The sequence below is a fragment of the Stenotrophomonas sp. LARHCG68 genome, assembly GCF_052871705.1.
In genome coordinates this window covers 12,963-70,633 of record NZ_JBIXJV010000008.1, presented here as the reverse complement: position 1 = coordinate 70,633, position 57,671 = coordinate 12,963, and the positions used below count along the sequence as shown (strand labels likewise).

Sequence of the window (57,671 nt, the reverse complement as noted above, 5' to 3'; positions counted from 1 at the left end):
CCCAACGCCAGTGCCTGCACATAGCGCGCGGACCCGGCCCCTACGCCGCCGGCGATACGGTCACTGACCGCCTCACGCCATGCCTGCAACCCCGTGCCCGTGGCCAACCGCCGCGGCGCAGGCAGCACGCGCACCACGCCGTTGGCCACCAGCCGCAAGGCCAGCGCATGCCGTTCGGCGTCGAACCCGCCAGGGTTGCTCAAGCCCCGCGGCGCACGCAGCCGGACCTGCAACTGCCACCTCTCCCCCGCCCGCAGCTCCAGCCGCCTCCCCGGCGAGGAAGCACCGAACGGGTCATACCATGCCAGCTGGAGGCGCTGCCCACGCAGCACGGCCGGCTGGGCAACGTCGTCGTCCACGCGGAAATGGAACCGGGTGCGGCGCACCTCATGCTCGGGCAGGCTGACTACCTCGCCGCGCACCAGGAACTCCCGCCCCTCCATGGTGGCGGGCAATTGTGCCTGCAGACCGCTGCCCATCTGCACCCCCATCCAGCCCACGCCGGCCAGCAATGCCCCCGGCCAACGGCGGCCCCGCAGGCGCCACCAGCCCAGCAGCCCGACCAGCAGCGCCAGCCAGTCCAGGGGCGATTGCAACAGTGCCGGCGCCCAGGCCACCGCGCAGACCCCCAGCAGGACGCCCGCCGCCACGGCCTTGCCCAGGACTGGCACGCCCTCGCGCCCGGACGCCTCTTCGGCCATGTTGTCCATGCCTTCGCCCCGTCACCATCCCAGAGCGCATGCTGTTCCGCGGCCCGATGCATCCCCATCGGTCAAACCGGGCCATCGCGGTCGGGCGAACCCGGGGGCCGCCGTGCAGACCCGTCGTCCACTTTCCTGCAGGCAAAAGAAAAGCGGGCACAAGGCCCGCTTTTCTTCAGCGCAACACCGCGACCTTACTCGGCCGGGGTGCCCTCGCCTTCTTCCACGGCCTTCATCGACAGGCGGATACGGCCCTGCTTGTCGACTTCCAGCACCTTGACCTTGACCACATCGCCTTCCTTCAGCTTGTCGCCGACCTTCTCGACGCGCTCGCTGGAGATCTGCGACACGTGGACCAGGCCGTCCTTGCCCGGCAGGATCGTGACGAACGCACCGAAGTCCATGATCTTGGCGACCTTGCCTTCGTAGATGCGGCCCGGCTCGACGTCCGAGGTGATCTGCTCGATGCGGGCCTTGGCGGCCTGGGCAGCGGCATTGTTCACCGAGGCGATGGTGATGGTGCCGTCGTCCTGGATGTCGATCTGGGTGCCGGTTTCCTTGGTGATGGCCTGGATGGTCGAGCCACCCTTGCCGATCACTTCGCGGATCTTGTCCGGGTGGATCTTGATGGTCAGCAGGCGCGGCGCGTAGTCCGACAGCTCGGCACGCGGGGCGGTCAGCGCATGGGCCATTTCGCCCAGGATGTGCAGGCGGCCGGCCTTGGCCTGTTCCAGCGCCTTCTTCATGATCTCTTCGGTGATGCCTTCGATCTTGATGTCCATCTGCAGCGCAGAGACACCTTCCGAAGTACCGGCCACCTTGAAGTCCATGTCGCCCAGGTGATCTTCGTCACCCAGGATGTCCGACAGCACGACGAAGTTGTCGCCTTCCTTCACCAGGCCCATGGCGATACCCGCCACCGGTGCCTTCACCGGCACGCCGGCGTCCATCAGGGCCAGCGACGAACCGCAGACCGAGGCCATCGACGAGGAACCGTTGGATTCGGTGATTTCCGACACCACGCGAATGGTGTACGGGAACTCTTCCAGGGTCGGCATCACGGCCAGCACGCCGCGCTTGGCCAGGCGGCCGTGGCCGATCTCGCGGCGCTTCGGCGCGCCGAAACGGCCGCACTCACCCACCGAGTAGGGCGGGAAGTTGTAATGGAACAGGAAGTTTTCCTTGTACTCACCGGCGACGGCGTCGATGACCTGGCCGTCACGGGCGGTGCCCAGCGTGGTGACCACGATGGCCTGGGTCTCGCCGCGGGTGAACAGCGCCGAGCCATGGGTGCGCGGCATCACGCCGGCCTTCACGGCGATCGGGCGCACGGTGTCCAGTGCACGGCCGTCGATGCGGACCTTGGTGGCCAGCACCGAGTCACGCATGGTGTGGTATTCCAGCTCGCCGAATTCCTTCGACAGCTCGGCCGGGTTCCAGCCTTCGGCGGCAACGCGGCCGGCCAGCGACTCGAGCACGTCCTTCTTGATCGCGGCGATGGCGTCGCGGCGCTGCAGCTTGTCGCGCACCTGGAAGGCTTCGCCCAGCTTGCCACCAACGGCTTCCTGCAGCGCGCTGATCAGCGCGGTGTTCTTGGCCGGGGCAACCCAGTCGCTCGGCTTGGTGCCGGCTTCGACGGTCAGCTCGTTGATCGCGTTGATGACCTTCTGCATTTCGCGGTGACCGAAGGTCACGGCGCCCAGCATCACTTCTTCGGACAGCAGCGCGGCTTCGGATTCGACCATCAGCACGGCATTGGCGGTACCCGCGACCACCAGCTCCAGCTGCGATTCCTTCAGCTCCGACACGGTCGGGTTGAGGATGTACTGGCCGTCCTTGTAACCGACCTTGGCGGCGCCGATCGGACCCTTGAACGGGGTGCCGGCCAGCGACAGCGCGGCCGAGGCACCGATCAGGGCGGCGATGTCACCATCCACTTCCGGGTTCAGCGACATCACCGTGGCGATGATCTGGACTTCGTTCTTGTAGTCTTCCGGGAACAGCGGGCGGATCGGGCGGTCGATCAGGCGCGAGATCAGCGTTTCCTTCTCGGTCGCACGGCCTTCGCGCTTGAAGAAGCCACCCGGGATACGGCCACCGGCGTAGAACTTTTCCTGGTAGTCGACGGTCAGCGGAAAGAAGTCCTGGCCTTCGCGCGCGCTCTTGGCGGCGACGGCAGTGACCAGCAACACGGTGTCGTCCATCTTGACGATGACGGCGCCGCTTGCCTGACGGGCGATTTCGCCGGTCTCAAGCGTGACGGTGTGTTTGCCGTACTGGAAGGTTTTGGTGATTTTTGCCACGGGGAATCCTTGAAATGCTTCATCAGATGGACCGCTGACGACCCTTGCCGTCATCGGGTGGCCGGGCGGGTCCGGCCGATCTACTGCGATTTTGAAACTGCAAAAACAAAACCGCGGCGCATCGCTGCGCCGCGGCGGGAAGTCTATTAGCGGCGCAGGCCGAGCTTTTCAATCAGCGCCTTGTAGCGCTCGACGTCCTTCTTCTTCAGGTAGTCGAGCAGGCTGCGGCGGCGGTTGACCATCTGCAGCAGGCCACGGCGGCTGTGGTGGTCCTTCTTGTGTTCCTTGAAGTGGCCGGTCAGCAGTTCGATGCGGGCGGTCAGCAGGGCCACCTGGACTTCCGGCGAACCGGTGTCGTTGGTGCCGCGGGCGTTGGCTTCAATAACCTTCTGGGTGTCGATCGACATTTCGTGTTTTCTCTTGGATGCGTGGCCGGCAGGAACGTACTGGACGCACCGCGCAGCTCGCCGATTGATAGAACCCCGGCCGACGGCCGGAGGGTGCCCCTACAAGGGCCGCAAAATTGTAACGACCTCAACCATTTGCCACAAGGCGCGTCAGGGTTCGGCGCCTGTCCCATTCAGAGATTGAACCGGCGCTGCGGTGCCAGACGGCCGTCGGACTCCACCTGCGCCAGTCCCAGCGGAGCACCTTCTGCCCCGAAAACCGCCACCAGCCCGACCGGCCAGGCCGGATTGCGCAGACGCTGACCCATGCAGAACCGGGCCGCCTGCCCCTCATCCAGATCAACCCGGCCAAAGTGGACCAGCCCGTCCTGGATCGGCAGCAGCCATTGCAGCAGCGCCGCCTCGTCGCCGCTCTCGGCCACTTCCCGCAGCGCATCCAGCCCGATCATCCGCGGCGACAGGAACGGCTCCACCCACAGGCGGCGCAGCGCGGTGATGTGCGCCCCGCAGCCCAGCAGTTCGCCCAGATCCCTGGCAATGCTGCGGATATAGGTGCCCGAACCACAGGTCACGCGCAGCGACAGCTGCTCGCTCTCCTGCGCCAGCACCTCGATGGCCTGTACGTGGACTTCCCGCTCCGGGGCCTCGATGGCATCCCCGCGCCGGGCCTTCACATACAACGGCTCCCCGCCCTGCTTGAGTGCGGAATAGATCGGGGCGCGCTGGCGGATATGCCCGGTCAGGGTCGCCAGCGCCGCGTCCAGTGCCTGTCGGGGGATGGCCGGCACCGGGCGCTCACGCAGCACGACGCCGTCGGCATCGTCGGTATCGGTGGTACGCCCCAGCGCGATCTGAGCGTCGTAGGCCTTGGCCGAGCCCAGCAGCAGCCCGGCAATCTTGGTCGCCTCGCCGAAGCACAACGGCAGCAGGCCAGTGGCCAGCGGGTCCAGGCTGCCGGTATGCCCCCCCTTCTCGGCACGGAACAGGCGACGAGCCACCTGCAGCGCGGTGTTGGAGCTCATGCCGGCGGGCTTGTCGAGCAGGACGATGCCATCCAGGCGACGGAATGAAATACGGGGACGCATGCAACACCCTACTCGGGCCGGCACGGCAATGCCGGACGGGAATCAGGAAATCATCGGCGCCGTGCGTGGCGCCGGCCAGATATGACAACAGCCCTTGCGGGCTGCTGCTTCACTCTTCGTCGGAGCTCGACGGCGGATGTTTGTCCGACAGGTCACGCAGCAGGTTGTCGATGCGCTCGCCGCGGTCAACCGAGTCGTCGTAGTGGAAATGCAGCTCCGGCACGTGCCGCAGCTTCATTGCCCGGGCCAGCGCCATGCGCAGCTCCACCGACAGCTCACGCAGGCCCTTCACCGCCTCGGCCGAGCGTTCCGGCATCAGTGCGGTGACGAACACCTTGGCATGGGCCATGTCGCGGGTGACCTCCACGTCCGAGACGCTGACCGATGGCAGCCCGTGCTCACGCACGGCGGCATGCACCAGCGTGCCCAGATCACGGCGGATCTGCGCGGAAACTCGGTCGGTACGGTGGAAAGTCTTTGGCACGTTTTCTGGCTCGTTTGAATATTGCGTTGATGAAGCAGGACCGGCCCGCCACGGGGCGGACCGGTCCGTGGTGCGATTACAGCGTACGCGGCACTTCGATGCGCTCGAAGCATTCGATCTGGTCGCCGGCCTTCACGTCGTTGTAGGCCTTCACGCCGATACCGCATTCGGTACCGTTGCGAACCTCCTCGACGTTCTCCTTGAAGCGGCGCAGCGATTCCAGTTCGCCCTCGAACACCACCACGCTGTCGCGCAGCACGCGGATCGGCTTGTTCCGCTTGACCACGCCTTCGACCACCATGCAGCCGGCGATCGCGCCCAGCTTCGAGCTGCGGAACACGTCGCGGACTTCGGCGATACCGATGATCTCTTCGCGGATTTCCACGCCGAGCAGACCGGAGGCAACCTGCTTCACCTGGTCGATCACGTCATAGATGATCGAGAAGTAACGCAGGTCCACGCCATTGGATTCAATGATGCGACGGGCCGAAGCATCCGCACGCACGTTGAAGCCGATCACGGTGGCCTTGGAAGCGGCGGCCGAATTGGCGTCCGATTCGGTGATGCCGCCCACGCCGGAGTGGATCACGTTGATGCGGATGTCGTCGTTGGACAGGCCCACCAGCGACTGGCTCAGTGCCTGCACCGAACCCTGGACATCGGCCTTGATCAGCAGGTTCAGCACCTGCTGGCCTTCGCCCTTGCCCAGCTGCGCCATGATGTCTTCCATGCGGCTGCCCGCGGTGGCGACCAGACGCGATTCACGGCGCTTGGTCTCACGCTGCTGGGCGACATCCTTGGCCAGGCGCTCGTCTTCAACGACGACAAAATCATCGCCCGCTTCCGGCACGCCGGACAGACCCAGCACCTGCACCGGGATCGACGGGCCGGCTTCGGCCACCTGGCGACCGGTCTCGTCGAACAGCGCACGCACGCGGCCGTACTGGATGCCGCACACCAGATAGTCACCCTTCTTGAGCTGACCCTGCTGCACCAGCACCGTCGCGACCGGGCCACGGCCCTTGTCCAGCGAGGACTCGATGACCACGCCCGCCGCGCGGCCTTCGGCCACGGCCTTCAGCTCAAGCAGTTCGGCCTGGATCGAAATCGCGTCCAGCAGGTCATCAATGCCCTGGCCGGTCTTGGCGGAGATTTCCACCATCTGCGTATCGCCACCGAAGTCTTCGGCCACGACCTGCTCGGCGAGCAGTTCGTTCTTGACCCGCATCGGGTCGGCCGAGGACTTGTCCATCTTGTTGATCGCCACCACGATCGGCGCGTTGGCGGCGCGGGCGTGCTGGATGGCTTCCTTGGTCTGCGGCATGACGCCGTCGTCGGCGGCCACGACCACCACCACCACGTCGGTCAGCTGCGCGCCACGGGCACGCATCGAGGTGAACGCGGCATGGCCCGGGGTATCCAGGAAGCTGATCACGCCCTTCGGCGTATCCACGTGGTAGGCGCCGATGTGCTGGGTGATGCCACCGGCTTCGCCATTGGCGACCTTGGTGCGGCGGATGTAATCCAGCAGCGAGGTCTTGCCGTGGTCGACGTGACCCATGATGGTGACCACCGGCGGACGCGGCACGGCGTCGCCCTGGTCGGCATCGGTGATGGCCAGCAGTGCGTCTTCGGCATCGTTGGTGTCCGCGCGCACGGCCTTGTGGCCGAGCTCTTCGGTCACCAGCACGGCGGTGTCGTGGTCGATGGACTGGGTGATGGTGGCCATCACGCCCATCTTGAACAACGCCTTGACCACTTCGCCGCCCTTCAGGGCCAGCTTCTGCGCCAGATCGGCAACGGTCACGGTCTCGCCGATGGCGATCTCGCGCACGACCGGTGCGGTCGGACGCTCGAAGCCATGGCTGCCACCGCCGCCACGCGACTGTTCATTGCCACGACGGCCCTGCGGCGCACGGCTGCCCGGGCGACCACGCGAATTATTGTTGTTGCTGTTGCCGCGACGCGCACGGTCCGATGCCGACAGATGCAACTGGCCACCGAAACGGTTGCCGCCATCGTTGTCCGCACCCTGCGTGCCACGTGCCTTGCCCGGCTTGGCATGCGACGACGGCGCGCGATCCTCGCGGATCGGCGCACGCGGTGCAGCCGGAGCTGCGGCATGACGCGGCGCCTTGGCCACCGGCTCGCTTGCCGCTCCGGTCGCCGCCGGCTTTGCAAGCTTGGCCTTGGCCGCTTCTTCGGCGGCGATGCGCTCGGCTTCGATGCGCTGGCGCTCGGCGTCCTCGGCCGCCTTCTGGCGGGCGATTTCCTCGTCGCGGGCACGGTCCTTCTCGGCCAGCATGCGCTGCTCGTCGAGATTGCGCTGACGCGATTCCTCGAGCTTGCGCAGGATTTCGGCGCGCTCCTCGTCCGGCGTCATCGCAGGCTTGCCACCTTCCGGCTTGACGTAGGTACGCTTCTGGCGCACCTCGACGTTGACCGTGGTCTTGCTGCGACCGGCATTGACCGTCACTTCCTGGTGCTTGCGACGGGCCAGGGTGATCTTCTTCGGGGCGCCTTCGGCACCCTCGTCGGCGGGCGACTCATCCTTGCCGTGCGAACGGCGGAGGAATCCCAGAAGCTTCACTTTCTCGGTGCTGGTCACGACCTGGTCGGGACCGCTGAACTTCATGCCGGCCTGGGCCAGCTGCTCCAGCAGTTTCTCGACCGGCGTGTTGACCAGTTCGGCGAGCTTGCGGATGGTGGTTTGCTGCGACATTCGGATCCTATGATCTTGTTGGCGCCCCCTCGACACGAACGAAGGCAGCGCGGAGTCTACGCCCTGAGCGGCTCAGGGCACTGTTCATCGCTGGCTCATTCGCCGCGCTCCAGGCGGGCGATCTCCTCGGCGCGGGCGGCGAGGACCAGCGCTGCGGCGCGCTCAAGATCCATACCCTCGATACCGAACTCCAGGATCTCGTCGGCAGCCAGGTCCGACAGATCCTCACTCGTACGCACGCCATGACCGGCCAGCGCGTACGCGGTTGCTTCATCCATGCCCTTCAATGCCAGCAGGTCATCCGCCGGCACGCCGCCTTCGGCGCCCTCTTCCACGGCCAGCGCCTCGTTGAGCAGCGCGTCGCGTGCGCGGGCACGCAGTTCCTCGACGATGTCCTCGTCGAAGCCTTCCACGGCCAGCAGCTCGCCGACCGGCACGTACGCGATTTCTTCCACGGTGCCGAAACCTTCGGACACCAGGATGCCGGCGATTTCCTCGTCCACTTCCAGCTTGTCCATGAACAGCTGGCGGGCGACGGCCTGCTCGGCCTCGGACTTGGCGGTCACCTGGTCCTGGGTCATCACATTCAGCTGCCAACCGGTCAGACGGCTGGCAAGACGCACGTTCTGGCCGCCCTTGCCGATCGCCTGGGCCAGGCGATCTTCGGCCACGGCCAGGTCCATCGAATGCTTCTCTTCATCGACGATGATCGACTGCACTTCGGCAGGCGCCATCGCATTGATGACGAAGTTGGCCGGGTTCTCGTTCCACAGCACGATGTCCACGCGCTCACCATTGAGCTCATTGGACACGGCCTGGACGCGCGAACCGCGCATGCCGATGCAGGCGCCGATCGGATCGGTGCGGCTGTCATGGGCCAGCACGGCGATCTTGGCGCGGTCGCCCGGGTCACGCGCGCAGGCCTTGATCTCGACCAGGCCCTGACCGACTTCCGGCACCTCGAGCTTGAACAGCTCGATCATGAATTCCGGCGCGGCGCGGCTGATGAACAGCTGCGGGCCACGCGGCTCCGAACGCACTTCGGCCAGGTAACCGCGCACGCGGTCGCCGGCGCGCAGCACGTCGCGCGGGATGCCCTTGTCCTTCGGGATGAAGGCCTCGGCGTTGCCGCCCAGGTCCACGTAGATGTTGCCACGCTCGGCACGCTTGACCACGCCGGTGACCAGCTCGCCGACGCGATCCTTCCATGCATCGACCACCTGCTGGCGCTCGGCCTCGCGCACGCGCTGCACGATGACCTGCTTGGCGGCCTGGGCGGCGATGCGGCCGAAATCCGGGTTCTCGATCTGTTCTTCGATGTAGTCACCGATCTCGACGCCATCGGCCTCGTCGATCGCGTCCATCATGCGGATCTGGCGGTCCGGCGACTCCATCACCACGTCGTCGGCGACCACTTCCCAGCGACGGAAGGTCTCGTAGCTGCCGTCCTTCTGGTTGATCGACACGCGCGCCAGCACGTCCTGGTCGATGTAACGCTTCTTCGCCGCGGAGGCGAGCGCTGCTTCGATCGCATCGAAAATCACTTCGCGCGGCACGCCCTTCTCGTTGGCGACTGCGTCAACTACCAGCAAAAGTTCCTTGCTCATCGGCTCACTCCGCGCGCGGCTTTTTGGCCGCCGTTTCGTTATTGGATTTGTTCTTGGCCTTGTCGCCCTTCTTCGGGGCCGGGCCGGTGGGTTTGGTCGGCGCCAGGCCCAGTGCGGCCCAGTCCGGAATGATGCGTGCCTTGTCGATGTTGTCGAACGCGGCCACGAACGGCTTGCCGTCGACGATGAACGTCACGGTGCCCTGCGCGTGGTCCACCGCGGCGATCTCGCCCTGCAGGCGGCGGCGGCTCTCCTGCGGCAGCTTCAGGCCGACCTTGGCGGACTGGCCAAGCTGCTGCTCGAACTGTTCCAGCGTGAACAACGGACGGTCCACGCCCGGCGAAGAGACTTCCAGCGTGTAGTTGCCGCTGATCGGGTCCTCCACGTCCAGTTGCGCCGACACTTCGCGGCTGACCCGCTCGCAGTCGTCGACATTGACCATGCGCTCGGGCTGCTCGGCCAGCGGCACGTCGATGTACAGGCGCAGGGTTGCGCCGCCGGGGGCCGGCAGATATTCGGCGCCCAACAAATCGAGCCCCAGCGCTTGCACGGTGGGGCCCAGCAGATTCGCGATTTCAGTAGCCTTGTCGCTCACAGCCTGCCTTGGTTCGGTAAATGGGGGCTGGTACCACCCAGCCGGGATTTTCCGTTGTCCGGAAACAACAAAGGACCCTATTGGGCCCTTTGTCCGGTTGAAATCCGGTGACTGGATTCCGGTTGCAAGAACGGAAGCAAACGTTCTTGCGAGCCCAGACTTTGGCTTCAATCGACATTGTCGCAGAAACCGAAGCTGGTAGCGGGGGCAGGATTTGAACCTGCGACCTTCGGGTTATGAGCCCGACGAGCTGCCAGACTGCTCCACCCCGCAGCAGAAGCGGAATTATGAAGTAACTTGGATCAGATTGCAACCCTTATTTACTTCACTTGTTTCTCCGATCTTCCGGAGAAACCCGAGGAATTGACTCCCCGGCGAACCACCTTCCGGTGATTCCGGCAGCGCCGCGTCGCGTTGCTGCCGTCAAATCAGGATGTGAATATTACACGATTCACATCTTTGTGTAACTGTTTTTTGAAAATTATTACGACAAATGTGCAAATGCCGTGCGCATCCACTGCAGGATCGGCCCCAGGCCCAGCGGCAGGAACAGCAGCAGGACCGAATTCACGCCCAGCACGATGCCCAGGATGCGATCGTTGTTGCGCGGCAGCGCCTCGCCCACCGGCTCATCGAAGTACATGACCTTGATGACACGCAGGTAATAGAAGCAACCGATCACCGCGCAGATCACACCGACCATGGCCAGCCACAGCAGGTCACCGTTGATTGCAGCGCCCAGCACCGCCAGCTTGGTCCAGAAACCCAGGAACGGCGGGATACCGGCCAGCGACGCCATGATGCACAGGACCAGACCGGCCATCCACGGGCTACGGGCATTCAGGCCCTTGAAGTCCTCGATGTTCTCGGCCTCGAAGCCGGCACGCGACAGCGCGATGATCGCGCCGAACGAAGCCGTCGACATGATGGCGTAAGCCACCGCGTAGAACATCGCGGCCGAATAGCCCTGCTCGCCGCCACCGGCCACGCCCATCAGCAGGAAGCCGATGTGGGAGACCGTGGAGTAGGCCAGCATGCGCTTGAGGTTGGTCTGCGCGATGGCCATCAGGTTACCGACGATCAGCGACAGCGCGGCCAGGCCGGCCAGCACATACTGCAGTTCGGTCGACAACGGGCCCACGCCCATTTCCAGCAGGCGGTAAGCCATGCCGAACGCGGCCAGCTTCGGTGCCGAGCTGATGAACAGCGCGATCGGCGCCGGGGCACCCTGGTACACGTCCGGCAGCCACATGTGGAACGGCGCAGCGCCCAGCTTGAAGGCAACGCCGGCGACCATGAACACCGCGCCGGTCAGCAGCAGCAGGCGCTCGTCGGAATGGGCGATGGCGCCGTGGATGACGTCCAGGTGCAGCGAGCCGGTGGCGCCATAGATCAGCGACATGCCGTACAGCAGCAGGCCCGAGGCCAGCGAACCCAGCACGATGTACTTCATGCCGGCTTCGGCGGCGAGCTTGTTCTCGCGGTTGCTGGCAACCAGCGCGTACGAACACAGCGCCAGCAGCTCCAGGCCCAGGTAGACCATCAGCAGGCTACCGGCCGACACCAGGATCATCATGCCGGCGGTGGCGAACAGGATCAGCACCGGGATCTCGCCCTGGTACAGGTTGCGTTCGCGCAGGTAGCTCCAGCCGTAGATCAGGCTCAGGCCACTGACCAGCACCACCACCGTCTTCATGATGTCGGCGGCGTTGTCGCGGATGAACATGCCATGGAACACCTCACCCTGCCCGCCCACGCCACCCAGCAGCAGGCCGAAGGCGACGGCCAGCACGGCCACCGAGATGAAGTGGGTCCAGACCTTGTGCCGGTTGCTGATGAACAGATCGAGGATCAGCAGGGCGAAGGCGCCACCAATCACCACCAGTTCTGGCAGCAACGGCGGGAGGTCGGCGGTGGTCAACGGCAGAAGCGTCGGCGTTGTCATCATCAAATCCTGGAATCAATACTCTCGACGGGCCGCTTACAGCAGCTTGCTCGATGCGATCTGCATCGCCAGCTTGGCGATGGACGGCTCCATCAGGTCGGTCAGCGGCTTGGGATAGAAGCCCAGCACCAGCGTGCCGACGGCGAACACACCCAACACCAGCCATTCACGACCGTTGATGTCCTTCAGTTCGGCCACATGGGCATTGCCCACCTCGCCGAAGAACACGCGCTTGTACAGCCACAGCGAGTACGCGGCGCTGATGATCAGCGTGGTCGCCGCACCCAGTGCCACCAGCGGGTTCCACTGGAAGGACGCCAGCACGATCATGAATTCACCCACGAAGCCGCTGGTACCCGGCAGGCCCGAGTTGGCCATGAAGAACAGCAACGCGAAGGTGGCGAACCACGGCATCACGTTGACCACGCCGCCGTAATCGGCGATGCGGCGGCTGTGCATGCGGTCGTACAGCACGCCCACGCAGGAGAACATCGCACCGGACACGAAGCCGTGCGAGATCATCTGCACCATGGCGCCCTGCAGGCCCAGGCGGGCGGCGTCGGCGTTGCCGGCCTCACGCACCAGCCACAGCGCAGTGAACGTGCCGAGGGTGACGAAGCCCATGTGTGCGACCGACGAATAGGCGATCAGCTTCTTCATGTCGTCCTGCACCATCGCGACCAGGCCGACGTAGATCACCGCCACCAGCGACAGCGCGATCACCAGCCAGGCCCACTCGGCGCTGGCGTCCGGCACGATCGGCAGGTTGAAGCGCAGGAAGCCGTAGCCACCGATCTTCAGCGCGATGGCCGCCAGGATCACCGAACCGGCGGTCGGCGCTTCCACGTGCGCATCCGGCAGCCAGGTGTGCACCGGGAACATCGGCACCTTGACCGCGAAGGCGATCAGGAAGGCGAAGAAGATCCACGTCTGTTCCTTGGCCGACAACTGCAGCTGGTACAGGTCGGCCAGCTGGAAGCTGCCGCCCTTCAGGTACAGGTAGATCAGCGCCACCAGCATCAGCACCGAGCCGAGGAAGGTGTACAGGAAGAACTTCATGGCCGCATAGATGCGACGCGGGCCGCCCCAGACGCCGATGATCAGGAACATCGGGATCAGCATGGCTTCGAAGAACACGTAGAACAGCATCGCGTCGGTGGCGGCGAAGATGCCGACCGTGACGCCTTCCAGGATCAGGAAGGCGGCGACGTACTGGTTCACGCGCTTGTCGACCACGCCCCAGGCGCCGATCAGGGCCAGCACGCCGACCAGGGTGGTCAGCAGCACCAGCGCGATGGCGATGCCATCGACGGCGAGGTTGTAGCCGATACCGAAGGCCGGGATCCACGGATGCTGCTCGACGAACTGCATCACGTCGGCGGCGCCGCGGTCATAGCCGCTGAGCAGGCCGAGGCTCAACAGGAAGGTGAGCAATGCCACCGCCAGCGACGCCCAACGGGCGGTCTGGGCGTTGCGCACGGCGAGGATCAACGCACCGCCGATGATCGGCAGCCAGATGAGAACACTAAGTAGGGGCCAGTTCGACACGTCTTCTATTCCGTACAGGTCAACGCCAGAAATGCATCAGCAGGCCCAGCAGGGCAATCAGGCCGATGATCATCGCGAAGGCGTAGTGGTAGAGGAAACCGGATTGGGTGCGGCGCAGCAGGTTGGCAGCCAAGTCGACCAGACGGGCCGAACCATTCACCACCACACCGTCGACGACCGTGCTGTCCACGGCACGGGCGGCCTTGCCGAGCTGCACACCACCGCCGGCAAAGCCGTCGATCCAGAGCTTGTCGAAGCCGTACTTGTTTTCCAGCACCGAAACCAGCGGTGCCAGGTTCTTGCGCGCCTGACCGGCCAGTTCCGGCTTCCAGACGTAGAACACCCACGCCAGGATGAAGCCCGCAACCGTCAGCCAGAACGCCGGCATCATCATGCCGTGCAGCGCGTAGGCCACCGAGCCGTGCCAGAACTCCTTGCCCACGGCGGCGATGGTGTCGCGTGCCGGGTCGTAGAAATCGACGATGCCGGTGAAGAACGACATGGCCTGGCCCGGCACGCCACCCTCGGCGGCATGACCGTCCCAGCCGGTGCCGAACAGCATCGGGCCAATGGTGAAGAAGCCGATCAGGATGGACGGGATGGCCAGCAGGATCAGCGGCACCGTCACCACCAGCGGCGACTCGTGCGGCTCGTGGGCGCCGTGACCGTGGTGGTCATCGTGGCCATGGCCGTGATGGCCGTGGTCATCGTGCGCGTCACGGAAGCGCTCCTTGCCGAAGAAGGTCAGGAACAGCAGGCGGAAGCTGTAGAAGCTGGTGACGATCACGCCACCAAGCACCGCCCAGTAGCCATACGTGGCCACCCAGCTGGACGAATGCTGCGCGTGGTGCGCGGCGGCTTCGATGATGGTGTCCTTGGAGTAGAAGCCCGCGAAGAACGGGGTGCCGACCAGGGCCAGCGTACCGATCCACATGGTGATGTGGGTGATCGGCATGTATTTGCGCAGGCCGCCCATCTTCAGCATGTTCTGCTCGTGGTGCATGCCGATGATCACCGAGCCGGCACCCAGGAACAGCAGCGCCTTGAAGAAGGCGTGGGTCATCAGGTGGAACACGGCGCCCGAGTAGGCGGACACGCCCAGGGCAACGGTCATGTAGCCCAGCTGCGACAGCGTCGAGTAGGCAACCACGCGCTTGATGTCGCTCTGCACGATGCCGATCAGGCCGGTGAAGAAGGCCGTGGTCGCACCGATGAACAGGATGAAGTCCAGCGCGGTCTGCGACAGCTCGAACAGCGGCGACATGCGGGTGACCATGAAGATGCCCGCGGTCACCATCGTCGCGGCATGGATCAGCGCCGAGATCGGGGTCGGGCCTTCCATCGAGTCCGGCAGCCACACGTGCAGCGGCACCTGGGCCGACTTGCCCATCGCGCCGATGAACAGGCAGATGCAGATCACGGTGGCGATCGACCACTGATGGTCACCGATCAGCTGCACCATGGCATGGCCGGTGGCATCGGTACCCAGCACGGTGCCGGCATTGGCGAACACGGTGGCGTAGTCCAGCGTCCCGAACGCCCACAGGATGCCGCCGATGCCCAGCAGGAAGCCGAAGTCACCGACGCGGTTGACCAGGAAGGCCTTCATGTTGGCGAAGATGGCGCTGGGCTTCTTGAAGTAGAAGCCGATCAGCAGGTACGACACCAGACCCACCGCTTCCCAGCCGAAGAACAGCTGCAGGAAGTTGTTGCTCATCACCAGCGTGAACATCGAGAAGGTGAACAGCGAGATGTAGCTGAAGAAGCGCTGGTAGCCGTCGTCCTCGGACATGTAGCCGATGGAGTAGATGTGCACCAGCAGCGACACGAAGCTCACCACCACCATCATCATGGCGGTCATGCGATCGATCATGAAGCCGACGTGGGCCGCGTACTGGCCGACCTCGAAGAAGGTGTAGATGTTCTGGTTGAACGGCTGCGCCCCACCCCACAGCAGCTGGTACAGCGTGTGTGCGGACAGCACGAAGCTGATCGCCACGCCGAGGATGGTGATGTACTGGGCGCCTTTGCGCCCGACCTGGCGTCCGAAGAGGCCGGCGATGATGCTGCCGAACAGTGGTGCGAGCACCACTGCGATCAACAGACTCTTGGAGAGAGTGATTTCCATCTCGGATCAGCCCTTCAGCGAATCAACTTCGCCCACGTTGATGGTGTGGCGAGTACGGAACAAGGTCACCAGGATCGCGAGGCCGATTGCAGCTTCGGCTGCGGCCACGGTCAGGATGAAGAACACGAACAGCTGGCCGGCGGTATCGCCCAGCTCACGCGAGAAGGCGATGAAGTTGATGTTGACCGACAGCAGCATCAGTTCGATCGACATCAGCAGCACGATGATGTTCTTCCGGTTCAGGAAGATGCCGGCGACGGAGATGCAGAACATCACCGCGCCCAGCGCGAGCATATGGCCCAGGGAAATCATGGCTTGGCCTCCTCGCCACCTTCGTTGTTCGCTTGCACCTGCACCACCGGCTTCTCGGCGGCCATCTTGACGATGCGCAGGCGGTCTTTTGCCTTGACCATGGTCTGCTCGGTCGGGTTCTGCGTCTTCAGGCCCTGACGGCGGCGCAGGGTCAGCATCACGGCTGCCACCACGGCGACGGTCAGGATCACTGCGGCGAACTCGAACGGCAGCAGGTATTCGGTGAACAGGCTGCGCGCCAGCCAGGTGATGTTGGAGGTGTCCGCGGCGACCGCGGCGGCGTTGTCCACGGGGAACGGCGCCATGCGGGCCTTGATGCCGATCAGGGTCAGCATCTGCACCAGCATCACCACCGCGACCACCAGGCCCACCGGCAGGTAGCGCACCCAGCCTTCACGCAGGTTGGTGGTATCGATGTCCAGCATCATCACCACGAACAGGAACAACACCATCACCGCACCGACGTACACCAGCACCAGCGTGACGCCCAGGAACTCGGCCCCCACCAGCAGCCACACGCAGGCCACCGAGAAGAAGGTCAGGATCAGGCACAGCACGGCATACACCGGGTTGCGCACGCTGATCACCGACGCGGCCGAAATGCCCGCGATGATCGAGAAGAACCAGAAAGCGATATTTACCCAATCCATCTCGAGACCTCAGCGGAAAGCAGCGTCGGCGGCGCGGCGCTCGGCGATTTCGGTTTCAAGCCGATCGCCGATGGCCAGCAGCTGCGGCTTGGTGATGATGTTTTCGCCACGCTTCTCGAAGTGGTACTCGAGAATGTGGGTCTCGACGATCGAGTCCACCGGGCAGCTTTCCTCGCAGAAGCCGCAGAAGATGCACTTGAACAGATCGATCTCGTAACGCGTGGTGCGGCGGGTGCCGTCCTCGCGCTTGGCCGAGTCGATGGTGATGGCCAGCGCCGGGCACACCGCTTCGCACAGCTTGCAGGCGATGCAGCGCTCTTCACCGTTGGGATAACGGCGCAGGGCGTGCAGGCCGCGGAAGCGCGGCGACTGCGGGAACTTCTCCATCGGGTACAGCACGGTGTACTTGGGCTTGAACGTGTACTTCAACGTCAGCCACAGGCCTCCGAGCAGCTCCAGGAGCAGCAGGCTCTTGAAATAGTGGGTGATCTTATTCATGAATCAAACGCCCTTCTGGATCACGCCGTAGAACACCATCAGTGCCGTCACCGCGATCCAGAAAATGGTCAGCGGGATGAACACCTTCCAACCCAGACGCATGATCTGGTCGTAACGGAAACGCGGGAAGCTGGCACGGAACCAGATGTAGGCGCTGGCGAAGAACAGCACCTTGAGCAGCAGCCACGGCCAGCCACCGTCCCAGATCCAGTTGATCCACGGCGACACATCACCGCTGACCCAACCCTGCAGCGGGCTCAGCCAGCCACCCAGGAAGAAGATCGAGATCAGGAAGCTGACCAGGATCATGTTGGCGTATTCGGCCAGGAAGAACAGCGCGAACGCACCGCCGGAGTACTCGACCATGTGGCCGGCGACGATTTCCGACTCGCCTTCCACCACGTCGAACGGCGCGCGGTTGGTCTCGGCGACGCCGGACACCCAGTACACGACGAACAGCGGCAGCAGCGGCAGCAGGAACCAGTCAAACAGGCCCGAATCACCCTTCTGCGCCAGCACGATGTCGGTCAGGTTCAGGCTGCCGGCGGCGATCATCACGCCGACCAGCGCGAAGCCCATCGCGATTTCGTAGCTGACCACCTGGGCGGCCGAACGCATCGCGCCGAGGAAGGCGTACTTCGAGTTGGATGCCCAGCCCGCCAGGATCACGCCGTACACGCCCAGCGAGGTCATCGCCAGCAGGTACAGCAGGCCGACGTTGGCGTTGGACAGCACCAGCTTGTAGTCGAAGGGCACCACCGCCCACGCCGCGAACGACGGCGCCAGCACGATCAGCGGCGCGATGACGTACATCGCCTTGTGCGCGCTGGCCGGAGCGATGATTTCCTTGAACAGCAGCTTGGTGACGTCAGCGAAGGCCTGCAGCAGGCCGCCGAGGCCCACGTACATGGGCCCGTGGCGGACGTGCATCCAGCCGATCAGCTTGCGCTCCCACAACACGTAGAACGCCACCGAGATGATCACCGGCATCGCGATGAGCAGGATCTTCAGCACCGTCCACAGGACGATGCCGATGTCGCCCAGGGCGAGGAACCACTGGTGCAGCGGGTCGACCGCGTTCAACAGCAACTCGTTCATGCAGCCACCACCGTTACACGTGCGGCACCCAGCGGCGCGGTCGCGCCGTGGCCCGATTCAATCCAAACCGTACCGGCGGCGACGCGCGCGTCGACCACCACCGGCAGCGTGGCACGACCGGCATCGTTGCCGACCTTTGCCATCTGGCCCTCGCCCAGCGACAGGCGCGCGGCATCGTCGGCATTGAGCACGATGCGCGGGTCGGTGTTGAGCGGATGCGCCTGCAGTGCCTGGGCACGGCGGACGACGGCATCGGTGCGGTAGATGGCCGGGGTCGAAGCGACCTCCAGGCCCTCGCCGGCCACCTGCGGCTGCGCCGAAGCGGCCACCTTGACCGACACCGGCGCGATGCTCGCGCGCAGGCCGGCCAGATCGGTGAAGCCGAAACCGGCCAATTGCATGTCACCGCCCAGCGCACGCAGCACGCGCCAGCCCTCGCGGGCCTCGCCCTGCAGCTTGCCACCGGCACGGGCGACCTGCTCGCGGCCGTCGAGGTTGGTCAGCGTGCCGTCGACCTCCGGCAGCGCGCCGATCGGCAGGATCAGGTCGGCGACGTCGCGGGTCGAGGCACAGGCGTACTGGCTGAAGGACACCACCTTGGCACCGGCCAGCGCCTTTCGGGCGGCGTTGGTGTCGGCGAAGTCCAGGCCCGGCTCGATGCCGTACAGCACGTAGGCCTTGCGCGGCTGCGCCAGCATCGCGTTGACGTCCTTGCCGGCCGGCAGCACGCCGACGCGCGACAGGCCAACGGCATTGGCGCCCTGCGGGATGCGGCACAGCTTGGCGCCGGTGGCGGCGGCGAATGCACTGGCGGCCGAACGGATCGCGGCGGCCTGCGGGTGATTCTCGGCAATCGCACCGACGATGATGACGGTGTTGGCACCGCCCTTCACCGCATCGACCAGCTGTGCGTTGCCCAGCGCCTCGACGAAGCGCGACGGGGCGACGATCTGCTTGCCGGCCAGCTTGAAGGCGAAGTCGAACTCCACCGGGTTGACCGCGAAGATCTGCGCGCCACGCTGGGTCTGCGCCTTGCGCAGGCGGGCATGCAGCAGCGGCAGTTCGTGGCGGATGTTGCTACCCAGCACGACGATGCGGTCGGCGTTCTCGATGTCGGCCAGCGAGGCGCCGAACACTTCGGCTACCGGCGCATCGGAGAAGTCGCGGTTGTTGATGCGGTGGTCGAGGTTGTTCGAACCCAGGCCAGCGGCCAGACGAGCCAGCAGCGCGCCTTCCTCGTTGGAGGTCGACGGATGCACCAGCACGCCGAGGTCGTCGCCACGGTTGGCGTCAAGGATCTCGCGGGCGGCGGCCAGGCCTTCGGCCCAGCTCACTTCCTTCCACTCGCCGTTGACCTTCTGCAGCGGCTTGACCGCACGGTCAGCGGCATACAGGCCCTGGTGCGAGTAACGATCGCGATCGGACAGCCAGCACTCGTTGACCAGCTCGTTGTCACGCGGCACCGCGCGCAGCACTTCGCCGCGGCGCACGTGCAGGAACAGGTTCGAGCCCATCGCGTCGTGGTAACCCAGCGACTCGCGCGCGGTCAGCTCCCACGGGCGTGCCTTGAACTGGAACACCTTGTTGGTCAGCGCGCCGACCGGGCACACGTCGATGACGTTGCCGGACAGCTCGGTGGTCAGCGGCTTGCCGTCGTAGGTGCCGATCTGCAGGTTCTCACCGCGCGACATGCCGCCCAGCTCGTAGGTGCCCGCCACTTCGGCGGTGAAGCGCACGCAGCGGGTGCACTGGATGCAGCGGGTCATCTCGGTGGCGACCAGCGGACCCATGTCCTCGTCAGCCACCACGCGCTTGCGCTCGTTGAAGCGGCTGACCGAACGGCCATAGCCCAGCGAGACGTCCTGCAGCTCGCACTCACCGCCCTGGTCGCAGATCGGGCAGTCCAGCGGGTGGTTGATGAGCAGGAACTCCATCACCGAACGCTGGTACTTGAGTGCCTTCTCGTTGCGGGTCTGGATCTTCATGCCATCCATGACCGGGGTCGCGCACGCCGGCGACGGCTTGGGCGACTTTTCAACGTCGACCAGGCACATGCGGCAGTTGGCGGCGATCGGCAGCTTCTCGTGGTAGCAGAAGCGCGGGATCGGGATGCCGGCCTTGTCGGCGGCCTGGATGATCATCGAACCCTTGGGCACGACCAGTGCCTGGCCATCGATCTCGATCGAGACGTGGTCCGGCGGCACGTTTGGATTTACCGGTTGCGCGCTCATGCGGCAGCAGCCTCCACCTTCTTGCCGTCAACCATCGAATGACCGTTGACGATGTAGTACTCGAATTCGTCCCAGAACTGGCGCAGGAAACCCTGGATCGGCCATGCCGCCGCTTCACCGAACGCGCAGATGGTGTGGCCTTCGATCTGGCCGGCGACCGTCTTGAGCTGGTGCAGGTCGTCCATCGTGGCCTGGCCGGCGACGATGCGCTCCAGCACGCGGTGCATCCAGCCGGTGCCTTCACGGCACGGGGTGCACTGGCCGCAGGATTCCTTGTGGAAGAACTGGCTGATGCGGCAGGCGAACTTGACGCAGCACACGCTGTCATCCAGCACCACGATCGCACCCGAACCCAGGCCGGAACCCAGCGCACGGATGGTGTCATAGTCCATCGGCAGGTCCTTGAGCTGCTCGGCGGTCAGCACCGGCATCGAGACGCCGCCCGGGATCGCCGCCTTCAGCTTGCGGCCCGGGCGCAGGCCACCGGCCATTTCCAGCAGCGCGTCGAAGGTGGTGCCCAGCGGCACTTCGAAGTTGCCGCCCTTGGTGACGCAACCGGAGACCGAGAAGCACTTCGGGCCGCCGTTGTTGGTCAGGCTCAGGCCCTTGAACCACTCCGGACCGTTGCGGATGATCGCCGGCACCGAGCCGTAGGTCTCGGTGTTGTTGATCGTCGACGGCTTGCCGTACAGGCCGAAGTTGGCCGGGAACGGCGGCTTGTAGCGCGGCTGGCCCTTCTTGCCTTCCAGCGATTCCATCAGCGCGGTTTCTTCGCCGCAGATGTAGGCGCCGGCGCCCAGCGCACCGTAGATGTCGATGTCCACGCCGCTGCCCAGCACGTTCTTGCCCAGCCAGCCATGCTTGTAGGCATCGGCCAGGGCCTGCTCGAAGTGCTCGAACGGCTCGTGGTGGAACTCACCACGCAGATAGTTGTAGCCCACGGTGGAACCGGTGGCGTAGCAGGCGATGGCCATGCCCTCCACCACCGAGTGCGGGTTGTAGCGCAGGATGTCGCGGTCCTTGCAGGTGCCCGGCTCGGATTCGTCCGAGTTGCAGAGGATGTACTTCTGCACGTCGCCCTTGGGCATGAAGGACCACTTCAGGCCGGTCGGGAAGCCCGCACCGCCGCGGCCACGCAGGCCGGACTGCTTGACCATCTCGATCACGTCGGCCGGCGGGATCTTCTCTTCGAGGATCTTGCGCAGCGCGGCGTAACCGCCGGTCTTGAGGTAGCTCTCGTACGACCACGGGGTGTCGTAGTGCAGCGTGGTGTAAACCACGTTGTGCGGAAGCGGCGCCGGTCCGACCGGGCCCTTGGATTCGTGGTGTGCCATGCCTTACTCCAGCCCGTCCAGCAGCGCGTCGACCTGGTCCAGCGTCAGGCGCTCATGGTAGTGACCGTTGATGACCATCATCGGCGCGCCCGCGCAGCCAGCCAGGCACTCTTCCTCGCGCTTGAGGTAGACGCGGCCGTCCGGGGTCGATTCACCGTGCTTGATGCCCAGCTTCTTCTCGCAATGGCGGACGATGTCGTCGGCGCCGTTGAGCCAGCAGCTGATGTTGGTGCAGATGGCGACGTTGTTGCGGCCCACCTTCTCGGTCTCGAACATCGAGTAGAAGGTGGCGACCTCGTAGGCCCACACGAACGGCAGGTCCAGGTACTTGGCCACGCCGGCGATCAGCTCGTCGGTCAGCCAGCCCTGGTTCTGCTCCTGGGCGGCGTGCAGGCCCTGCAGCACCGCCGAACGCTTGCGCTCCGGCGGGAACTTGGTCAACCAGTGGTCAATGTGGGCACGCGTCTTGTCACTCAACACGACCATCGGGTCGACGTCGCGTGCTGCCTCGTAATTACCTGTCGCCTTCATCGGCCGACCTCAACGAATACCAAATCCTGAAAAACCGATACCTGCAGCAGGCAAGCCGCGCAGGCACCGGGCGCTGTGTTGTTGCCCGGCATTACCGGTCGACCTCACCAAACACGAGGTCGTAGGTACCAATCATCGCCACCACGTCGGCCAGCATGTGGCCGCGCACGACCGAATCGATCGAGGACAGGTGGGCGAAGCCCGGCGCACGCAGGTGCACGCGGAACGGCTTGTTGGCACCGTCGGACATCAGGTAGCAGCCAAACTCACCCTTCGGCGCCTCGACCGCGGCGTAGGTCTCGCCGGCCGGTACGCAGTAGCCTTCGCTGAACAGCTTGAAGTGGTGGATCAGCGCTTCCATGTCGTCCTTCATCTCGGCGCGGGCCGGCGGGGCGATCTTGAAGTTCTTGACCATGACCGGGCCCGGGTTGGCCTTCAGCCACTGCACGCACTGCTTGATGATGCGGTTGGATTCGCGCATCTCGGCCACGCGGACCAGGTAACGGTCGTAGCAGTCGCCATTGGTGCCCAGCGGGATGTCGAAATCAACCGCGTCGTACTTGGCGTACGGCTGCTTCTTGCGCAGGTCCCAGGCAATGCCCGAACCGCGCAGCATCACGCCGGTCATGCCCCATGCCAGCGCATGCTCCGGGCTGACCACGCCGATGCCGACCGTACGCTGCTTCCAGATGCGGTTGTCGGTGAGCAGGGTTTCGTATTCGTCGACGCGCTTGGGGAACTCGTTGGTGAAGTTCTCCAGGAAGTCCAGCAGCGAACCCTCGCGCGATGCGTTCAGGCGCTTGAGGGCGTTGCCCTTGTGCCAGCGCGACTCCTTGTACTTCGGCATCGTGTCCGGCAGGTCACGGTACACACCGCCCGGACGGTAGTAGGCCGCGTGCATGCGCGCGCCGGAGACCGCCTCGTAGCAATCCATCAGCTCTTCGCGCTCACGGAAGGCGTACAGCATCACCGCCATCGCGCCCAGGTCGAGCGCGTTGGAACCCAGCCACATCAGGTGGTTCAGGATGCGGGTGACTTCGTCGAACAGGGTGCGGATGTACTGCGCACGCTCCGGCGCCTCGATCCCCACCAGGGTCTCGATCGCGCGCACGTAGGCGTGCTCGTTGCACATCATCGAGCAGTAGTCCAGGCGGTCCATGTAGCCGACCGACTGGTTGAACGGCTTGGACTCGGCCAGCTTCTCGGTCGCGCGGTGCAGCAGGCCGATGTGCGGGTCGGCACGGACGATGGTTTCACCGTCCATTTCCAGGATCAGGCGCAGCACGCCATGCGCGGCCGGGTGCTGCGGGCCGAAGTTCATGGTGTAGTTGCGGATCTCCTGCCGGGCTTCGGCGGGATTGCTGGCGAAGGCCTGCGAGGCCTGATGGAACTCACTCACTTGCTTGCCTCCGTCAGCGCGCGCTCGCCTTCCGCGGTCTGGAAGCGGGCGTCATCGCGGATCACGCGCGGCACGCCGACGCGCGGCTCGACCGAAGTCACCGGCTCGTACACCACACGCTTCTTTTCTTCGTCGTAACGCACTTCGACGTTGCCGATCAGCGGGAAATCCTTGCGGAACGGATGGCCCACGAAACCGTAGTCGGTCAGGATGCGGCGCAGGTCCGGGTGACCTTCGAAGATCACGCCGTACAGGTCGAACGCCTCGCGCTCGAACCAGTTCAGGCCCGGCCAGATGTCGGTCAGCGAGGCCACCACCGGCAGTTCTTCACTGGGAGCGAAGCAGCGCAGGCGCAGCAGCTGGTTGTGCTGGTAGGAACGCAGCTGGACGACCACCGCGAAGCGCTGCTTCGGCAGTGCATCCGGGCGGGCGCCTTCGGCGGTTTCGTGGCTGGGGAACTCGCCCCACGCGAAACGGCCGGCGCCCTTGCCTTCCACGCCACGGCTGAAACCGTGCGAGGAGACGTCCGAGGTATCCCACTCGTCGCTGCCGTAGCCGAGGTAATCGACGCCGCACAGGTCGGTGGCATGCTCGAAGCCGAGCTCGTCACGCAGCACCTGGGCCGTTGCATGCCAGTCCGCGGCGGGCACCTCCAGCGTCACTTCGCCGCGCGGTTCGACCACGCTGACCTGCGCACCGGCGAAACGTGCGGCAAGTCGGTCGATGATTGAAGGTGCTTGCTGGGCCATGGGGGCTGGCGTGCTCTTGATTTGAAAGGGGGATCGTCAGCGGGAGATGGTCTGGGTGCGCCAGATCTTCTTCTGCAGCTGCAAGATGCCGTAGACCAGCGCCTCGGCGGTCGGCGGGCAACCCGGGACGTACACGTCCACCGGCACCACGCGGTCACAGCCACGCACCACGGCATACGAATAGTGGTAATAGCCGCCGCCATTGGCGCAGCTACCCATCGAGATGACCCACTTCGGGTCGGGCATCTGGTCGTAGACCTTGCGCAGCGCCGGGGCCATCTTGTTGACCAGGGTGCCGGCCACGATCATCACGTCGGACTGGCGCGGCGACGGGCGGAACACCACGCCGTAACGGTCAAGGTCCAGGCGGGCGGCGCCGGCGTGCATCATCTCCACCGCGCAGCAGGCCAGACCGAAGGTCATCGGCCACATCGAGCCGGTACGCGCCCAGTTCAACAGCGCGTCGACGCTGGTGGTCACGTAGCCCTTCTCGAGCAGGGGGTTCTCGCCTTCAGGCCGCAGAATGTCATCAACCCGCCCTTCCGGGACGGGGTTGTTCATCAGGCCGTCGAGAGTCTGAATCACTCCCATTCCAGCGCTCCCTTCTTCCAAACGTAGATAAAGCCGAGGAACAACATGCCCACGAACAGGCCCATGGTCACGAGCGAGCGGGCGCCCAGCTCCATGAAGACCTGGGTCCAAGGCACGATGAAGATGATTTCCAGGTCAAAGACGATGAACTGGATGGCGATCAGGTAGTAACGCACGTCGAACTTCATGCGCGCGTTTTCGAACGCCTCGAAGCCACACTCGTAGGCCGAGAGTTTCTCGTTGTCCGGCGAACGGGGAGCGAGGAACCGACCGATCAACATCAGCGTGACGCCGATGCCGGTGGCGACGATCAGAAACAGCAGAGACGGCAAATATTCGGCCAGCACAGCGATTCTCTCTTGCCTCTGCCCGGGACACCCGAAGGGCGCCAAGGCATGGGGGATTGACGGGACTTGCCACGACGGGAGGCTGCTGCATCCCGTGTACCCGCTTACAAACTATGGTGCCCAAGAGGGGACTCGAACCCCTACGACTCTCGTCGCTACCACCTCAAGGTAGTGCGTCTACCAATTCCGCCACCTGGGCTTACGTCGGCCCTGCTGGTTCAGCAGAGCGCCGCGTATTGTAACCGTCTTCAGTCTTTCTGTGCGCCTTCGGCAGGCTTTTCTTCACTACTGGACGGAATATTTTCTGCCGGGGCTGCTGCCTGCGGCACTTCGCCGGCCGCCGGGGCCTGCGGGATGGACTGCAACTCACCGGCCGGCGCGGCCGGGGTAGCCGCCGGAGCCTCGATCTGGGTCGACATCAGGCCCAGGCCTTCACCGGAGGAGCGGGCGCCATGGCTGGCGTACCAGGCCATGAACAGGCTGATGCCGAAGAACACCACGGCCAGCCACTTGGTCGACTTGGACAGGAAGTTGGACGCGCCACGCGCACCGAACACCGTACCCGAAGCGCCGGCACCAAAACCCGAGCCCGCCGCGGCGCCAGAACCGCGCTGCATCAGGATCAGCGCGATCATCGCGATCGCCACCAGCACATAGACCACATTGAGGATCAACATCAGCATTTGAAATCCGTCCCGGACAATTCACCCGTTAGCGACCGGCTGCTGCCCTCGCGATGGCCAGGAAATCCGCCGCCACCAGCGATGCGCCGCCTACCAGCCCGCCATCAACGTCAGGCTGCGAAAACAGCTCTGCGGCATTGTCGGGCTTGACGCTGCCACCATAGAGCAGCGGCAGCGAATCAGCGATTCTAGCATCGCGCTTGGCCACTTCGCCACGGATGAACGCATGCACGGCCTGCGCCTGCTCCGGCGTGGCGGTCCGGCCGGTGCCGATCGCCCAGACCGGCTCATAGGCCACCACCGCCCTGGCGAAGGCCTCGACCCCGGCCAGATCCAGCACCGGCGCCAGCTGCGCGGCGATGACCTGCTCGGTCTGCGCCGCCTCCCGCTGCTCCAGCGTCTCACCCACGCACAAGACCGGCGTCAGGCCCGCGTGGATGGCTGCCACGAACTTGCGTGCCACCAACTCGCTGCTCTCATGGTGGTACTGGCGGCGCTCCGAATGCCCCACCAAGCCATGACTGGCGCCGACATCAATCAGCATGCTGGCCGAAACTTCACCGGTATAGGCACCCTTTTCATTACAGCTGACGTCCTGCGCACCAAATTCCAGCGCCGTACCCTCGAAGTCCTCGACCAGGTCGCCCAGGTACGGCAACGGCGGCAAGATCACCACCTTCACTCCCTCCAGCGGCAGCCCGGCAGCCACCTGCCCCACCAACTCGGTGGCGAATTGACGGCTGCCATGCAGCTTCCAGTTACCGGCAACGATCTTCTGGCGCATTCAGGAGTGACTCTCAGTTCTAAAAAGGTGGGCGAAGGATAGCCGAAATGCAGACATCGGCAGGACAACTGCGGACAAAGCGGGACAACATGCACAAACGCCGCCGGGCCAGGGGCCGCGACGGCGCTTGCGGACGAACCGGAACCGGCAGAGCCGGCACCGGGCGTTACTTCAGCTTGATCTCGCGCAGGCGCTCTTCCAGGAAGCCATGGGCGGTGATCGCCTCCGGGTACCGGCTCGGGTTCTCCGGGGTGATGCACGAGGGCAGCACATCGATCAGGAAGTCCGGGTTCGGGTGCAGGAAGAACGGCACCGAGTAGCGCGGCTGGCGGGCCAGGTCGCCCGGGGGGTTGACCACCCGGTGGATGGTCGACGGGTACACGTGGTTGGTCAGCCGCTGCAGCATGTCGCCGATGTTGACCACGATGGTGTCCGCGTCCGAGGTGAACGGCACCCACTCGCCCTCGTGCGACTGCACTTCCAGGCCAGCGGCGCTGGCGCCCACCAGCAGGGTGATGAAGTTGATGTCGCCATGTGCACCGGCGCGGACATTGGGGATGTCGTCGGTGGTGATCGGCGGGTAATGGATCGGGCGCAGGATCGAGTTGCCGTTGTTGGTCTTGTCGGCGAAGTAGTCCTGCGGCAGGCCGATGTGCAACGCCAGCGCCGACAGCACGCGCGAACCCAGGTTGTCGAGCTTCTGGTACAGGCCATAGCCGTACTCACGGAAACCCGGCACCTCGCTCGGCCACAGGTTCGGCGGCATCACGTCGCGGTACCTGGAATCGTCCGGGATCTCGCGACCGACGTGCCAGAACTCCTTCAGGTCGAAGTGCTTGGAGCCCTTGGCCGTTTCCACGCCGAACGGGGTATAGCCGCGGGCACCGCCACCGCCGGCGATGTGGTACTGCTTCTTCACCGCTTCGGGCAGGGCGAAAAAGGCCTTGAACACGTCGTAGGCGGCATCGATCTCGGCCTGCGGGATGCCGTGGTTGCGGATACCCGCGAAGCCCCACTCGCGGTACGCCGCGCCCAGCTCGGCCACGAAGGCCTCACGGTCGGTGTCAAAGCGGGTGATGTCGAGGGTGGGAATACGGGAACTCATTTGAAACTCCAGAAAGGGAAACGGGGCGGCGGCCATTGGAACCGAGCGCCCCGGGACAACACCATGATCCAGCTCAAACCTGTGCGGCAGCCGAACGCACCGCATCGGCCAGGGCTTCCAGCGTGGCGCTCATCAGCCCGGCCTCGTCGGCCTCGACCGTGACACGCACCACCGGCTCGGTACCGGAGGGACGCAGGAACGCCCTGCCCCGCCCGGCCACAGCCTGCTGCGCGGCGGCCAGCGCCTCTTGTACCGGCGCACTGTTCACCACCTCCCGCGCCCCGGACTCCAGGCGCACGTTGATGGTCTTCTGCGGCACCTGGGCCAGCCCCTGCAGCGCCTGGCGCAGGCTGGCGCCATCGCGTCCCAGCACTTCCAGCACCTGCAGCGCACTGACGATGGCATCGCCGGTGGTGGCGCGGTCCAGGCACAGGATGTGGCCGGACGCCTCTCCACCGAGCACGCCATTGCCTTCGACCAGCGCCTGGTGCACGTATCGGTCACCGACATTGGCACGCACGAAGGCAATGCCCAGCTGCTCCAGCGCCTGTTCCAACCCGTAATTGGTCATCAGCGTACCGACCACCGGGCCGCGCAGGCGGCCACTGGCCTGCCAGGCCTTGGCCAGCAGGTACAACAGGCCGTCGCCATCGACTGCCGCGCCAGTGTCATCAACCATCAGCACGCGATCGCCGTCACCGTCGAAGGCGATGCCCAGGTCGGCACCGACCTCGACCACCTTGCGCGACAGGTTGTCGATGTGGGTGGAGCCGACACCGTCATTGATGTTCACGCCGTTGGGCTCGGCACCGATCGCGACCACGTCGGCGCCCAGCTCGCGGAACAGCAGCGGAGCGACGTGATAGGTGGCGCCATGGGCGCAATCCAGCACGATCTTCAGGCCACGCAGGTAGAAGTCGCGCGGCGCGCTGGCCTTGCAGAATTCGATGTAACGGCCCACCGCGTCACGGGCACGCATCGCCTTGCCCAACTGCTCGGACTCGACTGTGCTGAAGGGCTGGTCCATCGCTGCTTCCAGCGCCAGTTCAGTGGCGTCGTCAAGCTTCTCCCCTTCTCCAGAGAAGAACTTGATGCCGTTGTCGTAATGCGGGTTGTGCGAGGCACTGATGACGATGCCGGCATCAGCGCCCAGCGTGTGCGCCAGGAAGGCCACCGCCGGGGTCGGCATCGGGCCGATCAACTGCACGTTGACGCCGGCCGCGACCAACCCCGCCTCCAGCGCCGATTCGAACATGTAACCGGAGATGCGGGTGTCCTTGCCGATCACCACGGTGGGCTGGCCACCGTTGCGCTCGACCAGCACCCGGCCCAGCGCATTGCCCACGCGCAGCACGAAATCGGCGGAAATGACCCCCTTGCCGACGCGGCCACGGATGCCGTCGGTACCGAAATACTTGCGTGCGCTCATCAGGCCGCTTCGTCCTGGTTCTGGGGCTGGCGCATCATCATGGCCAGCAGGTCGGAGAGGCGGTCGCGCATTTCACGACGGTCGCAGATCTGGTCGATGGCGCCGTGTTCGAGCAGGAACTCGGAACGCTGGAAGCCTTCCGGCAGCTTTTCACGCACGGTCTGCTCGATCACGCGTGGGCCGGCAAAGCCGATCAGCGCCTGCGGCTCGGCGATGTTGATGTCGCCCAGCATCGCGAACGAGGCCGACACGCCACCGGTGGTGGGATGGGTCAGCACCGAGATGTACGGAAGGCCGGCCTCGCGCAGCTTGCCCAGCGCGGCCGAGGTCTTGGCCATCTGCATCAGCGAGAACAGGCCTTCCTGCATGCGCGCGCCGCCGCTGGCGGAGAAGCACACGTAAGGCGCGCCCATCTCCAGCGCGGTTTCAGCCGCCAGCGAGAAGCGCTCGCCGACCACCGAGCCCATCGAACCGCCCATGAAGGCGAAATCGAAGGACGAGGCCACCAGCGGCCGCCCCTTGAGCAGGCCACGCATGGCCACCAGCGCGTCGTACTCGCCGGTGTTCTTCTGGGTGGACTTGATGCGGTCGCTGTACTTCTTCTGGTCCTTGAACTTCAGCACGTCGGTCGGCCCGAGGCGGGCGGCGATCTCGGTGGTGCTGTCGGCGTCGAACAGCGCGGCCAGGCGCGCGCGCGCGCGGATGGCCATGTGATGCCCACACTTGGGGCAGACCTCGAGGTTCTCCTCCAGCTCGGGCCGGTACAGGGCCGCGCCGCAGCTGCTGCACTTTTCCCACAGGCCTTCGGGGACGCTGCGCTTCTTGGAGGGCGTGTTGTCGGTGCGGATGCCGGACGGCATCAACTTGCTGAGCCAACTCATGCGGAATGATGGTTCCATTCAGGGCGGCCCGCAGGCCGCGACAGGGGCGACAGTCTAGCTCACCCCTGCGACCACGGCGTAGCCCGAAACCCTACTGCTGCGTACGTTTGCAGCGCCGGCAAACCCGGCAGGAGCGGCCTCGGCCGCGGAGCCGATATCACCGACCGCCTCCCAGCGGGCCGGCGATTGCCTGTGTTCTGGCGGTATCGGTTTCGCGGCTGAAGCCGCTTCTACAGGCCGCTCAGTGACCCAGCGCGTCGCGCAGCGGGACCAGGAAACGGGTGGCGGCTTCGGCAGCAGCCTCCGGGGTCGACGTCTCAGCCAGCGCGGAGACAAGCGCACTACCGACCACCACGCCATCAGCGTCCACCGCCATCGCCGCAGCGCTGGCCGCATCCTTGATGCCGAAGCCGGCGACCACCGGGGCCTTGCTGCGTTGGCGCAACAGGCGCAGGCGTTCACTGGCCGCCTGGCTGTCCAGCCGCTCGGAGGCACCGGTGACACCGGCAAAGCTCACGTAGTACAGATAGCCCAGCGCGGCTTCGCACAGTGTAGTGAGACGCTGCTCGCTACTGGTCGGCGAGGCCAGCAGGATCAGCGCCAGGCCGGCGGCCGTGAAGGCCGCCCGGGTTTCCTCGGCCTCCTCGGGCGGCAGGTCGACCAGCAGCACGCCGTCCACGCCGGCGCTCACCGCTTCCTCGGCAAACCGGGCCGGGCCGCGGATCTCGACCGGGTTGAGGTAGCCCATCAACACCACCGGGGTCTTGCTGTCCTGCTGGCGGAAGGCGGCGACGCTGTCGAACACGTAGCGCAGGGTGGCACCCCGCGCCAACGCGTGCTCGGAGCTGCGCTGGATGGTCGGGCCGTCGGCCATCGGGTCGGAGAACGGCACGCCCAGTTCGATCACATCGGCACCGGCGGCCACCAGGGCATGCATCACCGGCACGGTCGCCTCCAGCGACGGATCGCCGGCGGTCACGAACGGGATCAGCGCCTTGCGCCCGGAAGCGCGCAGGCGTGCGAAACATTCATCAATTCGGGTCACGGACATCTCAGGCACATCCTTCAATCAGTTCAACCGCGTCCGGCTGGCCCCAATAGATCGCGGTGACCACGCCATTGAGGGTTTCCAGCCGAATGGCCAGCTTGCTGGCCTTGTCGGTCCAGGTCAGGTAATCGCCATCCGGGGAGTTGTAGGCATGCGGCGATGTCACCACGCCGGCGGGCAGGCGCTTGTTGGCCTCGGCCACGCGCATGCCCGTCCACAGCCCGAACGGAAGAGCAGGCGCACCGGCCGGCGGCGCATCGAGCGCGACGCCGGGGTCCTGCTCCAGGTCCACCTCGAACCGGGCGATGCGGTCACCCAGCACCATCATCGACATGCTTTCCGGCAGGCTGCCCTGGTCGTAGTACTCGCAATCGCCTTCCATCAGCTCGCGCATGCCAGCCGAAACGAAGGCGCGGTCACCCGGCGCCTTGCCGAACGGCGCGCCGATGCGCAGCTCACCAAACCGGGAGAGATCGGCGGGCGCGGCAGCTGCCGGCGCCGGCGCCGGCGCCGTGGCCGTGGCCGGGGCCTGCACTGTAGGTGCAGGTGCAGGTGCCGCCGGGGCGGGCGGCACGACCTCCGGCTCGGCCGGCTTACAGGCAGCCAGGCCGGCCAGCACGCACAACAGCGCCGTGCGTATGACGGGACCGCTCACAGCACCAGCCCTTCGCGGGCGGCGATGGTATGCACGTCCTTGTCGCCACGTCCGGACAGGTTGCACAGCACCAGCGCGTCCTTGGGCAGCTCGCGCGCCAGCTTGATCGCCTGCGCGACCGCATGGCTGGATTCCAGCGCCGGCAGGATGCCTTCGGTACGGGTCAGGCGATGGAAGGCGGCCAGCGCCTCCTCGTCGGTGATGCCCAGGTACTGCGCACGTCCGGTGTCGGCCAGGAAGGAATGCTCCGGCCCGACGCCCGGGTAATCCAGGCCAGCCGAGATGGAGTGGGTCTCGGTGATCTGGCCGTCGTCATCGCACAGCACATAGGTGCGGTTGCCGTGCAGCACGCCGGGGCGGCCGGCCGAGATCGAGGCGGCATGGCGGCCGGTGGAAATGCCGTCACCGGCGGCCTCGGCGCCGTAGATCTTCACCTGCGGGTCATTGAGGAAGGCATGGAACAGGCCGATGGCGTTGGAACCGCCGCCGACGCAGGCGGTGATCGCATCCGGCAGCCGGCCGTAGTCCTCCAGCATCTGCGCGCGCGCCTCGCGGCCGACGATGGCGTTGAAGTCGCGCACCATGCGTGGGTACGGGTCCGGGCCGGCGACGGTGCCGATGATGTAGAAGGTGTCGCGCACATTGGTCACCCAGTCGCGCATGGCCTCGTTCAGCGCGTCCTTGAGCGTGGCCGAGCCGCTGCTGACCGGCACCACCGTCGCGCCGAGCAGCTTCATGCGGTAGACGTTGATCTTCTGCCGCTCGATGTCGGTGGCGCCCATGTAGACCACGCACTCCAGGCCCAGCCGCGCGGCCACCGTGGCCGAGGCCACGCCGTGCTGGCCGGCGCCGGTCTCGGCGATGATGCGGGTCTTGCCCATGCGTGCGGCCAACAGGGCCTGGCCGATGGTGTTGTTGATCTTGTGCGCGCCAGTGTGGTTCAGGTCCTCGCGCTTGAGCAGGATCTGCGCCCCGCCCACGTCCTTGCTCAGCCGCTCGGCGTGGTAGATCGGGCTGGGCCGGCCGACGTAATGCTTCAGGTCCTTGTCATAGGCGGCGATGAAGGACGGATCGACCCGCGCCTGGTCGTAGGCCTGCGCCAGCTCCTGCAACGGGCCGACCAGGGTTTCGGCGACAAAGCTGCCGCCATAGCGGCCGAAATGGCCCCGGGCATCGGGAAAAGCGTGGAAATCGTCGATCGGGGCAGCGGTCATGGCAATCAGGCAACGAGGAACAGGCCCGCACTCTAACGCAGCCCTTGTTACATAAAAATCGATTCTTTCTGGGCCATGTGTTAGAAAAACTCACATGAAAGACCCTGCCACCCTGCCCTCGCTCAACGCCTTGCGTGCCTTCGAGGCCGCCGCCCGCCTGCGCAGCGTCAGCCATGCCGCCGCCGAGCTGCACGTCACCCATGGCGCGGTCAGCCGCCAGCTGCGGGCCCTGGAGGAGGAACTGGGCGTGACCCTGTTCGAGCGTGACGGCCGCGGCATCCGTCCAACCGCCGCCGGTCATCGCCTGCTCGAAGCAACCTCCGGCGCGTTCGCCCAACTGCGCGATTGCGTGGCGGCCCTGCGCCGGCCGGCGCGCAACGCCGCGTTCGTGCTGGGCTGCCCGGGCAGCCTGCTGGCGCGCTGGGTGATCCCGCGCTTGCAGGCACTGCAACGCGACCTGCCCGGGCTGACCCTGCACCTGGCCGCACAGGACGGCGATTTCCCGCCCCGCCTGGAAGGCATGGATGCAGCCCTGCTGCTGGGACAGGCACCGTGGCCGCCCGGCTGGCAGGTGCATCACCTGGCCACCGAACGGATCGGCCCAGTATTCAGCCCTTCACTGATCGGCGCACATGCGCTGGCACGGCAACCGCTGGAAGTGCTGCTGTCGCACGAGCTGCTGCATACCCGTTCGCGCCCACAGGCCTGGCCGACCTGGGCGGCGCTGAATGACCTTGACCCCGGGCAACTGCGCTACGGCACCGGCTTCGAACACCTGTACTACCAGCTGGAAGCGGCGGTGGCCGGGATCGGCATTGCCATCGCACCCGAGCCGTTGGTGGCCGAGGACTTGGTCAATGGCCGGCTGATCGCCCCGTGGGGCTTCGTCGATACCGAAGGCAGCTGGGCACTGTGCACGGCTGGCAACGGGGACGATCCGCGGGTGGATGCACTCTCGGCATGGCTGCAACGCCAACTGGCCTGACACCCGTCGCAGGCGCGGCCTTGGCCGCGAAACCGACACCCATCGCCCCCTCGCCGGAGCCACATCCCGAGCCTGCGAGCTGGCACTGGTTCTGCCGACACCCGGATCTGCATCTGCGTCGCGGCCAAGGCCGCTCCTAGCGGCAGGTCAGCCTTGGGTGGGTTGGGCCAGGCGCTGCTGCACGTCCTCGCGCAAACGTGCCAGCTCCACTTCGGCCTGCTGGCGCTGCTGCATGCCTTCGCGATGGATGTTGCGCACCTCCTCCACCGTGGCGATCAGCTGCTCGTGCACATGCCGCAGGGTGGCCACGTCGATCACGGCGCGCTGGTTGGCCTTGGCGGTGTCCACCGAGGTCTGCCGCATCAGGTCGGCATTGCGGCGCATCAGTTCGTTGGTGGCGTCGTCGATGGCATTGGACAGCTCCACCGCGTTCTTCTGTTCCCCCAGCGACAACTGGATCGCGAACTGGCGCTTCCACGACGGGATGGTGATGTCGCGCACGGTGTTGAACTTCTCGATCAGCTGGATCGCATTGGCCTGGATCAACCGGATCATCGGCAGCGACTGGTCGGCCGCGTGCTGCATCACGGTCAGGTCGCCGACACGCTTGTCGAGCAGGCGCACCGCGTTGTCGATCTCGCCGCGACGGATCCGCGACTGCGGGTCTTCCAGCCCGACCAGCGACTGCAGCTCCTGCTGCAGCTCGGACAGCCGCTGCTTGCCGGCGGCGATATGGATGCCCAGGCTCTGCCGCTCGTCGCGGACGATGGCATGCATGCGGTCGAACTCGCCGACGCGCTGGCCCATCTGTGCCTGCTGGATACCGACGTCGCGCATCAACTGCTCGATCTGTTGGTTGGTGTCACTGAATTTCTGCACCAGCTCGCCCTTGGAGGCGCGCATGCGGTCGATCAATCCGCCAATGACCGGCACCTTCGAGCGTTCCTGCAGGCTGTCCAGCTTCAGCGAACGGGCGATGCGCACCACTTCGCCCAGCTTGTCGCCGGAGGCGTCCAGGTCGCGGTTGCGCACGTGGTCCAGCAGTTGGGTGGAGAACGCGGCGCTCTTGCCCGCCGCTTCGCGGCCGAACACGTGCAGGTTGCCCGGGCTGATGTCGTCCAGGGTCCGTACGACCTGCGCGATCTGCGGGCGGTCGGCGTCGCTCAGGCCCAGCGCGACCAGCATGCCGGCATCCACTTCGGTGGAGGGGCCGCTCGGCACCGGGATATTGTCCTGCGTCATCAGCAACTCTCCTTGGGTGTAGATGCGCGGGCCATGCCGCGCCAACCAACATCAGAAACCGGGTTCACTCAGCGCAGTCTAGCCTGCATGGCCGCCACCTCGTCGAGGATGCGCGCCTGGCTGTCGGCCGCCTGCTGCAGCCGCGCCGGCATCTGCGCGGCCCTGATCGCCAGCGCCTGCTGCCGCCATACCGGCAGCAGCACGTCGCGGATCCGCTGGTAGCGCTCGCTCAGCTCCAGGCCCTGCGCATGCAGCAGGTGCAACTGGTCGGCCTCGATCTGGCGCAACCGGGCCACACCGCGCAGGTGTTGCAGGCGCCGTTGCAGGGTCAATTGCACGGCTTCCTGCGTCGGCGCCGGCATGGCCTCGCCGGCGTCGGCCCACTGCTCGATGGCGGTCACCGCCACGTCCACCCGCGCCGCCTGCCGCTGCTGGGCGACCATGTCCCGCTGCAGGCCGCGCAGCTCGGCATCGGCGCGCAGCAGGCAGATGTCCAACTGCTCGGCCAACTGCTCGGCGCGCTCCTGTGCCTCGACATCGCGCCCCAGCAAACGGCCGATCAGGCCTGCCGAACGCCGCAATGCGGCCACATCCGTGGCCTGCAATGCCAGTTGGATGTTGGCCATCTCATCGACCAGCCGCTGCGCAGCCATTGCCCGTTGCGGCGGGCCGATCAGCCGCTCCGCCGCTGCCAGCACCTCGTTGCCGAAGCCGGCCGCCTCCAGCGGATCGTCCACCTGGCGGGACCGGTCCGGGGGCGGCGGCAGGGCGACGAGCGCGGACTCAGGCATCGTCGGGCGACGGCTTGGCCTGGCTGCCCTGCTGGCCCGGCACCACCACGCTGCCGCCGTAGAAGTGCCGCATCAGTGCTTCGTCCAGCGCTTTTTCCTCGGGCGTGCGTGCGCGGCGCACGCGCGGGGTCGCCGCCTTGCCGGTACCCTCCTTCGCCAACCACTCCTGCAACTGCGTGGCCAGGCCGGCGAGCGCATCGCCCACCTGTCCCTGCCGCGCCTGCGTGGCGGCCAGCGCCTGCAGCAGCGGGGTCAGGTCCGGTGGCTGCGCCGGCGTGACCGCAGGTGCCTCCACCACCGCCGGCGGACGCGCGGCCAGCGCCTGCAGCAGGTCGACGATCCGCGCCCACGGGGCTTCCTCGGCGGCCGCAACCGGAGCAACCACCTGCGGTTCCTCGACCCGCAGCCCCTGCAGGCCGGTGGCGATGTCGGCCAACTGCGCGACCACGCGGGCGCCGGTGTCGGCGTCGTCACCGCCCATCGCCTTGTCGCGCATGAAGTCGCGCTTGATCTGCTCCCAGCGCGTCTGCTGCGCGGCATCGAGCACGCCGCGCAGTTCGGCCAGCTTGAGCAGGTTTTCTTCAGAACCACTGGTCAGCAGCTGCGACTCGCCCAGGTAGTGGTCGGACACCAGCTGCTGCAGCTCGGCGGCATTCATCACCGGCGAGATCTTTTCGGTCAGCTTGTTCATGTTGCGGTAGCTGCCCTGCAGCTTGAACGGCGGCTCGACGCGGTACTTGTCCGCCTGCGCCGCGCTGGCGATGTATTGCTGGTTGACCTGGTAGACCACCTCGCGCACCTGCATCAGCCGCTCCAGCGTGGCGACGATCTCGTTGATCTCCGCACCGCTGTAGGCATGGCTCAATGCATTGGTGGACACATCCTTGCCGCTGGCCTTGTCCACCAGCACGTACAGGTCGGCCATCTCGCGCGTGGCCATCGGTGCCAGCACCTGGCTGGAGGTCAGGCTGTTCTCGATGTAGCTGAGCTTGAAGGCGTCTTCCATGCCACCCAGCACATCGCCGAGGTTGTAGATGTCGGCGCGGTTGGCCAGCATGTCCGGCACCTTGAATACCTCGCCGGACTCGGTGTACGGGTTGCCGGCCATCACCACGCAGAACTTCTTGCCGCGCAGGTCGTAGGTCTTGGTGCGACCCTTCCACACGCCCTCGATGCGACGGGTGCCGTCGCACAGCGAGATGAACTTCTGCAGGAACTCCGGGTGGGTGTGCTGGATGTCGTCGACATACAGCATCGTGTTGTTGCCCATCTCCAGCGCCAGGTTGAGCTTGAGCAGCTCCTGCCGGGAGGTCGCATCCGGAGCCTGCTCCGGGTCCAGCGAACGCACCTCGTGGCCCAGCGCCGGGCCATTGATCTTCATGAAGACCAGCCCCAGCCGGTTGGCCACGTATTCCATCAACGTGGTTTTGCCGTAACCCGGCGGGCTGATCATCATCAGCAGACCCATCAGGTCGCTGCGCTTGTTCTCGCCGACCGTGCCCATCTGCTTGGCCAGGTTGTCGCCGATGATGGGCAGGTAGACATCGTTGATCAGCTTGTTGCGGACGAACGAACTCAACGGCCGCGCCTGGAACTCGCTCAACCGCAATGCATCGCGTTCACGCGCACTGATGCGCTGGCGCAGCGCCTGGTAGCGCTCGAAGCCAGGCTGGAACTGGCGCCGGTGGGCCTGCCAACGCTGCAGGAAGTCGTCCACCGACAGCTGCAGGTGCCCCTCGCGCACGCGTGGATGCTCGCCGAGCAGGCCGGCGACATCGGCGATCAGGGTCACCTCGCGGACCTGGCTGCGCAGCGCCCGCTCGCCCAGCAACATCGCCGCCGCTTCGGGCACATAGCCGGCCAGCGCCGCGAACTTCGGCTGGCTGCACATGGCGTTCAACCACTGCACCACCTGCGCCCACTGCAGCGAGAGGCGCTTGGAAAGCCGCTGCAGGCTGCGGTCGAAGGCATCGGCCTGCCCGGCCGCCTGCAGTTGCTCGCGCAAGCCGGCCTGCAACTGCCGTGCATAACCACTGAAGCCGAAGGTCGGCTCGCCGCCGGCCAGTTCGGCCAGCAGGTAGTCGCCGGCCAAACCGGCGATGGCGGCATCGAACGGCAACTGGTGTTCGGCCTGGAAAGCGTCCAGCGCACTGCTGATTTCCTGGCGCAGCGCATCCAGTCCTTCGCGCGCGTTGAACAGGCGGGCGATGGCGAACACGCCGGCGGCACGCTCGGCCCATTGGCTGGCATCCTCGCGCTTGCCCTCGCGCGCCCAGAACAACACCGCCAGCGCACGCGGCGCGGCGGCGTGCACCAGCGTGCCGGCGTTCTGGTACAGCGGCAGCAGCGCTTGCAGGATCAGGGTGGCGTCGTGGTCGTGGATGCCCTTCTCGTAGCCTTCGCGGTACCGCGGCGCGGCGAAGTCGCGCACGCGCTTGCCCAGCGCCTCCGGCTGCGCGGTATCGCGCTGCAGCAGCTCCAGGCTCAGGCCATCGCTGCCGCGCAGGGCCGCATCCAGCACCAGCCCGGCCAGGTACTCGCCGCGGTACAACGCGGGCGACTCCGAATCCAGCGCCACCGGCCAGTAGTCGCGCAGCTCCTCCAGCTCCGGATCAACGATGGACTCGTAGTAATCGGTGCCGGTGAGGTGCACGGCCAGGCCGTCGCCACGCGGCAGGATGGTCAGGTCCAGCGGCTGGGTATTGACGCTGAAACGGTGGCGGCCGAGCCGGATCACGTTGCCGCCACCCTCGAACAGGTCGCTGCGGTCGCGCAATGCCCGCACTGCCTGGTCGCGCACGCCCTTCAGGCGGGCCTCGACGTCGTCGGCCTTGACGCTGTCCTTGTACTCGCGCAGCCGGTCGGCCAGCTCGCGCAGCTTCAGGATCAGCGGATCACCGGCAAAGAACGCATTGAGCTCATCGACGCTGGCAAAGCGTTCGGTACGCTTGGCCAACCCATCGAGGATGCGGTTGGCCGCGTCCAGCACCGACTGCGCCTTGCGCTGGCGTGCGTCCAGCAGGGTCTGCTTGTGCGACTCGAAGGTGTCGAGCAGTTCCTCGCGCTTGCTCAGGATGTCGCCCAGGAACTGCTCGTGCTCGCCGAACTGGCTCTCCAGCTCCTCCAGCTGCACCATCAGGCGCGAGAGCTGCTCGTCAGCCCGTTCCGGGTCGGTGGCCAGGCCCAGCGCGCTGGTGATGGCCTGGCTGAACAGCGAGAACTGCGCGCCGAACTGCGCCACGGCTTCGGCCGAGCCCAGCGAACGGCGACGCTGGTCGGCACGCGCACGCGCCTGGTTGAGCTTGGCGTAGATGCCGGAAATCGCCTCGACCACCTGGGTGCGCTGCGCGGCATCATCCACCTTCAGGCTGGCCATCAGCTCGGACAGCATGTCCAGCTCGCCGGACATCCCCTGCATCTGCTCGATCTGGTCGGCGAGCTGGCGCGCGGTCTGCGCCTGCTGCGCGGCGCCATCCAATGCCTGCAGGCGTTCGGCGAATGGCTGCAATGCCTTGTCGCTGCCCAGGAACTGGCCGGTCGCCGCGCCCACGCGGTCATGCGCTTCCTGCAACGAGGCATTCATCGCATCGATGGCCGGCACGTCCACGTAGCGGAAGTCGCGCACGGTCAGCAGCCGTCCGCGCAGCTTGCCGATTTCGCCCAGCGCCTCGACGAACTCGCCGATCTTCGACCAGTTCTGCGGCTGCAGCCGCCCAAGCAGCGCCTTGTGCTGCCCGGTGACCTCGGCCATTGCCTGCGCCGATTGCTTGCGGATGCTCTCGACCTTCTCGTACTCGTCGAGCATCGACTCGCCGGTCGCGCTGATCTCGCGCAGCAAGGTAGCCGCGCCCTCGCAGTTGGCGTCATCCAGCCAGTGGTGCGCGTCGAACAGGCGCCGCGCGTTGTGGGTCAGCAGTTCATAGCGCGTCAGCGACACCTCGCGGCTGTCGATCTCGCGGCCGAGATCGAGCAGGTTGGAGATGCCACGCACCAGCTCGGCGTTGCCGATGCGGGCCATGAAGCTGGTGCCGGCCGGGCGGTGCGCGGCGAACTCGTCGCTGCTGAACGGCGTCTGCCAGACCTGCATCGGATGGATGCGGGTCGGCTCCTGGTTCTCGGCGTTGAACAGCACCATGCGGCCATCGCGCAGGAACGCGTAGCCCAGGCCGAACACGGGGTTCTGCAGGGCGCGCTGGATGCTGTTGTAGACGAACAGCGCCGACTTGCCGGCCTCGCGTTCGTAGAAGATGTACAGCATGTCCTCGCCGTTGGGCGAGCGGATCGAACGCTTGTAGCGCATGCCCTGCATCGAGGCATCGAAGGCCTTGTGCTCGCCGTTCTGCAGGTAATAGCCGCCCGGGAAGATGATGCCGTGGTCATCGGGCAGCTGTACGCAGGCCTGCACGATGGCGTCGTTGCGCACCACCTTGCCGGTCAACGTGTTGTAGATCAGGCCACGCCAGGTGTCCTCGCGGTAGGGCTGCACCTTGAGCAGGATCAGCGAGCCGACCTGGGCGAAATCGATGGTGGCATCGTCCACCGATTGCGTGCTGTCCTCGACCGGCTCGCTGTACACGCCCTGCCCGGTCTCGGTGTTGTTCTCCACCTTGATGGTCAGGTCGCCACCGGTGGTCTCCACGAAGATGGTGTCCAGGATGTTCAGGTGCGGGAAGCGCCCGGTCACCAGCATGTCGCGACTGGCACGGGTCCACTCGAAGTCGAACGGCGGCGGCAGCGCGATGTCACGTTCGCCGCGCGCATCGATGTAGGTCAGCTCGCCCCCGGGTGCCACCGCCCAGCGGAACACGCGCACGTCGGTGCTGCGCTCGCCGATCTGGAACGCCGCCAGCAGCTTGCCGTCGCGCACGATCAGCTGCAGCAGCCGGGCGTGCTTGTAATAGGCATAGAGCTCGTTGAAATCGTGGACGAAGCCCGGCTGGGCCAGGAAGCTGCTCTTCAGGTCGACCGGGGTGACGTCATAGCCTTCGGCGCCTTCCACCAGCCGGTACAGGCCAAACACATCCTCGACCCGGGTCTGCGTCTTCAAGCCGATGAACACGTTGTAGCCGAACAGCAGCAGGTCATCGCCGACCTGCACGATGTCGCGGCCGACGCAGTTGTTCTCGGTGCGGATGCGGAAGCGCCCGATCACCTCCATGCGGCTGTCGCCGAACTCCTGCAGGCGCCGCTGGTTCAGCACGTCCACGACCTGGCGCAAACGCGCACCCTGGTCACTCAGGCGCTTGCGCAGCACCTCGTAGGCACCGCCCTGGGCGACTGCCTGGTCGGCGATGGAGCCGGCGTCGCTGACGGCGGCCTCCTGGTTTGTATCGGCCATCGATTGTTCCCTGCCATGGCAACCGCCCGGCCACCGCGTCGGCGGACCGTGCGCGCCATCATCCACGCAGGCCGCCCGCTGTTGGCGGACGGCCCCGGTTGCGTCCCTGCGCGGCCGCGCCGCGCAGGGACGTACTCACTCAGCCGGCGTCCGCTTCCGCGGCACCTTCATTGGCGATGCGCTTGGCCGGCTTGCCGCGTGCGCTCATGTCCACGCCAAGGTAACGCTGCATCAGGTCCTGCACGATCGGGCTCTTGTCGGTCAGCCCTTCGATCGACTTGCCCAGCGAGACCGCCTTGACCAGGTTCTCGAACATGCCGCCGTCGCCGCCGACCATGTCGATGTCGGCATTGCGCAGCGCGCTGGCGATGACCTCGGCGTTTTCCTTGGAGATTTCCTTGCCGGCGTCCAGCGTGGCCAGGGCCTGCTTCAGGCTGGTGTCCAGGGTCATGCGGAACTCTTCGTGGCCGCGTGCGGTTTCGCCCAGCGAATCGATCGCCTGGAACTTGCGGGTCAGACCCTCGGCCTCGGCGGTCAGCTTCTTCTCGATGACCGAGGCTTCGGCCAGGCCCAGCGTCTCGGCGGCGGTCGCCTTGGCACGGCCCATCTGCTCTTCGCCGCTCGCACGCGCGGCCAGCTGTTCGGCCAGCACCTTGGCCTCGGCGCTGCCCTGCTTGAAGTTGGCATCGGCCATCGCATCGACCACGCGGGCCTCGGCGATGCCGACCTTCTCGATCGCCAGCGCACCGGCTTCCTTGACCTGCGCATCGGCCAGGCCCGGCGCCGCACGTTCGGCACGGATGCCTTCGGCCAGGGCCTTCTTGGCCTCGGCCTGCTTGCCGGCCGCGTCGAACTCGGCCTGCGCCAGCGTGGTGATCTCCACCGCGCGGTGCTTGGCCGCCGCTTCGGCGGCCTCGGCTTCCTTGACCTGCTTGAGCAGGGCTTCCTGCGCCTCGGCCTCGGCCTCGAGGATGGCGACCTGCTTCAGGCGGTCGGCCTCGGACACCTGGCGCACTTCCTTGATGCGCTCTTCTTCCTGCGCCACGGTCTTGTCGATGGAGATGCGTTCGCGGGTGATGTTGGCCACATCCATCTTGCCCTGCTCGACCACCTTGTCACGCTCCACGCCCTGCAGCTGCACCTCGCGGTCGGTGGTGACCTGCTCCAACTGGCGTGCACGGGCCACGCGCTCGACCTCGATGGCCACCGCGCGCTGGCGGTTCTGCTCGGCCACTTCCACCTCGCGCAGGCGGTTCTGCTCGCGGATGTCGATCAGCTGCTGCGCCTCGATGCGGGCATTCTCGGACAACTGGCGCTGCTCCTCCTGCACCTTGAGGGTTTCGGCCTCTTCGCGGGCACGGATGGTGTCCACCTCGCGCTTCTGGCGCGCCTCGGCCTCGGCCTGCTGGCGTTCCAGCGCCAAGGTCGCTTCCTTGGCCTCGACGTTCTTCTTGGTGATGGCCAGGCGCTCGTTCTGCGCCAGCTCGTTGGTGATCACGTTCTGCGCGGCGGTCAGCTCGGTGATCTTGCGGATGCCTTCGGCGTCGAGGATGTTGCTCGGGTCCAGCAGCGACTTCGGGGTCTGCTCCAGGTAGTCGATGGCCACGTCTTCCAGCGCATAGCCGTTGAGGTCATTGCCGATCACCGCGATGATCTCGTCGCGGAACTCCTGGCGCTTCTCGAACAGCTGGGTGAAGTCGAACTTCTTGCCCACCGTCTTCAGCGCTTCGGAGAACTTGGCGTTGAACAGCTCGTCCACCGCATGCCTGTCCGAGGCGCGGTCGGCACCGATGGCCTTGGCCACGCGCAGCACGTCGGCCTGGGTCTCGTTGACGCGCAGGTAGAACGCCACGGTGATGTCGGCGCGCATGTTGTCGCGGCAGATCAGGCCTTCCTTGCCGCGGCGGTCCACCTGCAGCGTGATCAGGCTGATGCGCATCAGCTCGGCGCGGTACAGCACCGGGATGATCAGCGCGCCGGTGAAATGCACCTTCGGCGTGGAACTCATGTCATTGACGATCAGGGCGGTGCCCTGGTCGACCTTCTTGTAGAACGCCTTGAACAACCCGGCCAGGCCAAGGAGGAATACCAGCAATATGCCCACGCCGATAATGAACGGGGCCAGCGCAGCTAAACTCATCAGTGCTTCTCCTTGTCGCCTGATACTTGGGGAATGAAAACGTCCAACGCTGGCAGGTCGGCTTCGCCAACCACCAGGTAATGATTGTGTTGCGGGAAATACTGGACCAGGCGCACGCGGTCACCGCGCACGAAACGGCTGCCCGGCTGCGCACGCACCTGCAGGATCAGGCCGGCACCGCCATCGTCGACGCTGGCGTAGCCCTGCTCGGCGGTGACTTCCGGCGAGGAGACCCGCCCGGCCTTGCCGAGGATGGACTCCTGCGGCACCGCGCGCAGCTTCATCAGGAAACGACGGATCGGGCGCAGCACCCATGCCGACACCACGGCGCCCGGGACCAAGGCAGCGATTGCCACTGCCGTGCCCACGCCCCAGCGCAGCAGCGCCGGCAACGGCTGCAGGAAGAACAACTGCACCAGATAGGTGATCGACCAGCCAAAGAATGCCAGCAGCAGGACCACCAGCATGGTCGGCGCCCCGCCAAGGCCCATCCGCGCGAACATGCCCGCAAGCCCGGTCGCGCCGGCGTCACCGGAGTGGAAATCCGCGCCATCGCCACTACCGATGCCCCCGTCGTCGACGATGCCGGTCGCAGCCAGCAGCCAATAGATGACGGCAAAACACAGCACGACGCTGTAAGGCAGCGTCGGATAGGACAGCGCTACTTCCAAGAATTCCGCCATGCACCCTTTCCTTGTGGCACCCGGCCGCCGTGCGGACCGCCCTGCACTCCTTACCCGAAGTGATACGCGTGGTTCCCCATCCGCCGGCATCCGTGCTTTCGCCGATTTCCCGATGATAAGGGAATTGCCGTGACGACAACGACCAGGTCCACGGTTTTCATCGGGAATGTGCGTGCCGTCGCCGGCATCTGCGGCCATTCAGCCAATTGCAATGACTCAGTCCTGCGCCGGCTGCGCGTCCGCGCGCCGCACTTCCTCGACGAACTGGCGCATCCGGTAGCCGTCCTTCAGGCCGGGCGCCGATTCGATGCCGCTGGATACGTCCACGCCCCACGGCTGGGTCGCGAGCACCGCGTCATGGACATTGTCAGGGGTGATCCCGCCGGCCAACAGGTAGGGACGATGCACGCCGGGCGGGATCCGCGACCAGTCGAAGGCCACCCCGCTGCCGCCGCTGCCACCCTTGACGTGACTGTCGAACAGGAAGCCGGCCGCATGCGGGTACAGCTGCTGCAACCCGCGCGCGGTGACCTCGGCATCGCCGCCCATGGCGATCGCCTTCAGGTAGGGCATGTTGAAGCTGCGGCAGAACGTGTCGTCTTCCTCGCCATGGAACTGCAGCAGGGTGGGCCGCACCGCGCGCAGCACCTCACGCACTTCCTCGCGGTTGTTGTTCTGGAACAAGGCGACCACGTCCACCATCGGCGCGATGGCCTGGCGCATCGCCCGCGCCTCTGAAGGTGCCACGCGGCGCGCGCTGGACCGGGCAAAGATGAAGCCGATCGCGTCCACGCCCAATTCGCTGGCCAGGCGGATGTCGCCGGCCCGGGTCATGCCGCAGAACTTGATGCGGGTACGGAACAAGGTACGGCTCACAGCGTCACCTCTGCCGGCAGATGCCAGTGTTCAGGATACAACGGCCCGACGAACACCAAGCCCTGCGCAGGCGCGGTCGGCCCGGCCTGGTTGCGGTCACGCCGCGCCAGCACCTCGCCGATCCAGCCCTCCGGCTTCTCGCCGGCCCCCACCATCAGCAGCGAGCCGACGATGTTGCGCACCATGTGGTGCAGGAACGCATTGGCCTGCACTTCCACCTCGACCACCTCGCCCAGGCGCCGCACCGAGATGGCCTGCAGTTCGCGCCGCGCATGCAGGGCCTCGCACTGGGCGCTGCGGAACGCGCTGAAGTCGTTCTCGCCCAGCAGCGCCTGGCCGGCGCGGTGCATGGCATCGGCATCCAGCGCGCGGCGCTCCCAGCTCAGGGTCTGGCGGTACAGCGCCGGCCGCACCTGGCGGTTGAGGATGCGGTAGCGGTAGCGACGCGCCCTGGCCGAGAAGCGGGCATGGAACGCATCCACCACCGGCACGCACCAGCGCACGCAGACCGAGGGCGGCAGCCGCGTGGTCGTGCCCAGCACCCAGCCGCGCGGGGCACGGCTGACTTCGGTATCGAAGTGCACCACCTGGCATTCACCGTGCACGCCGGCATCGGTACGGCCAGCACAGACCACGCTGATCGGCGCATCGGCCACCGAGGACAACGCGTCCTGCAAGGTGGCCTGCACGCTGGCGCAGCCACTCTCGCCGAGCTGCTGCCAGCCCTTGAACTCGCTGCCGTCGTATTCCACGCCCAGCGCGTATCGCATGTTTGAACCTCTTGATTGCAGTCGCCGCGGCCGGGCGCGATGGATCAGTCGCTGTCGCGCTCGGACCAGATGGCCAGTTCGTTGCCGCCCGGCTCGATGAACTGGAAACGGCGCCCGCCCGGGAAGGTAAACACCGGCTTGACCACCTTGCCGCCGTGCGCTTCCACCGTGGCCTGCAGCGGCGCCAAGCGCTCGGCATACAGCACCACCAGGGCCGACCCCGCCTCACTGGTCGACGGCGCGCCGCGGAAGAAGCCGCCCTGCAAGCCGCCGTCATCGAAGGCGGTGTAGTCCGGGCCGTAATCCTCGAACGTCCAGCCGAACACCTGTTCGAAGAAACGGCGGCTGGCGGCCGGGTCGCGCGAGGCGAACTCGACGTAGTCGATGCGTTGCTCACGTTTCATGGCGGTGTCCTCAGCCCAGTCGGTTCAGCAGTTCAAGCGCTTCGGCGCGCGCCTTGGGGTCGGTGCCGACCGCCACTTCGTTGAGCAGGGTGCGCGCGGTCTCGGCATCACCCAGGTCCAGGTAGGCGATCGCCAGTTCCAGCCGCTCGCGGCCAGCCGGCGCGGGATTGAGCGGCGCCACCGCGGCCATGTCGCCGGCCAGCCAGCCAGCCTCGTCACGGGCGCTGGGTTCGGGGGCCGCCGGCGTCTCGAGCGCCGGCCGGTCGAACTGGCGCGACGCCTCGAACAGCAGCACCGGCTTGGGCTCGTTGCGCGGCTCCGGCACGACCTCCGCGGGCGCGACCACCGGCGCGGTCGGCTTCAACCAGGCCGGCATCGGTTCGTCATACGGCGAGGGCTCGGCGACCTGGGGGGCTTGGACAACAGCCGGGGCCTCGGCAACGTCGTCCCGCCCCGCTTCCTCGAAGGACACCTCGGCCACATCCTCATCATCCAACGGGTCCGCCTCGGCTGGCTCGCCGGCCGCGGTTGCGGCGCCCGCCACCGGCAGCGTGGCCGCCAATGCATCGACGTCGAACCCGCCGCGCGGGGCCGCCGGCAGCGGCGAGGGCTTGCGGCGACGGGCCAGCCACCAACCAAGGCCGGCGACCACCACCAGCGCCAGGCCCAACCACAGCCACATCGGCGAGCTGCCGCCCTCACGCTTGGAGGCCTCGGCCAGGCGCTGCTGGGCAGCGGCCAGGTCCGAGTCCTTCATCGCGATCAGCGACTGCTGCTGTGCCTTGAGCTTTTCCAGCTCACCGACGCGCTCACGCAGTTCCTGCAATTCCGCATCGCGGGTGGCAAGGTCTTCCTTGGCCTGACGCAACTGTTCATTTGCCAACATGTCACCCTCACCACCGGCATCGAGCCCGGTCGTCATTCCTGCTGTCTGTTGCCCACCGGCCACGGCCGGCGCGATTTCCAAGCGTGCGCCATTGCTGGCCGCGGCGGCGGACGGATTGGCGGACGGCGATGCCGCCGGTGCCGTCGCATCGGCGATGGCCGGCTGCGGGATCGCCGCACGCGCCTGCCGCCATTGCGCGGTCTGTTCCTGGACGATGGCCCGCGCCTGGGCGGCATCGACCCGCGCCAGTTCCTCCTGCGCCGGGGTGCGCAGCACCGCGCCCTGCTTGAGCAGGTTGATGTTGCCGCGGATGAAGGCCTCCGGGTTGGCACGCAGCAGCGCCACCATGGTCTGGTTCATCGACACGCCGTTCTGCCGCGACAGCTCGCCGGCGATCTGCGACAGGGTCTGGCCACGGCGCACCGGTGCCAGCCCGCCCTGCACCGGCATCGCCGGAGCGGGCGCCGCTGGACGCGCCGCGACCGGTGCGGGTGCAAGCACGGGAGCGGGTGTCGGGGCCGGCGACGCGACAGGCGCCGGCACGGGGGCTGGGGCTTCCGGCAGCGGTTCGGGCTCACGCGCAATCAGGTTGGACGGCGCGGCGGCCGGGGCCTCGATCACCGGCTCGGCGAGCGCGGTGGCTGTTTCCGGCGCGGCGACCAGGGCCGAATACTCACGGACCAGGCGGCCCTGCCCCCAATCCACTTCGATCAGGAAGCCCACCGACGGCGCGTCCACCGGTGTGGCGCTGGTCACACGAATGACCGAACGGCCTTCACGGTCCTGCGCGAAGGTGAACTGCAGCTCGTTGACCAGCCCCTGTGGCGGCGGCAAGCCCACGCGCTCGAACGTGGCCGGCGACGCCAGCCCGACATGCGCGTTCTCGATCTCGCCCGGATCACTGGAAATGATCGGGATCTCGGCCACCAACGGCTGGCCCGGCTTGGAAAGCACGCGGATGTTGCCCAGTCCCAAGGCCATCGCGGCACTGCTGAACAGCGCCAGGATGAGAACCAGCACGCCTTGTAATGAGCGCATCACGCCCCTGCCCCAAAGTTTCATGGCGGCAAATATAACGGCTGCCCCGCCTTTCGAATACCGCAGCCGTGCACGGGAGTGGAAACGCCGGCCCTTGGGCCGGCGCTTTGGGAGGGGCTCAGCCGCCGTTGGCGACCAGCTCGGCCACCTGCACCGCGTTGAGCGCGGCGCCCTTGCGGATGTTGTCGGCCACCACCCACATGTTCAGGCCACGCGGGTGCGAGAGATCTTCGCGGATACGCCCGACGTAGACCGGGTCGGTGCCGGAGGCATGGGTGACCGGGGTCGGGTAGCCGCCGGCCTTGCGCTCGTCGACGACCTTCACGCCCGGGGCGCTGGCCAGCAGCGCGCGGGCCTGCTCGGTGCTGATCTTCTTCTTGGTCTCGATGTTGACCGCCTCGGAGTGGCCATAGAACACCGGCACACGGACGGCGGTCGGGTTCACCTGGATGCTGTCGTCGCCGAGGATCTTGCGGGTCTCCCAGACCAGCTTCATTTCCTCCTTGGTGAAGCCGTTGTCCAGGAACTCGTCGATGTGCGGGATCAGGTTGAAGGCGATCTGCACCGGGAACTTGGTCGGCTCGATCTCCTGGAAGCCCAGCAGCTGCGCGGTCTGCTTGCCCAGTTCCTCCATGCCGGTCTGGCCGGCACCGGAGACGGACTGGTAGGTGGCCACGTTGATGCGCTCGATGCCGTATTCGCGATGGATCGGCGCCAGCACCGGCATCAGCTGCATGGTCGAGCAGTTCGGGTTGGCGATGATGCCGCGCGGGCGGTTCTTCGCCGCTTCCGGGTTCACCTCGGAGACCACCAGCGGCACGTCGTCGTCGTAGCGGAACGAGGACGAGTTGTCGATGACGACCGCGCCGGCGGCGGCGAACTTCGGCGCATATTCCTTTGAAATGCCGCCACCTGCCGAGAACAGCGCGATCTCCACGCCGGTCGGGTCAAACGTGGCCAGGTCCTGGATGGTGATCTTCTGGCCTTCGAAATCGACCTGCTGGCCGGCCGAACGCTCGGAGGCGAGCAGGCTCAGCGTGCTGATCGGGAAATTGCGCTCGGCCAGGATCGACAACATGGTCTGGCCGACGGCGCCGGTGGCGCCAACAACGGCTACGTGGAAACGACGGGCTTCATTGCTCATGAGGTGCACTCGAAAAAAGGATGGGGGGACACACGTCGAGCCAGGTTCGGGGAACCTCCGGCAGACAGCCTCGGAGGCTCCCTATCGTTTTTTGGTGTCGATGATGCGGGCGTTGCCGCCAGCCAGCAGCTCACCATTGATGGCATTGGCCGGCTGCCCGGCCGCCGGGCCAAGACCCAGCCCGGCCAGCAGGTTGTCCACGGCCACCTGCACCATCGCCCGGCGCGTGGCCAGCGAGGCGCTGCCGATATGCGGGGTCAGCACGATGTTGCGCAGCGCCAGCAGCTCCGGACGCACGTTGGGTTCGTTCTCGTAGACGTCCAGGCCGGCCGAGGCGAGCCGGCCGCTGGCCAGCGCGTCGGCCAGCGCCAGCTCATCGACGATGCCACCACGGGCGATGTTCACCAGCGTGGCACTGGGCTTCATCTTCGCCAGGGCAGCGGCGTTGATCAGGTGGTGGTTCTGCGCGGTGTACGGCAGCACCAGCACCAGGTGATCGGCCTGCGCCAGCAGCTCGTCGAAACCGACGTAGTTCGCCCCGACCGCCTGCTCCACGTCCTGCGGCAGCCGCGAACGGTTGTGGTACAGCACCTTCATGCCGAAACCGTGATGGCCGCGGCGGGCGATGGCCTGGCCGATGCGGCCCATGCCCAGGATGCCCAGCGTGCTGCCATGCAGGTCGGCGCCGAGCATGGTGGTGAACGACCATTGCCCCCAATTGCCCTCGCGCAGCCAGCGGTCCGACTCGACGATGCGCCGGGCCGCCGCCATCAGCAGCGAGAAACCCAGGTCGGCGGTGGTTTCGGTGAGCACGTCCGGCGTGTTGGTGGCGATGACGCCGGCCGCGCTCAACGCCGCGATGTCCAGGTTGTTGTAGCCGACACCGACGTTGGCGACGATCTTCAGGTCCGGCGCGTTGGCGATCTCGGCCGCACCGACGCGCTCGTTGAGCGTGATCAGCGCGCCGTCCATACCGGCCAGGCGGGCACGGATCGACGCACTGTCATGCGCGGTGACCTCCGGCGTGGCGACCACCTCGCAGTACGCGGCCAACTGCGCGACGGTGTCGTCGAACAGCGGCTGCGATACCCAGACGCGGGGCCGTGGTTCAGCCATCGATACTGCCCGGGATGCGCGGGCTCATCTGGCCGACATCACCGCATTGCGCGCGGTGGCGCAATGCCTGGTCAACCAGCACCAGCGCCAGCATCGCCTCGGCGATGGGGGTGGCGCGGATGCCGACGCAGGGGTCGTGGCGGCCGGTGGTGATCACATCAACCGCATTGCCGGCGGTGTCCACCGTGGCGCCGGGCAGACGCAGGCTGGAGGTGGGCTTGAGCACCATCGAGGCGACGACCTGCTGCCCGGTGGAAATGCCACCGAGGATGCCGCCGGCATGGTTGGACTGGAAGCCCTCCGGGCTCATCAGGTCACGGTGTTCGGTACCCTTCTGCGCGGCACTGGCAAAGCCGTCGCCGATCTCCACGCCCTTGACCGCGTTGATGCTCATCAACGCGGCGGCGATGTCACCGTCGAGCTTGCCGTAGATCGGCTCGCCCCAGCCCGGCGGCACGCCGTCGGCGACCACGTTCACGCGCGCACCGACCGAATCACCGGACTTGCGCAGCGCATCCATGTACGCCTCCAGCGCCGGCACCTGGGCGGCGTCGGGCCAGAAGAAGGGGTTTTCCTCGACCACGCTCCAGTCGAAGCCGGCCGGGGTGATCTCGCCCAGCTGCGACAGGTAGCCACGCACGGTCACCCCGTGGCGCTGCTGCAGCCATTTCTTGGCGATCACGCCGGCGGCCACGCGCATGGTGGTCTCGCGCGCGGAGGAACGGCCGCCACCGCGCGGGTCGCGGATGCCGTACTTCTGCCAGTAGCTGTAATCGGCATGGCCCGGGCGGAACTGCTGGGCGATGTTGCTGTAGTCCTTGCTGCGCTGGTCGGTGTTGCGGATCAGCAGTGCGATCGGCGTGCCGGTGGTGCGGCCTTCGTAGACGCCGGACAGGATCTCGACCTCGTCGGCCTCGCGGCGCGCGGAGGTATGGCGGCTCTTGCCGGTGGCGCGGCGCTGCAGGTCGTGGGTGAACTCCTCCGGCGCGATCTCCAGCCCCGGGGGACAACCGTCGATCACGCAGCCAATGGCCGGCCCATGCGATTCGCCGAAGGTGGTGACACGAAAGAGTTGTCCGAAGGTATTCACGTTGCCGATTCTGTCCTGCGCTTGTGCCGTCAATCCCGCACCGGGGAAAACACGGCGAAGGCCCGGGCCCTCGCCGCCTGCGCCCTTACGGGCGCTGTGCCGCCAATTCGGCGATCCGCGCATGGTGGGCGCGCAGCTCGGCCGCCTCCACCGCGAAGATGCCCATCTGGCCGACCTTGAACTCGATCCAGGAGAAATACACTTCCGGCAGCAGCTTGATCAGGTGCTGCTCGGAGTCGCCCACCTCGCAGATCAGCAGGCCTTCCTCGGTGAGGTGGTCCGGCGCATCGCGCAGGATCTTCAGCACCAGGTCCAGGCCATCGTCGCCGGCGCGCAGGGCCAGGTCCGGTTCGTGCGAATACTCCTGCGGCAGCGCATCGGTCTCGTCGTTGGTGACGTACGGCGGGTTGGTGACGATCAGCTCGTACACCCGGCCCTGCAGGCCGTTGAACAGGTCGCTCTTGACCAGTTCGACGTTGTGCGCAAGCAGGCGCTCCTTGTTCTCGAACGCCAGCGACAGCGCGGCGTCGTTGACGTCGCTGCCGTCGACCTGCCAGTTCGGGTAGTAGTGGCCCATGGCGATGGCGATGCAGCCCGAGCCGGTGCACAGGTCCAGCGCGCGGGTGACATCACGGCCGGCCAGCCACGGCTCGAAGCCGTTGAGGATCAGCTCGGCGATCGGCGAGCGCGGCACCAGCGCACGCGCATCGCTCTTGAAGCTCAGGCCCGCGAACCAGGCTTCGCCGGTCAGGTAGGCCGCCGGCTGGCGCTCGTTGATGCGGCGCTCGAACAGCGCCAGCACGCGCTCGCGCTCGTCCGGCAGCAGCCGCGCCGCACCGTAGGCCGGGCCGAGGTCCGGCGGCAGGTGCAGACTGTGCAGCACCAGCTGGGTCGCCTCGTCCAGGGCGTTGTCATAGCTGTGGCCGAAGGTCAGGCCTGCGGCATTGAAACGGCTGGCGCCGTAGCGGATCAGATCGATGATCGTGTGGAGTTCGGCAGCCGCCTGGGCAGTCATGGCAATACGGAAATACTTGAAAGGTCTGCGATTATAGGCGCGTGCCCGGTATATTGAGTGCCCAGTTGCAGCCGAAACTTCGGCAATGGCCGCCAGCACCCGCCCGGCGGGGCCCTCCCGGCCCATGGGAACAGGCCTGCAATCCCCTACACTCCCGTGTCCCGCCCGTGGCCCACTCCCGCAGTGGCCACCTCCGAACGGAAGCAACGGCCCATGTTCAACCGCAATATCGGCATCATCCTCGCCATCGCCCTGGCGGCCGGCCTCGGCCTGGTACTGGCACAGAAGGTGTTCGGCCCGTCCAGCAAGGGCACCAACGGCACCCGCTCGATCATCTTCTACGGCACCCCGCGCACCCTGCCGGAATTCGACCTGGCCCAGTCCGACGGCACCCGGCTGATCCCCGGCGAACTGCATGGGCATTGGAGCCTGGTGTTCCTGGGCTTCACCGCCTGCCCGGACGTCTGTCCCACCACCCTGGCCGAGCTGGCCCAGGCCCAGAAGCAGTGGCAGGCCATTCCCGACAGTCTGCGCCCGCGCGTGGTGCTGGTGTCGGTGGACCCGGAACGCGACACCCCGTCCAAGCTGGGCGAATACGCCCATGCCTTCCACAAGGACACCCTGGCCGCGACCGCGGACATCCCGTCGCTGGAGCGTTTCGCCACCGCGCTGGGCATGGTGTTCCAGAAGGTGCCGGGCAAGCATTTCGAGCAGAACCCCAGCGACTACAGCATGGACCACTCCTCCAGCATCGCGGTGCTGGACCCGAAGGGCCGCCTGGCCGGCCTGATCCGCCCCCCGTTCAACCCGCAGGCCATTGCCAGCGACCTGACTAAGCTCACCGAGAACACCGCCCCATGAGTCTGGTAACAACGCTCACCTACGTCCTGCCCCATCGCCTGCTGTCCTCGATGGCGCGCTCGCTGGCCTATTCGCAGAACCCGCGGATCTCGCGCTGGCTGATCGACACGGTGACCGAAAAATTCAGCGTCAACCTGGCCGAGGCGGCCAACCCGGACCCACGCAGCTACCCCAGCTTCAATGCGTTCTTCACCCGCGCCCTGAAGCCGGGCGCACGTGCGGCCGCCACCGACCCGCGCACCCTGACCATGCCGGCCGATGGCCGCATCAGCCAGCTGGGCCCGATCCAGGACGGCCGCATCTTCCAGGCCAAAGGGCAGTCGTTCACCGCGGCCGAGCTGCTCGGCGATGCCGCCGACGCCGTCCCGTTCAACAACGGCCTGTTCGCCACCGTGTACCTGTCCCCGCGTGATTACCACCGCGTGCACATGCCCTGGACCGGCACCCTGCGCGAAACCGTGCACGTGCCGGGCCGTCTGTTCAGCGTCGGCACCGACGCGGTGGCCAACGTGCCGCGCCTGTTCGCCCGCAATGAGCGCCTGGTCTGCCATTTCGACACCGATTTCGGCCCGATGGTGCAGGTGATGGTCGGTGCGCTGCTGGTCAGCGGCGTGGAGACGGTATGGAGCGGCGAGGAGATCCCCGCCTACGGCGACCGCATCACCCGCAAGGACTGGCGCGGCAAGGGCATCACCCTGGAACGCTTCGCCGAGATGGCGCGTTTCAACTATGGCTCCACGGTGATCGTACTGCTGCCGCCGGGCGTGGCCGACTTCGAGCCGTCGTTGAGGGCCGAAAGCCCGGTGCAGCTGGGCCAGGCGCTGGCGACGTTGAAGTAGGCCAGACGAAGCCTCCCCCTCCCCGACCCCAAAAAAGGGCGCCCTGCGGCGCCCTTGTTCATTGCAGGAACCGCCTCAGCGGTCGCAGCCTTCCAGCTTCAGCCGCTGCCCCGGCTTGATCGCATAGGCCGGCGCGCGCAGGCCATTGGCGCGTGCCAGGGCCGGCACCTCGCACTGGAAGCGGCTGGCGATGCGGCCCAGCGTGTCCCCCCGCGCCACCGTGTAGCTGCGTGCCTGGCGGCGTGCCGGAGTGGCCGGACGCGGCGCCGGGGCGGGCGTGGCGACTGGCGGCGGCACCTGCCCGCCCTGCATGGCCTGCACATCGCCCACCGCCACGCTGCCGGTGAAACTGGTCGCGGTCGGGCGCTTGATCGCCGCATTGACGTCGGCGGTGATCAGGGTGCGCGCCAGATCCGCGCGCGGGCCGCTCACGCAGTAGCGGTTGTACAGGCCGGCAATGCGGGTGGTCGCGTTGATCGTGGTGCCAGCCGGGATCCAGCCATCAGCCTCGTAGCGCGGGTTGAGGTTGCGCAGCGCACGCATGTAGCCATCGCGCGTGCCGGTGCTGCCCAGGCAGATGGTCAGCTCATAGATGGTGGTCGAACGGGCCAGCCGGATCGTCGCCGGCTGGCCGTTGATCTTCGGGAACTCCACGCCGTACTGCTGCGGGTGCAGGAAGATCCAGGCCGCAGCGATCACCATTGGCACGTAGTCCTTGGTTTCGCCCGGAAACTGGTTGTACGCCGAGTCCGTCCAGAAGCTCTGCCCGCCCATGTCGCGGTAGATGCGGGCCGCCCGGCCCTCGCCGCCGTTGTAGGCGGCCAGCGCGTATTCGATGTTCCGGTTGAGTCCGCGCATGCGCTCGTTCATGTAGGCCGCGCTGGCCTCGGCGGCGCTGCGCGGGTCAAAGCGCGTGTCAAAGCCGGTGCCATCCGGGCCCAACCCGAAGCGGCGGCCGGTGGCCGGCATGAACTGCATCAGGCCGGCGGCGCCCACCCGCGAGGACGCATGCACGCGGCCATTGGACTCCTTGGCCATGATGCCGAACAGCAACGCCTCCGGCAGACCGCCCTTCTCCCACTCCGGCCACATCACGCCGCGCAGGTTCATGTAGTTCTCGTAGCTGGTCAGCAGCGCCGGGCGCATGTCGGTCAACCAGCGGCGGATACCGGCCTGGATCGCCGGGTTGTACTCGACCATGTCGTCGAAGGCATGGCGGTGGTCGTTGAGCAGGGCCGCGGCACGGGCCGCTTCCGGGACATCGGCCCGCAGCGGCGCGACATGGTCCGGATCCGCCTCGACCGGCATGCCGGCGTCGTCCTCCTCGTCGGCCGCCGCACCGTCCACCTTCTGCTTGAGCAGGCGCTTGTAGGTGGTCAGCAGGCCGCTGACCGTACAGCCCTTCTGCGCGATGCAGGCGGTGATCACGTCCTCCATGTCCTCCAGCGCCGCATCCGACTCGGCGGTGCCCTTGGGATCGGCGTTGTTCACCAGCACCAGCGCGTCGCTGTAGCGCTTCTCCGCCGCCGCCATGCGGGCCTCGATGGCCTCCACCCTGGCCTTGTCGCGGGCCGACAGCGCATGCGCCGCCGGCACCACCGTCAACAACGAAGCCGCGACCAGCAGCGACCAGGGACGAAGAGAGAACAGGGATACGGACATCAGCAACACTGCGCGCGAAAGGTCAGGCAGGGTAGCCGCCGGACTTGCCCGGGGGCAACAATGACACCGTCCCGATACAGTCGGCCGTTAGAATCCCCCTTCATTCATCTATGAGTGCTTCCATGGACCCGATCCTGCTCGGCAAAGGCGTCACCGACGACATCGCCGTCACCCTGCTCCCGCGTTTTGGCAACCGCCATGGCCTGATCGCAGGGGCGACCGGCACCGGCAAGACGGTGACCCTGATGACCCTGGCCGAGGGCTTCTCGCGTCTGGGCGTGCCGGTGTTCATGGCCGATGTGAAGGGCGACGTGGCCGGCCTGGCCGTCCCCGGGGAGGGCAGCGAGAAGCTGGCCCAACGCGCCGCCGAGATCGGCGTGGACGGCTACGCCCCGGCGGCCAGCCCGGCGGTGTTCTGGGACCTGTACGGCCAGCAGGGCCACCCGGTCCGTACCACCGTCAGCGAGATGGGCCCCACCCTGCTGGCGCGCATCCTGGAGCTCAACGACACCCAGTCCGGGGTGCTGGACATAGTGTTCAAGCTGGCCGACGACCGCGGCCTGCTGCTGCTCGACCTGGACGACCTGCGCGCCCTGCTCAACCTGGTGGCCGAGGAGCGCAAGGACATCTCCACCGAGTACGGGCTGGTCAGCGCGCAGTCGGTGGCCGCCATCCAGCGCTCGCTGCTGCGGCTGTCGCAGGACGGCGGTGAAGCCTTCTTCGGCGAGCCGGCGCTGGAACTGGCCGACATCATGCGCGTGAACCATGACGGCCGCGGGGTGGTCGGCATCCTCGCCGCCGCCCAGCTCATCCTCAAGCCGCGCCTGTACTCGACCTTCCTGCTGTGGCTGCTGTCCGAGCTGTTCGAGCAGCTGCCGGAAGTGGGCGACCTGGACAAGCCCAAACTGGTGTTCATCTTCGACGAGGCGCACCTGCTGTTCGACGACGCGCCGCCGGCGCTGTTGCAGCGCATCGAGCAGGTGGTGCGACTGATCCGCTCCAAGGGCGTGGGCGTGTACTTCTGCTCGCAGTTCCCGGATGACGTGCCGGCCAACATCCTCGGCCAGCTCGGCAACCGCGTGCAGCACGCCCTGCGCGCCTTCACCCCGCGCGACCAGAAGGCGGTCAAGACCGCGGCCGAGACCTTCGTCCCCAACCCCAAGCTCGACGTGGTCGCCACGCTGTCGCAGTTGGGCACCGGCGAAGCCCTGGTCTCCACGCTGCAGGACAAGGGCGTGCCCTCGCCGGTGCAGAAGACCCTGATCGCCCCGCCCCGCTGCCGGATGGGCGCGATCACCGAGCCTGAGCGCGCCCAGGTGCGCGCCGGCAGCCCGGTCGGCACCCGCTACGACACGGCGGTCAACCGCGAGTCGGCGGCCGAGTTGCTGGCCAAGCGTGCCGAGAAGGCGACCGAGCAGGCGCAGGCACCGAAGGCCCGCACGCGCCAGCAGGACGAGGAGCAGGAAGGCGGTTTCGGCCAGAGCATCAAGGACGCCATCTTCGGCACCAAGCGCCGCCAGGGCATGATCGAGACGATGGCCAAGCAGACCACCCGCACCGTCGGCACCAAGCTCGGCAACCAGATCGTGCGCGGCATCCTCGGCAGCATCTTCGGCGGCAAGCGTTGAGTAGCGCCGGGGGGCGGGCGGGGGGCGCCCCCCCCCCCCCCCCCCCCCCATTGGGGCGGCCCCCCGGGGGGGGTTGGGAGGTGAGGGGGAGCCGCACAC

At 66.6% G+C, this 57,671-nt stretch carries 47 protein-coding genes, 2 tRNA genes and 1 pseudogene (1 of these 50 only partly in view); 4 read left to right on the top strand and 46 right to left on the bottom strand.

Translation table 11 applies throughout. The features are described 5' to 3' along the window. The 32 genes and pseudogenes from ACIPR8_RS18820 to trpB all read right to left on the bottom strand — a co-directional run. Positions 1-710 (bottom strand): annotated as a pseudogene (locus ACIPR8_RS18820) (DNA internalization-related competence protein ComEC/Rec2) (it extends 1,800 nt beyond the left edge of the window). A gap of 185 nt (positions 711-895) precedes the next feature. Next, a complete protein-coding gene (gene pnp, locus ACIPR8_RS18815) occupies positions 896-3,004 on the bottom strand; it encodes a polyribonucleotide nucleotidyltransferase (RefSeq protein WP_446541987.1) in 2,109 nt (702 codons plus the stop codon). A gap of 146 nt (positions 3,005-3,150) precedes the next feature. Continuing rightward, positions 3,151-3,411, bottom strand: coding sequence for a 30S ribosomal protein S15 (gene rpsO, locus ACIPR8_RS18810; RefSeq protein WP_132864332.1), 261 nt, complete (start codon positions 3,409-3,411; stop codon positions 3,151-3,153). A 173-nt stretch (positions 3,412-3,584) separates the two neighbouring features. After that, positions 3,585-4,496, bottom strand: a complete 912-nt coding sequence (gene truB / locus ACIPR8_RS18805) for a tRNA pseudouridine(55) synthase TruB (protein ID WP_192286182.1) — start codon at positions 4,494-4,496, stop codon at positions 3,585-3,587. A 109-nt stretch (positions 4,497-4,605) separates the two neighbouring features. After that, positions 4,606-4,980, bottom strand: coding sequence for a 30S ribosome-binding factor RbfA (rbfA, locus tag ACIPR8_RS18800; RefSeq protein ID WP_132864334.1), 375 nt, complete (start codon positions 4,978-4,980; stop codon positions 4,606-4,608). A 76-nt stretch (positions 4,981-5,056) separates the two neighbouring features. Next, on the bottom strand, positions 5,057-7,702 hold the full coding sequence (gene infB, locus ACIPR8_RS18795; RefSeq protein WP_446541986.1) for a translation initiation factor IF-2: 2,646 nt from the start codon (positions 7,700-7,702) through the stop codon (positions 5,057-5,059). A 95-nt stretch (positions 7,703-7,797) separates the two neighbouring features. Then, positions 7,798-9,309, bottom strand: a complete 1,512-nt coding sequence (gene nusA, locus ACIPR8_RS18790) for a transcription termination factor NusA (RefSeq protein WP_132864336.1) — start codon at positions 9,307-9,309, stop codon at positions 7,798-7,800. A gap of 4 nt (positions 9,310-9,313) precedes the next feature. After that, positions 9,314-9,904 (bottom strand): ribosome maturation factor RimP, encoded by a 591-nt coding sequence (gene rimP, locus ACIPR8_RS18785; protein ID WP_192286184.1) that lies wholly within the window; start codon positions 9,902-9,904, stop codon positions 9,314-9,316. Positions 9,905-10,100: 196 nt separating this feature from the next. Next, a tRNA-Met gene (locus ACIPR8_RS18780) sits at positions 10,101-10,177 on the bottom strand. Positions 10,178-10,388: 211 nt separating this feature from the next. After that, complete coding sequence (gene nuoN, locus ACIPR8_RS18775; protein ID WP_132864338.1) at positions 10,389-11,849, bottom strand: NADH-quinone oxidoreductase subunit NuoN; 1,461 nt, start codon at positions 11,847-11,849, stop codon at positions 10,389-10,391. 36 nt (positions 11,850-11,885) lie between these two features. Continuing rightward, complete coding sequence (locus ACIPR8_RS18770; protein WP_313254691.1) at positions 11,886-13,397, bottom strand: NADH-quinone oxidoreductase subunit M; 1,512 nt, start codon at positions 13,395-13,397, stop codon at positions 11,886-11,888. Positions 13,398-13,416: 19 nt separating this feature from the next. Next, entirely contained in the window at positions 13,417-15,525 is a 2,109-nt protein-coding gene (nuoL, locus tag ACIPR8_RS18765; RefSeq protein WP_192286186.1) for an NADH-quinone oxidoreductase subunit L, read from the bottom strand. Between the two features lie 6 nt (positions 15,526-15,531). Continuing rightward, on the bottom strand, positions 15,532-15,837 hold the full coding sequence (gene nuoK / locus ACIPR8_RS18760) for an NADH-quinone oxidoreductase subunit NuoK (RefSeq protein ID WP_054656949.1): 306 nt from the start codon (positions 15,835-15,837) through the stop codon (positions 15,532-15,534). Further along, positions 15,834-16,487: an NADH-quinone oxidoreductase subunit J gene (locus ACIPR8_RS18755; RefSeq protein WP_192286187.1), complete on the bottom strand. Its 654-nt coding sequence runs from the start codon at positions 16,485-16,487 to the stop codon at positions 15,834-15,836. Before ACIPR8_RS18755 ends, nuoK begins: the two co-directional genes overlap by 4 nt. A gap of 9 nt (positions 16,488-16,496) precedes the next feature. Then, positions 16,497-16,985: an NADH-quinone oxidoreductase subunit NuoI gene (gene nuoI, locus ACIPR8_RS18750; RefSeq protein WP_132864343.1), complete on the bottom strand. Its 489-nt coding sequence runs from the start codon at positions 16,983-16,985 to the stop codon at positions 16,497-16,499. Between the two features lie 3 nt (positions 16,986-16,988). Further along, positions 16,989-18,083, bottom strand: coding sequence for an NADH-quinone oxidoreductase subunit NuoH (gene nuoH / locus ACIPR8_RS18745; RefSeq protein ID WP_132864344.1), 1,095 nt, complete (start codon positions 18,081-18,083; stop codon positions 16,989-16,991). Further along, positions 18,080-20,314 carry an NADH-quinone oxidoreductase subunit NuoG gene (gene nuoG / locus ACIPR8_RS18740; protein ID WP_323437907.1) on the bottom strand — a complete coding sequence of 745 codons (2,235 nt, stop codon included), beginning with the start codon at positions 20,312-20,314 and terminating at the stop codon, positions 18,080-18,082. Before nuoG ends, nuoH begins: the two co-directional genes overlap by 4 nt. Next, positions 20,311-21,648, bottom strand: a complete 1,338-nt coding sequence (gene nuoF / locus ACIPR8_RS18735) for an NADH-quinone oxidoreductase subunit NuoF (protein ID WP_192286189.1) — start codon at positions 21,646-21,648, stop codon at positions 20,311-20,313. The genes nuoG and nuoF overlap by 4 nt, the downstream gene beginning before the upstream one ends. A gap of 3 nt (positions 21,649-21,651) precedes the next feature. After that, on the bottom strand, positions 21,652-22,179 hold the full coding sequence (nuoE, locus tag ACIPR8_RS18730) for an NADH-quinone oxidoreductase subunit NuoE (protein WP_192286190.1): 528 nt from the start codon (positions 22,177-22,179) through the stop codon (positions 21,652-21,654). A 91-nt stretch (positions 22,180-22,270) separates the two neighbouring features. Then, positions 22,271-23,578, bottom strand: coding sequence for an NADH-quinone oxidoreductase subunit D (locus ACIPR8_RS18725; protein WP_446541985.1), 1,308 nt, complete (start codon positions 23,576-23,578; stop codon positions 22,271-22,273). Continuing rightward, positions 23,575-24,327 carry an NADH-quinone oxidoreductase subunit C gene (locus tag ACIPR8_RS18720; RefSeq protein WP_132864349.1) on the bottom strand — a complete coding sequence of 251 codons (753 nt, stop codon included), beginning with the start codon at positions 24,325-24,327 and terminating at the stop codon, positions 23,575-23,577. Before ACIPR8_RS18720 ends, ACIPR8_RS18725 begins: the two co-directional genes overlap by 4 nt. A 36-nt stretch (positions 24,328-24,363) precedes the next feature. After that, a complete protein-coding gene (locus ACIPR8_RS18715) occupies positions 24,364-24,918 on the bottom strand; it encodes a NuoB/complex I 20 kDa subunit family protein (RefSeq protein ID WP_132864350.1) in 555 nt (184 codons plus the stop codon). Next, positions 24,909-25,265: an NADH-quinone oxidoreductase subunit A gene (locus ACIPR8_RS18710; protein ID WP_057633772.1), complete on the bottom strand. Its 357-nt coding sequence runs from the start codon at positions 25,263-25,265 to the stop codon at positions 24,909-24,911. The genes ACIPR8_RS18715 and ACIPR8_RS18710 overlap by 10 nt, the downstream gene beginning before the upstream one ends. Positions 25,266-25,379: 114 nt before the next feature. Further along, positions 25,380-25,464: transfer RNA gene (locus tag ACIPR8_RS18705), tRNA-Leu, on the bottom strand. Between the two features lie 49 nt (positions 25,465-25,513). Next, on the bottom strand, positions 25,514-25,948 hold the full coding sequence (secG, locus tag ACIPR8_RS18700; protein WP_192286192.1) for a preprotein translocase subunit SecG: 435 nt from the start codon (positions 25,946-25,948) through the stop codon (positions 25,514-25,516). 28 nt (positions 25,949-25,976) lie between these two features. Further along, positions 25,977-26,732 (bottom strand): triose-phosphate isomerase, encoded by a 756-nt coding sequence (gene tpiA / locus ACIPR8_RS18695; protein ID WP_446541984.1) that lies wholly within the window; start codon positions 26,730-26,732, stop codon positions 25,977-25,979. Between the two features lie 166 nt (positions 26,733-26,898). After that, positions 26,899-27,837, bottom strand: a complete 939-nt coding sequence (locus ACIPR8_RS18690) for an isopenicillin N synthase family dioxygenase (protein WP_192286194.1) — start codon at positions 27,835-27,837, stop codon at positions 26,899-26,901. 73 nt (positions 27,838-27,910) lie between these two features. Further along, positions 27,911-29,266 (bottom strand): phosphoglucosamine mutase, encoded by a 1,356-nt coding sequence (glmM, locus tag ACIPR8_RS18685; protein WP_446541983.1) that lies wholly within the window; start codon positions 29,264-29,266, stop codon positions 27,911-27,913. Continuing rightward, a complete protein-coding gene (gene accD / locus ACIPR8_RS18680; protein ID WP_192286196.1) occupies positions 29,266-30,147 on the bottom strand; it encodes an acetyl-CoA carboxylase, carboxyltransferase subunit beta in 882 nt (293 codons plus the stop codon). The genes glmM and accD overlap by 1 nt, the downstream gene beginning before the upstream one ends. 241 nt (positions 30,148-30,388) lie before the next feature. Continuing rightward, positions 30,389-31,192: a tryptophan synthase subunit alpha gene (trpA, locus tag ACIPR8_RS18675; RefSeq protein ID WP_446542067.1), complete on the bottom strand. Its 804-nt coding sequence runs from the start codon at positions 31,190-31,192 to the stop codon at positions 30,389-30,391. Between the two features lie 7 nt (positions 31,193-31,199). Continuing rightward, on the bottom strand, positions 31,200-31,850 hold the full coding sequence (locus tag ACIPR8_RS18670) for a hypothetical protein (RefSeq protein ID WP_446541982.1): 651 nt from the start codon (positions 31,848-31,850) through the stop codon (positions 31,200-31,202). Continuing rightward, entirely contained in the window at positions 31,847-33,064 is a 1,218-nt protein-coding gene (gene trpB, locus ACIPR8_RS18665) for a tryptophan synthase subunit beta (protein ID WP_132864357.1), read from the bottom strand. The genes ACIPR8_RS18670 and trpB overlap by 4 nt, the downstream gene beginning before the upstream one ends. A gap of 94 nt (positions 33,065-33,158) precedes the next feature. Here trpB and ACIPR8_RS18660 point away from each other — a divergent pair, with 94 nt between their 5' ends. Continuing rightward, the gene (locus tag ACIPR8_RS18660) at positions 33,159-34,049 is read left to right on the top strand and encodes a LysR family transcriptional regulator (protein WP_313254731.1); all 891 of its coding nucleotides are present in this window, start codon (positions 33,159-33,161) and stop codon (positions 34,047-34,049) included. A 147-nt stretch (positions 34,050-34,196) separates the two neighbouring features. On the opposite strand, the gene ACIPR8_RS18655 is transcribed toward ACIPR8_RS18660, so the two are convergent. The 13 genes from ACIPR8_RS18655 to prmB form a co-directional block, all read right to left on the bottom strand. Continuing rightward, positions 34,197-35,291 carry a toxic anion resistance protein gene (locus ACIPR8_RS18655; protein ID WP_446541981.1) on the bottom strand — a complete coding sequence of 365 codons (1,095 nt, stop codon included), beginning with the start codon at positions 35,289-35,291 and terminating at the stop codon, positions 34,197-34,199. A 68-nt stretch (positions 35,292-35,359) separates the two neighbouring features. Continuing rightward, positions 35,360-36,082, bottom strand: coding sequence for a hypothetical protein (locus ACIPR8_RS18650; protein WP_446541980.1), 723 nt, complete (start codon positions 36,080-36,082; stop codon positions 35,360-35,362). Further along, on the bottom strand, positions 36,075-41,420 hold the full coding sequence (locus ACIPR8_RS18645; protein WP_446541979.1) for a DNA repair ATPase: 5,346 nt from the start codon (positions 41,418-41,420) through the stop codon (positions 36,075-36,077). Before ACIPR8_RS18645 ends, ACIPR8_RS18650 begins: the two co-directional genes overlap by 8 nt. Before the next feature lie 139 nt (positions 41,421-41,559). Beyond that, on the bottom strand, positions 41,560-43,560 hold the full coding sequence (locus ACIPR8_RS18640) for a flotillin family protein (protein ID WP_313254741.1): 2,001 nt from the start codon (positions 43,558-43,560) through the stop codon (positions 41,560-41,562). Further along, a complete protein-coding gene (locus ACIPR8_RS18635; RefSeq protein ID WP_132864363.1) occupies positions 43,560-44,243 on the bottom strand; it encodes a hypothetical protein in 684 nt (227 codons plus the stop codon). The genes ACIPR8_RS18640 and ACIPR8_RS18635 overlap by 1 nt, the downstream gene beginning before the upstream one ends. A gap of 216 nt (positions 44,244-44,459) precedes the next feature. Beyond that, positions 44,460-45,119 carry a phosphoribosylanthranilate isomerase gene (locus ACIPR8_RS18630; protein ID WP_132864364.1) on the bottom strand — a complete coding sequence of 220 codons (660 nt, stop codon included), beginning with the start codon at positions 45,117-45,119 and terminating at the stop codon, positions 44,460-44,462. Further along, positions 45,116-45,889, bottom strand: coding sequence for a tRNA pseudouridine(38-40) synthase TruA (gene truA, locus ACIPR8_RS18625; protein WP_132864365.1), 774 nt, complete (start codon positions 45,887-45,889; stop codon positions 45,116-45,118). The genes ACIPR8_RS18630 and truA overlap by 4 nt, the downstream gene beginning before the upstream one ends. Positions 45,890-45,933: 44 nt before the next feature. Next, the gene (locus ACIPR8_RS18620) at positions 45,934-46,293 is read right to left on the bottom strand and encodes a VOC family protein (RefSeq protein ID WP_446541978.1); all 360 of its coding nucleotides are present in this window, start codon (positions 46,291-46,293) and stop codon (positions 45,934-45,936) included. 10 nt (positions 46,294-46,303) lie between these two features. Next, the gene (locus ACIPR8_RS18615; RefSeq protein ID WP_446541977.1) at positions 46,304-48,217 is read right to left on the bottom strand and encodes a type IV pilus assembly protein FimV; all 1,914 of its coding nucleotides are present in this window, start codon (positions 48,215-48,217) and stop codon (positions 46,304-46,306) included. Between the two features lie 118 nt (positions 48,218-48,335). Further along, complete coding sequence (locus ACIPR8_RS18610) at positions 48,336-49,361, bottom strand: aspartate-semialdehyde dehydrogenase (protein ID WP_192286206.1); 1,026 nt, start codon at positions 49,359-49,361, stop codon at positions 48,336-48,338. A gap of 81 nt (positions 49,362-49,442) precedes the next feature. Beyond that, complete coding sequence (locus ACIPR8_RS18605; protein ID WP_446541976.1) at positions 49,443-50,477, bottom strand: 2-hydroxyacid dehydrogenase; 1,035 nt, start codon at positions 50,475-50,477, stop codon at positions 49,443-49,445. Beyond that, positions 50,470-51,576, bottom strand: coding sequence for a chorismate synthase (aroC, locus tag ACIPR8_RS18600; RefSeq protein WP_446542066.1), 1,107 nt, complete (start codon positions 51,574-51,576; stop codon positions 50,470-50,472). The genes ACIPR8_RS18605 and aroC overlap by 8 nt, the downstream gene beginning before the upstream one ends. 76 nt (positions 51,577-51,652) lie before the next feature. Beyond that, positions 51,653-52,582, bottom strand: coding sequence for a 50S ribosomal protein L3 N(5)-glutamine methyltransferase (gene prmB / locus ACIPR8_RS18595; RefSeq protein WP_132864370.1), 930 nt, complete (start codon positions 52,580-52,582; stop codon positions 51,653-51,655). A 213-nt stretch (positions 52,583-52,795) separates the two neighbouring features. On the opposite strand from prmB, the gene ACIPR8_RS18590 reads away from it, so the two are divergent. Then, complete coding sequence (locus ACIPR8_RS18590) at positions 52,796-53,443, top strand: SCO family protein (RefSeq protein WP_446541975.1); 648 nt, start codon at positions 52,796-52,798, stop codon at positions 53,441-53,443. Continuing rightward, the gene (gene asd / locus ACIPR8_RS18585; protein ID WP_446541974.1) at positions 53,440-54,282 is read left to right on the top strand and encodes an archaetidylserine decarboxylase; all 843 of its coding nucleotides are present in this window, start codon (positions 53,440-53,442) and stop codon (positions 54,280-54,282) included. The genes ACIPR8_RS18590 and asd overlap by 4 nt, the downstream gene beginning before the upstream one ends. 75 nt (positions 54,283-54,357) lie before the next feature. Here the strand turns inward: asd and ACIPR8_RS18580 are convergent, their stop codons facing one another. Beyond that, positions 54,358-55,944, bottom strand: a complete 1,587-nt coding sequence (locus ACIPR8_RS18580) for a transglycosylase SLT domain-containing protein (RefSeq protein ID WP_313254758.1) — start codon at positions 55,942-55,944, stop codon at positions 54,358-54,360. A gap of 122 nt (positions 55,945-56,066) precedes the next feature. Between ACIPR8_RS18580 and ACIPR8_RS18575 the strand changes: the two genes are divergently transcribed. After that, positions 56,067-57,572 carry a helicase HerA-like domain-containing protein gene (locus ACIPR8_RS18575; RefSeq protein ID WP_446541973.1) on the top strand — a complete coding sequence of 502 codons (1,506 nt, stop codon included), beginning with the start codon at positions 56,067-56,069 and terminating at the stop codon, positions 57,570-57,572. Positions 57,573-57,671 lie beyond the last annotated feature (99 nt).

Bases quoted from the DNA above. Each gene is read 5' to 3' on its own strand.
- rpsO (WP_132864332.1), bottom strand. From the start codon at position 3,411: ATGTCGATCGACACCCAGAAGGTTATTGAAGCCAACGCCCGCGGCACC.
- truB (WP_192286182.1), bottom strand. From the start codon at position 4,496: ATGCGTCCCCGTATTTCATTCCGTCGCCTGGATGGCATCGTCCTGCTC.
- infB (WP_446541986.1), bottom strand. From the start codon at position 7,702: ATGTCGCAGCAAACCACCATCCGCAAGCTCGCCGAACTGGTCAACACG.
- nusA (WP_132864336.1), bottom strand. From the start codon at position 9,309: ATGAGCAAGGAACTTTTGCTGGTAGTTGACGCAGTCGCCAACGAGAAG.
- nuoN (WP_132864338.1), bottom strand. From the start codon at position 11,849: ATGACAACGCCGACGCTTCTGCCGTTGACCACCGCCGACCTCCCGCCG.
- nuoL (WP_192286186.1), bottom strand. From the start codon at position 15,525: ATGGAAATCACTCTCTCCAAGAGTCTGTTGATCGCAGTGGTGCTCGCA.
- nuoK (WP_054656949.1), bottom strand. From the start codon at position 15,837: ATGATTTCCCTGGGCCATATGCTCGCGCTGGGCGCGGTGATGTTCTGC.
- ACIPR8_RS18755 (WP_192286187.1), bottom strand. From the start codon at position 16,487: ATGGATTGGGTAAATATCGCTTTCTGGTTCTTCTCGATCATCGCGGGC.
- nuoI (WP_132864343.1), bottom strand. From the start codon at position 16,985: ATGAATAAGATCACCCACTATTTCAAGAGCCTGCTGCTCCTGGAGCTG.
- nuoH (WP_132864344.1), bottom strand. From the start codon at position 18,083: ATGAACGAGTTGCTGTTGAACGCGGTCGACCCGCTGCACCAGTGGTTC.
- nuoG (WP_323437907.1), bottom strand. From the start codon at position 20,314: ATGAGCGCGCAACCGGTAAATCCAAACGTGCCGCCGGACCACGTCTCG.
- nuoF (WP_192286189.1), bottom strand. From the start codon at position 21,648: ATGGCACACCACGAATCCAAGGGCCCGGTCGGACCGGCGCCGCTTCCG.
- nuoE (WP_192286190.1), bottom strand. From the start codon at position 22,179: ATGAAGGCGACAGGTAATTACGAGGCAGCACGCGACGTCGACCCGATG.
- ACIPR8_RS18720 (WP_132864349.1), bottom strand. From the start codon at position 24,327: ATGGCCCAGCAAGCACCTTCAATCATCGACCGACTTGCCGCACGTTTC.
- ACIPR8_RS18715 (WP_132864350.1), bottom strand. From the start codon at position 24,918: ATGGGAGTGATTCAGACTCTCGACGGCCTGATGAACAACCCCGTCCCG.
- secG (WP_192286192.1), bottom strand. From the start codon at position 25,948: ATGCTGATGTTGATCCTCAATGTGGTCTATGTGCTGGTGGCGATCGCG.
- tpiA (WP_446541984.1), bottom strand. From the start codon at position 26,732: ATGCGCCAGAAGATCGTTGCCGGTAACTGGAAGCTGCATGGCAGCCGT.
- ACIPR8_RS18690 (WP_192286194.1), bottom strand. From the start codon at position 27,837: ATGAGTTCCCGTATTCCCACCCTCGACATCACCCGCTTTGACACCGAC.
- glmM (WP_446541983.1), bottom strand. From the start codon at position 29,266: ATGAGCGCACGCAAGTATTTCGGTACCGACGGCATCCGTGGCCGCGTC.
- accD (WP_192286196.1), bottom strand. From the start codon at position 30,147: ATGAGTTGGCTCAGCAAGTTGATGCCGTCCGGCATCCGCACCGACAAC.
- trpB (WP_132864357.1), bottom strand. From the start codon at position 33,064: ATGACCGCTGCCCCGATCGACGATTTCCACGCTTTTCCCGATGCCCGG.
- ACIPR8_RS18660 (WP_313254731.1), top strand. From the start codon at position 33,159: ATGAAAGACCCTGCCACCCTGCCCTCGCTCAACGCCTTGCGTGCCTTC.
- ACIPR8_RS18655 (WP_446541981.1), bottom strand. From the start codon at position 35,291: ATGACGCAGGACAATATCCCGGTGCCGAGCGGCCCCTCCACCGAAGTG.
- ACIPR8_RS18650 (WP_446541980.1), bottom strand. From the start codon at position 36,082: ATGCCTGAGTCCGCGCTCGTCGCCCTGCCGCCGCCCCCGGACCGGTCC.
- ACIPR8_RS18645 (WP_446541979.1), bottom strand. From the start codon at position 41,420: ATGGCCGATACAAACCAGGAGGCCGCCGTCAGCGACGCCGGCTCCATC.
- ACIPR8_RS18640 (WP_313254741.1), bottom strand. From the start codon at position 43,560: ATGAGTTTAGCTGCGCTGGCCCCGTTCATTATCGGCGTGGGCATATTG.
- ACIPR8_RS18635 (WP_132864363.1), bottom strand. From the start codon at position 44,243: ATGGCGGAATTCTTGGAAGTAGCGCTGTCCTATCCGACGCTGCCTTAC.
- truA (WP_132864365.1), bottom strand. From the start codon at position 45,889: ATGCGATACGCGCTGGGCGTGGAATACGACGGCAGCGAGTTCAAGGGC.
- ACIPR8_RS18620 (WP_446541978.1), bottom strand. From the start codon at position 46,293: ATGAAACGTGAGCAACGCATCGACTACGTCGAGTTCGCCTCGCGCGAC.
- ACIPR8_RS18615 (WP_446541977.1), bottom strand. From the start codon at position 48,217: ATGCGCTCATTACAAGGCGTGCTGGTTCTCATCCTGGCGCTGTTCAGC.
- ACIPR8_RS18610 (WP_192286206.1), bottom strand. From the start codon at position 49,361: ATGAGCAATGAAGCCCGTCGTTTCCACGTAGCCGTTGTTGGCGCCACC.
- ACIPR8_RS18605 (WP_446541976.1), bottom strand. From the start codon at position 50,477: ATGGCTGAACCACGGCCCCGCGTCTGGGTATCGCAGCCGCTGTTCGAC.
- prmB (WP_132864370.1), bottom strand. From the start codon at position 52,582: ATGACTGCCCAGGCGGCTGCCGAACTCCACACGATCATCGATCTGATC.
- ACIPR8_RS18590 (WP_446541975.1), top strand. From the start codon at position 52,796: ATGTTCAACCGCAATATCGGCATCATCCTCGCCATCGCCCTGGCGGCC.
- asd (WP_446541974.1), top strand. From the start codon at position 53,440: ATGAGTCTGGTAACAACGCTCACCTACGTCCTGCCCCATCGCCTGCTG.
- ACIPR8_RS18580 (WP_313254758.1), bottom strand. From the start codon at position 55,944: ATGTCCGTATCCCTGTTCTCTCTTCGTCCCTGGTCGCTGCTGGTCGCG.
- ACIPR8_RS18575 (WP_446541973.1), top strand. From the start codon at position 56,067: ATGGACCCGATCCTGCTCGGCAAAGGCGTCACCGACGACATCGCCGTC.